Consider the following 57422-nt stretch of genomic DNA (forward strand, 5'->3'; position numbering starts at 1 on the left):
ATCTTTACATTCTCCACCCCCCACCCGCACCCGCCGCCGACCCCCCGCATTCACCAACCCCGGCCCCCGCCCCCCGCCCCCCCCCCCCGCCCCCCCGGACTGGTCGGTCATCGCACCGGTCCGAAAGTCGTGGTCGATTTTCGGCAAGCCCGGTGCGAAGATTTGGCGCCGGAGCGTGGCAATGCGTCCGCATGGACGTATGTCGCTCTGGCCGAAGCGGGGCGCCGATGCTGCGATACATCTTACGGCGGCTTCTGACCGCCATTCCGACGCTGTTCGTCATCGTGACCATGGCGTTCTTCCTGATACGCGTCGCACCGGGCGGCCCCTTCAATCAGGAGCGGGGCCTCAGTCCCGAGATCAGGGCCAATCTGGAAGCACAGTTCGGCCTCGACGATCCGCTCTGGCTGCAATATGCCCACTATCTCGGCAATCTTCTACGCGGCAATTTCGGGCCGAGCTACAATTTGCCTGACTTCACCGTCACCGAACTGTTTGCCAAGGGGCTGCCGATATCGGTCCAGCTCGGCACCTCGGCGCTGATCCTGGCGCTGCTGCTTGGTTCGGTGCTCGGCACCATCGCTGCGCTCAACCAGAACAAGCTTGGCGACTATACGGTGATTGCGCTGGCGACCGCCGGCAGCACTATCCCCACCTTCGTCATCGCTCCTGTCATTCAGCTGGTGTTCGGATTGACCTGGAAGCTGTTGCCGATCGGTGGCTGGGGTGATGGCGCATTGATCAACAAGATCGGCCCGGTGCTGACGCTGGCCTTGCCGCAGATCGCCATCGTTGCCCGCCTGATGCGCGGGTCGATGATCGAGAGCTTGCGTTCGCATCATATCCGAACGGCGCGTGCGCTCGGCCTCTCCGACTGGTCGGTGGTGGTCAAGCACGCGCTGCGCGGCGCCATCCTGCCGATCGTTTCCTTCACCGGCCCGGCAGCCGCGGCGCTGCTCACCGGTTCGGTCATCGTCGAGACCATCTTCTCCATTCCCGGCGTCGGCCGCTATTTCGTCGATGCCGCGCTCAACCGCGACTACACGCTGGTGATGGGGACCGTGGTGGTGATCGCGCTCTTCACCATCGTCTTCAACCTGATCGTCGACGTCATGTACGCGGTCGTCGACCCGAGGGTACGCTATGACTGAGGGTGCGCTATGACTGACATCACAGCCGCCGCCGCTCCGCCGGCCGTCGTCGGCCGCTCGCTCTGGGGCGACGCATGGGCGCGCCTCAAAGCCAACCGCGCCGCCATGTTCAGCCTCTATTACCTGGCCTTCATTGGCGTCATCAGCATCTTCGGCCCCTGGTTCGTGCCGCATCAGTACACCACCATCTATGCCGACTATGTGCGCACGCCGCCAAGCTTTTCAGCCTATCCGAAGCCCGACATGATCGAGACGGCGCTAAAGGATGCCATCAAGCGCATGCGCGTCGACATCAAGGAGTGGAAACTGGACGGCAGTCGCGTCACCGTCACCGTCACCTCGACCAAACGGATCGACGACCGCAACATCCGCTATCTCGACCGCTCCGATGCCTTCGACGATACCAAGATAGAGAGCAAATCGGCCGACGGGCTCGAATTGACTATGACTGCGTCGGTCAAACAGCAGTACTTCCTGTTCGGCACCGACAACACCGGTCGCGATCTTCTCTCGCGAACGCTGATGGCAGGGCGCATCTCGCTGGCCATCGGCCTGCTTGCCGGCATTGTCGCGGTGGTCATCGGCGTCCTCTATGGGGCGGCGGCAGGCTTTTCCGGCGGCAAGATCGACGAGGTGATGATGCGCATCGTCGACGTGCTCTATTCTTTGCCCTTCATTTTCTTTGTCATCATGCTGGTGGTGTTCTTCGGCCGCAACTTCGTGCTGATGTTCCTGGCGGTGGGAGCGGTGCTGTGGCTCGACATGGCGCGCATCGTGCGCGGCCAGGCGCTGTCGATCCGGCGGCAGGAGTATGTCCAGGCGGCCGAAGCCATGGGCGTCGGCCAGCGCGGCATCCTGCTGCGCCATGTCATCCCCAATCTGCTCGGACCAGTGGTGATCTACATGACGCTGCTGGTGCCGCAGGTCATCATCCTGGAAAGCTTCCTGTCTTTCCTTGGCCTTGGCGTGCAGGAACCGATGACCAGCTGGGGCGTGCTCATCTCGGTCGGCGCCAAGAACATCGGCACCGCCAACTGGCTGCTTTTGTTCCCCGCCTTCTTCCTCGTGTCGACGCTGTTTGCACTGAACTTCGTCGGCGACGGCCTGCGCGACGCGCTCGATCCGAGAGACCGATGAAGATGGGACCGATAAAGATGGGGACCGATAAGATGGGGACCGTTGCGATGGAAACGCCCGAAACGATCCTCAGCGTCAAAGACCTTCGCGTCCGCTTCCGCACGCTCGACGGCGCGGTCGAAGCGGTCAAGGGCATCAACATCCACGTCAAGGCAGGTGAAACCGTTGCCGTGGTCGGCGAATCCGGCTCCGGCAAGAGCCAGACGATGATGGCGGCGATGAGCCTGCTGGCGTCCAACGGCGAGGCGACGGGGCACGTCGATTATCGCGGCCGCAACCTTTTGACCATGAGCAAGCCCGACCTCAACAAGGTGCGCGGCGCCAAGATCAGCATGATCTTCCAGGAGCCGATGACCTCGCTCGATCCGCTCTATTCGATCGGCAACCAGCTGATCGAACCAATCCGCAAGCACCGCGGGCTGAACGCAGCCGAGGCACGGAACGAGGCGCTCAAGCTGCTGCGGCTTGTGCATATTCCCGATCCCGAGCGGCGGATGAAATCCTATCCGCACGAAATGTCGGGCGGCCAGCGCCAGCGCGTCATGATCGCCATGGCATTGGCCAACGACCCCGACATCCTGATCGCCGACGAGCCGACGACGGCGCTCGACGTCACCATCCAGGCGCAGATCCTGGTGCTGCTCGCCGAATTGCAGCGCAAGCTCGGCATGGCCATCGTCTTTATCACCCACGATCTCGGCATCGTCCGGCGCTTTGCCGACCGCGTCTATGTCATGCGCTATGGCGAGGTGGTCGAGGAAGGCGAAGCGGAAGCACTTTTCGCCAACCCGCAGCATGCCTATACCAAAATGCTGCTGGCCGCCGAACCGACCGGCACCAAGGCGGCGCCGCCGCCCAGCGCTCCTGTGCTGCTGGAGGGCCGCAATGTCGAAGTGACCTTCAAGATCGGCGGCGGCTTCCTTGCCGGCGAACCGCTGCTGCTACGCGCCGTCGATCACATTTCGATCCGGCTGAAGCGCAACCAGACCATCGGTATCGTCGGCGAGTCCGGTTCGGGAAAATCGACGCTCGGCCGCGCACTTCTGCGCCTGTTGCCCAGCGACGGTGTCATCCGCTTCGGCGACCGCGACATCTCCACCGCCGACCGCCAGGCGATGCGGCCGCTGCGTCGTGAGATGCAACTCGTCTTCCAGGATCCGTTCGGCTCGCTGTCGCCGCGCATGACCGTCGGCCAGATCATCACCGAAGGGCTTCTGGTGCATGAGCCGAACCTGTCAGGCAAGCAACGCGATCAGCGCGCCGTCGAGGCCTTGCTCGAGGTCGGCCTCGATCCCAACGCACGCAACCGCTACCCGCACGAATTCTCCGGCGGCCAACGCCAGCGCATCGCCATCGCGCGTGCCGTGATCCTGAAGCCCAAACTGGTGGTGCTGGACGAGCCGACTTCGGCGCTCGACCGCTCGGTGCAGAAGCAGATCGTCGAATTGCTGCGCAAGCTGCAGGCCGACCACGAACTGTCCTACCTCTTCATCAGCCACGATCTCTCCGTGGTGCGCGCCATGGCCGACTACATCATCGTCATGAGGCAGGGCAAGATCGTCGAGGAAGGCCCGACCGAACAGATATTCAGCAACCCGCAGGCCGCCTACACCCAGACGCTGATGGCTGCGGCGATCGATGTCACGCGCTTCCGGCTGAGTGCTTAAGGCGTGACGTTGAGCAGATAGTCAGGGTAGGGCCAGTTCGCTTAGCCCGCTGACCTGGGACATCTGTTGGCTCTTGTCGCGACAATGGCCTCTTGCCGCTGCTTCAGCAGTTCGATTCTGGCCGTCTCACGGTTGGCCACTGCGCTCTTCACGCGCGTGCCGCCGAGCAGCCAGTTGGGAACGCTGGTGTTGGTGACCCTGCCGCGGGTGATGGCGGTTTGCGAGATGTCGCGCGCGGTATCGCCTACCGCGTTGTTGAGCTCGGCGCATGTCATGCTGTCGTATTTCGCCGGGTTCACCGCGCTGCCCAGCGATGAGCAGCCTGCCGCCAAGGACAAAGCGAGCAGCGCTGACAGCCGGCTTGAAATCAACAAATTCATCTTCCGCAAACCTCGTTCTGGCCGCTGTCTCGGCGGCATTCCTATTATCGAGGTAGCGCGGAAGGTTGTCGCGTCAAAACACCATGCTGACAGCGAACGCCGACGCGGCCGGTTTGCATCAAGCTATCTTGTGGGTCGGGAGAACAAACACCTAAGTGTCTGTTTTTTCTGGTCGGAGTGGCAGGATTTGAACCTGCGACCCCCTCGTCCCGAACGAGGTGCGCTACCAGGCTGCGCTACACTCCGTGACCAGACCGCGGGCTTATAGCTGCCACATACCGTTCCTGCAAGCGGCAATGGCAGTGCTTCTGTCGCATTTCGTTGGCTTTCGTCGGCATTCCCGCAAAGCCAGGATGTTCTGTTGGGATAAACCCGGCTTAAAGCCTTGTGTGCTAAGTCGCAGCCTCGATAAATCGTGCTTTCGCCATCTGGAGCTCTGCTGCCTTGCCGCTGAAAATCGTAGGCGACGCCCGGTCCAACAGTTTCGAATTCGAAACCGAAGCGCTGATCAAGGCGTCTGGATTCCGTGAATACGATGCGCGCTGGTGGTTCGGCCACGCCGGCTCCGCGCAGCCGCCGGAGCTGAACCTGATCGGCGTCCAGGCGCTGGGCATGGGCCTGGGCACCTTGATCCGCCGTCTTGGCGCCGGGCCCGACATCGTCACCGGGCATGATTTCCGTTCCTATTCGCTTGCCATCAAGCTGGCGCTGGTTTCCGGCTTGATGGCTGCGGGCGCAAAGGTGAAAGACATTGGCCTGGCGCTGTCGCCCATGGCCTATTTCGCCCAGTTCGCGCTCGACGCGCCTTCCGTCGCCATGGTCACCGCATCGCACAACGAGAATGGCTGGACCGGAGTCAAGATGGGTGCGGCGAGGCCGCTGACCTTCGGACCAGAGGAGATGAGCGCACTGAAACAGATCGTGCTGTCGAGCGACTTCGATCTCGCCGGCGGCGGCTGCTACGATTTCGTCTCCGGTTTTCGCGAGACCTATCTCGACGACCTGACCCAGGACAAGCGCATCGCGCGCAAGATCAGGGTTGTGGCGGCTTGCGGCAACGGCACCGCCGGCGCCTTCGCGCCGCAGGCGCTGGAGCGCATCGGCTGCGAGGTGATCCCGCTCGATGTCGAGCTCGACCACACTTTTCCGCGCTATAACCCCAACCCCGAAGACATGCAGATGCTGCACGCCATCCGCGACAAGGTGCTGGAGACCGGCGCCGATGTCGGGCTGGGCTTCGACGGCGACGGCGACCGTTGCGGCGTGGTCGACAATGAGGGCAACGAGATTTTCGCCGACAAGGTCGGCGTCATGCTCGCGCGGGACATATCAACCCAATATCCCGGCTCGACCTTCGTCGTCGATGTCAAATCGACCGGCCTGTTCAACACCGACAGCGTTTTGCGTGGCAACGGCGCGAAGACAGATTACTGGAAGACCGGCCATTCCTATATCAAGCGCCGGGTCGCCGAGCTTGGCGCCGTCGCCGGATTCGAGAAGTCGGGCCATTTCTTCTTCAACCCGCCGATCGGCCGCGGCTATGATGACGGTCTCATCACGGCAATAGCCATTTGTGAGATGCTCGACCGGAACCCCAGAAATTCGATGGCCGATCTCTATCGCGCGCTGCCGCTGACCTTCGGCACGCCGACCATGTCCCCGCATTGCGCCGACGATGTGAAATACGGCGTGGTCGATCGGGTGGTGGCGGACTTCCAGGCGATGCAGCGCGCCGGCAAGACTTTTGCCGGCCAGAAGATCGCCGAGCTGATCACCGTCAACGGCGTGCGCGTCGTGGCCGAGGATGGCACCTGGGGGCTGGTGCGGGCGTCGTCGAACAAGCCGGAGCTTGTCGTGGTTGTCGAAAGCCCGGTATCGTCCGAGCGCCGCCGGCAGATGTTCGAGGCGATCGACGCCGTGCTGCGCCGCAGCCCCGAAGTCGGCGCTTACAACCAGACGTTCTGATTGGACCTTTCATGAGCGAGCGCATCGTCAGTTTTGTCATGAGCGGCGGTGTCGGCTCGCGGCTGTGGCCGCTGTCACGCGAGGACAACCCGAAACAGTTCCACGATCTCTCCGGCGACGGCTCGATGCTGGCCAAGACCTTGCGCCGGCTGACGGCGCGGCCGGAAGGTGAGACGCCGATCTTCCTGATCGCCGCCGAGCGCCATGCCGAGCGTGTCCATGCCGATCTTGCCGGACTCGACCTCGCCGGCGGTGGCCCGCTGTTCGAGCCGACCGGGCGTAACACGGCTGCCGCCGTGGCGCTGGCCGCGCTGCGCACATTGTCGGAGTTCGGCGACAGCCTAGTGCTGGTGGTGCCGTCAGACCACGAAATCGCCACGCCCAAGCAGTTCTGGCAGAGCGTCGAGGCGGGCAGCCAGGCAGCGCTTGCCGGCCGTCTGGTGGTGTTCGGCATCAAGCCGGCGCAGCCCGAGACCGGCTATGGGTATATCGAAGTCGCAGCCGAAAGCGGCGGCGTCTTCGACGTGTCGCGCTTCGTCGAAAAGCCCGACCTCGCCACTGCGCAGAGCTATCTCAGTGCGGGCACCTTCTACTGGAACACCGGCATTTTCCTGTTTCGCGCCGGCGCCATGCGCGACGCCTTCGCCACCTTCCAACCCGACATCTGGCAGGCCACCGAAACCGCCTACAAGGCGGCAACGAGCGACCTGTCCGGCCTCTATATGCCGCTCGACCTCTACGCCGCCATCCCGTCGAACTCGATCGACTACGCCATCATGGAACGGGCCAAGGACATCGCCATGGTGCCGGCCGGCTTCCGCTGGAACGACCTCGGCTCCTGGCAGTCGCTGCTTGATGTCGGCCCTGCCGACGCCAAGGGCAATGTCGTCGTCGGCGATGTCGTCGCCATCGATTGCGAGAACTCCTACATCCGCAGCGACGGCCGGCTTTTGTCGGCGATCGGCATGAAGGATGTCGCCATCGTCTCGACCGCGGACGCCACCTTCGTTGCCCCGGTCAGTCACAGCCAGCACGTCAAGAAGATTGTCGAGCAGCTGGAAAAATCGGGCCGTCTGGAAACCAGGTTCACCCCGGCGCATGACCGCGTCATCGAAAGCGGCGCCTGGCGGCGGCGCGTGCATCACTGGCTGTTCGAGGAGACCTTGCCGCTGTGGTCGACTTCAGGCGTCGATGAGCGTCATGGCGGCTTCCACGAGGCGCTCGGCTTCGACGGCGAGGCGCTGTTGAAGCCCAAGCGCATGCGCACGACGGCGAGGCAAGTCTACGCCTTCGCCGTTGCCAAGGCCCGCGGCTGGGACGGTCCAGCCGATCGCCTGATCTCCCATGGCATCGCCTTCATGGCCGGCAAGGGCCGCACGGACCGGGGCGGCTGGGTGCGCACGCTCAATGTCGACGGCTCCGTCGCCGACCCAACCGAGGATGCCTACGACCATTCCTGCGTGCTGCTGGCGCTGGCGCATGCGCATATGTGCGGCGATCCGGATGCGCTGCGGCTGGGCCAGGAGACCTTCGTGTTCCTCGACGCGCATCTCGAGGACAGCCGCATGACCGGCTTTCTCGAGACATCCGATGGCGAGGGCGAGCGGCGCTCCAACCCGCATATGCATCTGCTCGAGGCCTTCCTCGCCTGGTATGAGGCGACCGGCGACCGCACCTATCTGCGCCGCGCCGCGCGCATCATCGACCTTTTCCGCAGTCATTTCTTCGATGCCGAGAGCTGGACGCTGGGCGAATATTTCGACGCCGGGTGGAAGCCGGCCGCCGGCGAGAAGGGCACATGGACCGAGCCCGGTCATCATTTCGAATGGGCCTCGCTGCTCACCGATTTCGTCGCCCGCAGCGGCCAGGGCGAGTTGAGCAATTTTGCCCGCAAGCTCTACGCCTCGGCCATCGCCAACGGCCTCAACCGCGCCACCGGCCTTGCCTACGGCGCGGTCTCCAGACAGGGCCTGCCGCTCGACCTTGTGTCGCGGAGCTGGCCACAGGCCGAAGCGATCAAGGCGGCGATTGCGCTGGATGGCTCGGGTGGTCCCGACCTCAAGCCGGAAATCGAGGCGCGCGTCGGCCGCCTGTTCCGCTGGCACATCGATCCGGCCCCGCTCGGCCTGTGGATTGACCGCATCGACGAACGCGGCCGCTCCTTGGCATCGGACGTGCCGGCCAGCATCTTCTATCATCTGGTCTGCGCGCTGACGCAGTATCTGGACGGCACGGCGCAGAAGGGGTGAGGCGTTGGAGCTGCCAATCTCCCCCCTTGCGGGGGAGATGCCTGGCAAGGCAGAGGGGGGTGCTGTCCCGCCGACGTCTCAGCTACTCGAAGATCAGACCAAAGGCTGGCGATCCGTCACACCCCCCTCTGGCCTGCCGGCCATCTCCCCCGCAAGGGGGGAGATCAGCTGTCACTTCGCTTTCAACCCTCAATATGGGCTCGCCACGTCCCCGGTCTCGACATACACCGCCTTCAGCTGCGAATAGAGCGCCAGCGCCGCCAGCGAGTTCTCGCGCCCGATGCCGGATTGCTTCACCCCGCCAAACGGAATTTCCACCGGCGTCAGATTGTAGGCGTTGATCCAGCAGGTGCCGGCCTGCAGTTCGGCGATCACCCTATGAGCGCGCTGCAGGTCGCGGGTGAAGACGCCGGCGGCGAGGCCGAATTCGGTGTCGTTGGCGCGGTCGATCACCTCGTCCTCGCCGTCGAATTTCAGCACGCTCATCACCGGCCCGAAGATCTCCTCGCGCGCAATGCGCATCTTATCGGTGACACCGGTGAACACGGTTGGCTCGACAAAGAAGCCGCCATCGAACCCTTGCAGCGACGGCACGTTGCCACCGCAGGCGAGCGTTGCTCCATCCTGCCTGCCGGCCGCGATGTAGGAAACGACCTTCTCCTGCTGCGCCTTGTTGACCAGCGGCCCCATCTGCGTCTCAGGATCGAGCGGATCGCCGATGCGGATCTTTTTCGTCCGCTCGACCAGCCGGTCGACGAAGCGGTCATGGATGCCGCTTTGTACGAAAACACGCGTGCCGTTGGAGCAGATCTGCCCGGTCGAATAGAAATTGCCGAGCATGGCGCCGCCGACGGCGTTTTCGAGATCGGCATCGTCGAACACGATCAGCGGCGACTTGCCGCCGAGTTCCATCGTCGCATGCTTCATCTTCGAACCGGCGAGCGACAGCACCTTGCGGCCGGTCGGCACCGAGCCGGTCACCGAAACCTTGGCAACGACATCGTGGCCGACGAGGCCGGCGCCGACATCGCCATAGCCTTGCACGACGTTGAACAGCCCGTCGGGCAGGCCCGCCTCTGAGTAGATCTCGGCCAGCGCCAGTGCCGACAGCGGCGTGTTTTCCGAAGGCTTGAATACCATGGCGTTGCCCATGGCGAGCGCGGGGGCGGATTTCCAGCCGGCGATCTGGATCGGATAGTTCCAGGCGCCGATGCCGACGCACACACCGAGCGCCTCGCGGCGCGTATAGGCAAAAGGTCCACCAAGATCGATCGCATCGCCGTTGAAGGCGGCAACCGCGCCGCCGAAATATTCGAGGCAGTCGGCGGCCGATAGTGCATCCGCCACCAGCGTCTCCTGGATCGCTTTGCCGGTGTCGAGCGTCTCGATCCGCGCCAGATCGGCGTTGCGCGCGCGCAAAATGTCGGCGGCGCGGCGCAGGATGCGGCCACGCTCGACCGGCTTCATCCGCGCCCAGGCCGGTTGTGCGGCCCGCGCGGCTTCGATGGCGAGCTCCAGCACGTTCGGAGTCGCCGAATGCAAGGTGGCGATGACCTCACCGGTCGCCGGATAGATCACCGGCAGCGGCGCGCCGCCTTCGTCCTCGATGTAGCGGCCGTTGACATAGTGCGATGCCGTTGGCTGGGCGCGCATGCTGTTCTCCAGATGTATTCGCTATTGCGGAGCAGTCCGCCGGACAATGCCCTATCGATCCGCCACCTGCCAGCGCGGATTGATCCAGGGTTCCTGGTTGGACGGCGCCAGTGGCGTGCGGCCGAGAATGTGGTCGGAGGCCTTCTCGCCGGCCATGATCGACGGCGCGTTGAGGTTGCCGTTGGTCACCCGCGGGAAGATCGAGGAGTCGGCGACGCGCAGGCCGTCGACGCCGATGACCCGGCACTCCGGATCGACCACGCTCATGATGTCGTCGGCGCGGCCCATCTTGCACGTGCCGCACGGGTGGTAGGCACTCTCGGCATGATCGCGGATGAAGGCGTCGAGATCCTCGTCCGACTGGACGTGCGAACCCGGCGAGATTTCCTTGCCGCGAAAGCCGTCAAAAGCCTTCTGGCCGAAGATCTCGCGGGTCAGCCGGATGCAGTGGCGGAACTCGGTCCAGTCGTCTGGATGCGACATGTAGTTGAAGCGGATGACCGGCGTCGCTTTCGGGTCGGGCGAGCGCAGCGTCACCGAACCGCGCGACTTCGACCGCATCGGCCCGACATGCGCCTGGAAGCCATGCGCCTTCGCCGCCGCCTTGCCGTCATAGCGCACCGCCGCCGGGATGAAGTGGTACTGGATATCGGGGTAGTCGACACCGGCCTGCGAGCGTACGAAGGCCGCGGCCTCGAAATGGTTGGTGGCGCCGAGGCCGGTCTTGAAGAACAGCCACTGCGCCCCGATCAGCGTCTTGGAGAATGGGTTGAGAACCGAATTCAGCGTGATCGGCTGGGTCGATTCCTGCTGGATGTAGAGCTCCATATGATCCTGCAGATTGCGGCCGACACCGGGCCGGTCGGCCACGACTTGGATGCCGTTCTCCGTGAGATGCGCGGCCGGGCCGATACCGGATAGCATCAGGATCTTGGGCGAATTGATCGACGATGCGGCGACGATCACCTCACGTCGTGCCTTAACGACCTGAATCTGTTTGTGAGCTTCGATCTCGACGCCGACAGCGCGCTGATTCTCGATGATCACACGACGGGCGAAGCCTTTGATCACGCTGACATTTTGCCGCTTGAGCGCCGGCTTCAGATAGGCTGATGCGGCCGACCAGCGGCGGCCGCCGCGTATGGTCTGCTCCATCGGCCCGAAGCCTTCCTGCTTCGAACCATTGTAGTCGTCGGTCAGTTCGAACCCGGCTTGGCGGCCGGCCTCGACAAAGGCGCCGTAGAGCGGATTCTTGCGCGGGCCACGCTGGACGTGCAGCGGGCCGCCGTGGCCGCGCCAGCCGTCCTCGCCGCCGTCACTGTCCTCCATGCGCTTGAAATAGGGCAGCACGTCGGCGAAGCCCCAGCCGGCCGCCCCCTGTTCGGCCCAGTGGTCGAAGTCGCGTGCGTGGCCCCTGACATATACCATGCCGTTGATCGAGGATGAGCCGCCGATCACCTTGCCCCGTGGCGTCGCCAGCACGCGGCCGCCGAGATGCGGCTCTGGTTCGCTGGCAAAGCCCCAGTCGTAAAGGCTCATGTTGAGCGGGATCGACAGCGCCGACGGCATCTGGATCAGCGGCCCGATATCGGTGCCGCCGAACTCGATGACGATCACCGAATGCTTGCCGTCTTCCGACAGCCGGTAGGCCATGGCCGAGCCGGCCGAGCCGGAGCCGATGATGACGAAGTCTGCTTCAAGCATGGTTCACATGCGCCCATCGTTCATATGCGAAATAAAATCGGCGAGCGAGACATTGCCGCCGGTAGCCATGACCAGGACCGTTTTACCCGCCACATCCACCTTGCCGCCGAGCAGCGCCGCCAGAGAGGCGGCGCCTGACGGCTCGAGCACCAGCTTCATCCGCTCGAAGGCGATCTTCATGGCTCGCCTAACCGATTGGTCGTCGACGGTGATGCCGCGCACGCCAGCGGTCTTGACCGCCGCGAACGGCGCGTCGCCCGGCCGCCGCGACATCAGCCCGTCGCAAATCGATTTCGGCGCGATCGGCATGGTCTCGATGGCGCCATGCGCTAGCGATGCACCCATGCCGTTGAAGCCTTCCGGCTCGACGCCGATGATCTCGGTTGCCGGCGACAGATAGTGGAAGGCGAGCGACATGCCGCCGATCAGTCCGCCGCCGCCGACCGAGCAGAACAGAAGGTCGGCACTGGCGTCCTTTGCCTCGAATTGTTCGAGCGCTTCGAGCCCGGCGCCGGCCTGGCCGGCAACGATCTCCGGATCGTCGAATGGATGCAGCAACGCCAGCCCTTCGGTCTCGGCAATCTCGCAGGCCTTGGCGGCTGCGACCTCTTCACGGGCGCGCTCGCCATGATCTGTCAGCACGACGCGCGCGCCATAGCCTGCGGTCGCATCGCGCTTGGCGGCCGGCGCGTCGATCGGCATGACGATGGTGACGGGAATGCCGAGCGCCTGGCCGGCAGCCGCCAACCCTTGCGCGAAATTGCCGGAGGAGTAGGCGACGACGCCTTTTCTGGCCTCATCCGGCGACAGCCGCTTCAACCGCCAATAGGCCCCGCGCACCTTGAACGATCCCGCCCATTGCAGCGATTCCGGCTTGATAAAGACGCGGGCCGCACCCGTCTCGTTGGCCAAGGCTGTCGATTCCAGCAAAGGCGTGATCTGCGTCGCCTTCGACGTCACGGCATAGGCCTGTCTGAGGTGCTCGAGGGAGGGGACAATTGTCATCATTCGCCTCGCGGAAAGCGTTTCTGTTCCTCGAGATTGTCGAGGTTCATGTGGTTGCGCATGTAGCGTTCCGACGCCTTCTGCAGTGGCTGGAATTCCCAGGGGTAATGCGTGCCGTTGCGCAGCGCGGGATAAACCACCCAGCGCCGCGCCTGGCTGACGCGCACCGCGGCATCGAATGCCGTCATGTCCCAGCGCGCTCGCACGGCTCCCGTGAAGGCCGCCACCAGATCGGCATGCGCCGGATCGGTGGCAAGATTGGTGCGTTCTTGCGGATCGGCTTCGAGATCGAACAGAAGCGGCGGGTCGATCTCGCAATGGATGAATTTGTAGCGGCCGTCGCGGATCGCCACCAACGGCGCGTTGGAGCCCTCGGCGGCATATTCCATCAGCACCGGCGCGGTGCGCGGCTCGCCATCAAGCAGCGGCAGCAGCGACTGCCCGTCGGTCCACGGTGCGATGGCGGAGATGTCGATGCCGGCGAGGTCGCAGAGTGTCGGCGTCACGTCGAGGTTGGAGACCGGCGCCTCGACCAGCCCTGCAGGAATGCCTTTGCCGGCGATCATCAAAGGTACTCGCGCCGAGCCCTCGAAAAAATTCATCTTGAACCACAGGCCGCGCTCGCCAAGCATGTCGCCATGGTCGGAGCAGAACAGGATGATGGTGTCGTCCAGCATGCGCGTTCGCTCCAGCACTGACATCAACTCGCCGACCTTGTCGTCGAGATAGGAGATGTTGGCGTAGTAGCCGCGCCGCGAGCGGCGGATCTGCTCCGGCGTGATGTTGAAACTGTCGTAGTCGCTGGCCCGGTAAAGCCGTTGCGAATGCGGGTCCTGATGGGCATAGGGGATGAATCCCACCTCCGGCTCAAGCGCCGGACAGTCTTCATAGAATCCCCAATATTGCCGCCGTGCGACATAGGGGTCGTGCGGGTGGGTGAAGGAAACCGTCAGGCACCAGGGCCGGCTGGCCTCGTCCTCGGAGGTGCGGGCAAGATCGTAGAGTTTTTGCACCGCGTGGAAGGCGACCTCGTCGTCATACTCCATCTGGTTGGTGATCTCGGCGATGCCGGCGCCTGTCACCGAACCCAGATTGTGATACCACCAGTCGATGCGCTCGCCAGGCTTGCGGTAATCCGGCGTCCAGCCGAAATCGGCGGGATAGATGTCGGTGGTCAGCCGCTCCTCGAAACCGTGCAACTGGTCCGGCCCGACGAAATGCATCTTGCCCGACAGGCAGGTGTAGTAGCCGGCGCTGCGCAGATGATGCGCATAGGTCGGGATCGAGGAAGCGAACTCGGCGGCGTTGTCATAGACCTGGGTGCGCGACGGCAATTGCCCGCTCATGAAAGCGGCGCGGCCCGGCGCGCAAAGCGGCGAGGCCGTGTAGTTGTTGCCGAAGCGCGCCGAGCGTGCGGCCAGCGCCTTGAGATGCGGCACATGCAGGAAGTCCGCCGGCCCGTCCGCAAACAGCGTGCCGTTGAGCTGATCGACCATGACGATCAGGATGTTGGGTCGCCTTGATATCACTGAGGCTGTCACTGTGTCTGTCGCCCGCCGAGTTTGATTTCGAGATAATCTTCGACCAGCGCGATCGCGGTTTGAGCATCCGGCACGCCGTCCTTCAGCGCGCGCCTGATGTACAGCCCGTCGATCATCGCCGCGACCGCTTCCGCCGCGCGGTCGGCTTCGTTGCGCGGCAGTATGCCGATCAGCCCGCTCATCAGGTTGGAATGCAGCCGCCGCGCATAGACCCTGAGCAGCCGGCGCAGGGCCGATGATTTCTGTGCCTCGACATAAAAGGCGAGCCAGGCCGCGATGGTTTCCGGCCGGAACTGGATGTCGGAGAAGTTGACGGCGACCACCGCCGAAACGCGTTCGCGCGGCGAGCCGGCGGATTGCAGGGCGCGCCGCATGTCGATGGTCAGCTCGGCCAGAATGTGCCGCATCGTCGCCAGAAGGAGCTCGTCCTTGGCGCCGAAATAGTGGTGGGCAAGGGCCGACGACACGCCCGCCCGTCCGGCGATCTCCGACATGGTCACATCAAGCGAGCCGCGCTCGCCGATCGCCGAGATCGTCGCGTCGATGAGCGCCTTGCGGCGCAACGGTTCCATTCCGACTTTCGGCATTGGGGAGATCCAGATCAAAACCGAGATTATTTTTTATTGACGGATCAATCAATAAAAAACTCGCGCTCGGATCAACCGATCGTGTCGCTCTGGCCCATCCCTTGGACTGGAAAACGGTTCACTGTTGAACAATATTAGAGGCTGATGCCGCGCTATGACATGTTAGGCTTGCGGCGAACGGAGGTTGCCATGACCGCATGCATCGTCGGCTGGGCGCATTCGCGCTTCGGCAAGCTTGAAGCCGAGACGCTCGAGGGCCTGATCACAAAGGTCGCGGTCGACGCGCTCGACCATGCCGGCATTGGCCCGGACGAGGTCGACGAGATCGTGCTCGGCCATTTCAACGCCGGCTTCTCCCCTCAGGATTTTACCGCCAGCCTGGTGCTGCAGGCCGATGACCGGCTGCGCTTCAAGCCGGCGACGCGGGTCGAGAACGCCTGCGCCACGGGTTCGGCAGCGGTCCGCCAAGGCATCCGCGCCATCGACGCCAATGCCGCCCGCATCGTGCTGGTGGTCGGCGCCGAGCAGATGACGACGACGCCCGGCCCCGAGATCGGCAAGAACCTGCTCAAGGCTTCCTATCTGCCGGAAGAGGGCGACACGCCGGCCGGTTTTGCCGGCGTCTTCGGCAAGATCGCACAGGCCTATTTCCAGCGTTATGGCGACCAGTCGGATGCGCTGGCGATGATCGCCGCCAAGAACCACAAGAACGGCGTCGACAATCCGTACGCGCAGATGCGCAAGGATTTCGGCTACGAATTCTGCCGCCAGGAAAGCGAGAAGAACCCCTTTGTGGCCGGTCCGCTGAAGCGCACCGACTGCTCCCTGGTTTCCGATGGCGCCGCCGCCCTTGTGCTGACCGACACCTCGACGGCGTTGAAGATGCGCCGCGCCGTCGCCTTCCGCGCCAACGAGCATGTCCAGGATTTCCTGCCGATGTCGAAGCGTGACATCCTGTCCTTCGAAGGCTGCGAGCAGGCCTGGAACCAGGCTTTGAAGAAGGCCGGCGTGACGCTCGACGACCTCTCCTTCGTCGAGACGCATGACTGCTTCACCATTGCCGAGCTGATCGAATATGAGGCGATGGGCCTGGCCAAGCCGGGCGAGGGCGGCAGGCTGGCGCTAGACGGCACGACTGCAAAAGACGGCAGGCTGCCGGTCAACCCTTCGGGCGGGCTGAAGGCCAAGGGCCATCCGATCGGCGCCACCGGTGTGTCGATGCATGTGCTGACCGCCATGCAGTTGACCGGCGAAGCAGGCGGCATCCAGGTGCCGGACGCAAAGCTTGGCGGCATCTTCAACATGGGTGGCGCTGCCGTCGCCAACTACGTTTCCATCCTCGACCGGATCAGGTAGAAGCGGCCCGTATATTTCGGGGTGGTGATGACAAATCCGGTTCTGGTCGAAGTCTTGCGCGGCGCGATCGTCGAGAGCGCCCATCGCGGCGCTGTCGCAATCTTCGACGGTGACGGCAAGCCTGTCCTGGAGATCGGCGATACGGCGCGGCCGGTGTTTCCGCGCTCGGCGGTCAAGGCGATCCAGGCGCTGCCGCTGGTTGAAACGGGTGCTGCCGATGCGTACGGCTTGGGCGACCGCGAACTGGCGCTGGCCTGCGCTTCGCATTCGGGCGAACCCGCGCATGTCGAACTGGCGCAGGCGATGCTGGCCAAGGCCGGGCTCGACAAGTCGGCGCTGGAATGCGGCGCGCATTGGCCGTCGAGCCACGACGCGACGATCGCACTGGCCCGCACAGGCGTCTCGCCGAACGCACTGCACAACAATTGCTCGGGCAAGCATTCCGGATTTCTCTGCACCTGCGTGCACTCAGGGATTGCCCACCAAGGCTACGTCAAGGCAGGCCATGGTTTGCAGGAGATGGTGCGCGACGCCATGCAGGCGGTGACCGGCGCTGCCCACGATGCGGATCACCGGGCAACCGATGGCTGCTCGATCCCCACCTATGCCGTGCCGCTGAAAAGTTTTGCCCTTGGCTTTGCCCGCATGGCGACGGGCAGGAGCCTTGGCCCTGAGCGCGCCAAGGCGGCCAAACGCCTGCTGTCTGCCTGTATGGCCGAGCCTTTCCTGGTCGCCGGCACCGGCAAAGTGGATGTGGCGCTGATGCAGGCCGCGCCCGGCCGCATATTCGTCAAGACGGGCGCCGAGGGTGTCTATTGCGCTGCCGTTCCGGAGCTTGGCCTCGGCATCGCGCTAAAATGTGATGACGGCGCCGGCCGCGCCGCCGAGGTGATGATTGCCGCTGTGCTGGCAAAACTTCTCAGCGCCGACGGCGCACTGGAGGCGAACCTTCTGGAGCGGGCCAATCCGCCGATCGAAAGCCGCATCGGCGCCAAGGTCGGCTCGCTGCGGCCGACGACGGCGCTCAGCTGACCCTGTTTCGCTCGACCGTCAGATGCGCATAGCCGCTTACGCTTGACCGCGCGAGGTCGCCGGTCGCCGGTTCGGCCCAGCGCTGGCCGATGATGGCGCCGTTCTTGGCGCCGTCGATGACGTTGTCGGAAATGATGGCGTTCCCAGCGCCTTCTACCACAGTGACGGCGATGCCGGTTCCGGCCTGACGGATGATGTTTCCCGTCGCCACAACATTGCGCATATAAGCGCCCCAGCCGATCTGCATGCCGTAGAGCGGCGCGTTCTCGATGACATTGCCCGAGACGGTGGTGTCGGCCTCGACGCTGATACCGACGCCGAAGCCCGGCGCGTCGGCGGGGTAAGGGCCGGCGGTCGAGAGGTTGCGCACGATGTTGTTCGAGCAGACACCCATACGGCCGCCCTCGTTGAAATTGACGATCGAGATGCCGTTAGCGGCACCATCGACGATGTTGTTGCCGATGATGGCGCCTTCGAAGGAGAATTCGGAATAGAGCGCCGTTTCGCCCGACCGCGAGCAGGTGTTGCCGGTCATCTGCAGATTGCTGGAACTGTTGGCGCGGATTGCCGAGAAGGCGCAGTCCGAGACGATGTTGCCGGTGACCGAGACATTGCCGGCACGGAATGCGTTGATGCCATTGCCGTTCTGCCCGGTGCCGCCGCTGCGGGCGCCGATCCGCTGCACGCGGTTGCCGCTGACGATCGTGCCGTCCTCGGCCTGCTGCCAGCGATGGACAAGAATGCCGCCATTGCCGCAGTCGGATACGGCATTATCGGATATCGCCAGGCCAGCGGCCTCGACGGAGTAGATGCCGGCGTCCGCAGCCCCCGAAATCTCGGAGCGCTCGACGCGGCCCGACGCATACTCCAGCGCCAGCCCATGCTTGGCGCTGCCGGTGATCGTGCAATTGTCGATGACGAGATGGGCGACGCGGCGCAGGTCGAGCAGGCCTTGCGCATCGTCGGCCAACCCGCCGTTGGCGCCGTCGAAGACCAATGCGGTGAACTCTATATGCTCGGCCTGTTCGGCCGTCAGCAAATGGCCACTGCCGCCATAGAGGATGCGCGAGGCGCCCGGCACGCCCGAAAGCCTGACGCGGGCGGGCAGGGTCAGGTTGGACACGACATAAGAGCCCGGCGGCAGGAACACCGGCGCGTTGCGGTCGCTGGCCTCGGCTAGCATCCTGGCGAAGGCCTTGCTCTGGTCGTCCGGTGCGTCCGGCTCCACGCCAAGCTCGGCGGCATTGATAGAGCCAAGCGCTGCCGTCATCGCCAAGGCGTTGTCCAACGAAACGCCGAGCACCGCAAAGCCGACAGTCCCCTTGAGAAGCGTTCGTCTGTTCAACATCGGCACAGATCCCTGCGATGAAACGGTTCTTCGCAGGAATTGGGCCAGCCGCATAGGCTCCGCTCCGCCGCAGCCCGGTCAATGACCTGGTCCGGCAAGTGGCTTGTGCTGTCACGGAAGCGGGCCTAAGTTTATCCGATGAGCAGAGCTTTTACCCGCGAGGAAGACAGCGAAAACGCCATTGCCGGCATCGGCGAGCGGCCGATCAGCCAACACCGCAATCTGGTGACGGAGCGCGGCCTGGCGATGATCGAGGACAATCTGGCCGATCTGCGCGACATCTTGGCGAAAGCCGAGCGAAAAGCCGATCGCGAGCGCATTGCCGTTGTCTCGCGCGACCTGCGCTACTGGACAGCGCGCCGCGAAAGCGCCGAGCTTTCCGTGCCGGAACCGGGCAGCGATCAGGTGCGCTTCGGCATGGGTGTCACGCTGGAAAGCGATGACGGCAAGAAAGTGCACTGGAAGATCCTCGGCGAGGACGAGGCCGACCCCTCAAAGGGCAGCATCTCACACGTCTCGCCAATGGCCGTGGCGCTGTTCGGCAAGAAAGTCGGCGACGTCGCAAGCGTCAACGGCAAGGAATGGGAAATCGTCAAGCTGTCGGACAGCTAGTCTTCAAGCTTGACGACGTAGTCGCGGAAGAAAGCCGCCGCACCAGCTTCATCGATTTCGCCTGAGGCAACGGCCATAACAAACTCGTAGAGCGTGCCGTCGTCGGCTATCAGGACATGGCCGTTCACGATCAAAAATGCGCCGGCTGCCACGATTGCTGTCCGTTTGTTGCCATCGACAAAAGCATGGTTCCTGGCGATGCCGAAGGTATAGGCGGCTGCGAGATCCTCAATCGAAGGGTCTCCATAGTTGGCCTTGTTTTCGGCGCGTGCGAGCGCAGATTCGAGAGCATTTTCGTCTCTCAAACCTTGCGCTCCGCCATGGCGGCGCAACTGCTCGGCATGCATCGCTTCGACAGCTCGCCGCGTCAGAAATTCCCAGCTCATTCGGCGAGCTTCTGAAGCGCGACCTTGTATTTCTCCATGACCTTTCGGGCAGCTTCCATTTGCCGCTCGAAACTGTCGTCAACTGGCTCGAGGGCAACCCCCCTTTCCGTTTCGACGATCTGAAGTTGATCGCCCGTCTTCAGGTTCAGGCGGTCGAGCATCTCCTTCGGCAGGATCACGCCGTCGGAATTGCCGATCTTGCGAATGGTAGTGTTCATGGCACAGCACCTTGTTACAACGCCAATTCTAACGCGAATAGCGCTGCGTTGCAACAGGGATTATAACAAGCACTTAGCCCGCCAGCAGCCGGTCCAGCAACCGATCCGCAGCCTCCGGGATAACCGTCCCTGGCGGGAAGATTTCCGCGGCACCCGCTTCCAGCACTGCGCCGTAATCCTGCGGCGGGATGACGCCGCCGGCGACGATCAGCATGTCGCTGCGGCCGAGCTTCTTCAGCGCGTCGCGTAGTTCGGGGATCAGCGTCAGGTGCCCCGCCGCCAGCGATGAGGCGCCGATGACATGGACGTCCTGCGCCACCGCCAGCCTGGCGATCTCGTCGGGTGTCTGGAACATCGCGCCGACCGTGACGTCGAAGCCGAGATCGGCGAAGGCCGTGGCGATCACCTTCTGGCCACGGTCGTGGCCGTCCTGTCCCATCTTTGCGACCAGGATGCGCGGCTTGCCGCCGGACTTCTTCTCGAAAGCTTCGAGCTTCTCCAGCAATCGGTCGACCGTCAGATTGTCGCCAAGCGCATTGCGATAAACGCCGGAGATCGTTTGCACCGAGGCGACGTGACGGCCAAAGACCTTTTCGAGCGCCAGCGAGATCTCGCCGACCGTGGCATTGGCGCGCGCGGCGCGGATGGCAAATTCCAGCAGGTTTTCGTTACCCTGCGCAGCGCGGGTCAGCGCATCGAGCGCGCTCTCGACCGCGCCGACATTGCGCGTGCCTTTCAGGTTCTGCAGCTTCGACAATTGCCGGGCCTTGACCTCGGCATTGTCGATCTTCAGCACGTCGACGTCGATGTCGTTCTCGGGGCGATGCGCGTTTACGCCAACCAGTATCTGCTCGCCGGAATCGATACGCGCCTGCGTGCGCGCCGCCGCTTCCTCGATGCGCAGTTTTGGAATGCCCTGTTCGGTTGCCGCCGCCATGCCGCCAAGCGCCTCGACCTCTTCGATATGGGCGAGCGCACGCGCCGCCAGATCGTGCGTCAGCCGTTCGATATAGGCCGAGCCGCCCCACGGATCGATGATGCGGGTGGTGCCGGATTCCTTCTGCAGGATCAACTGCGTGTTGCGGGCGATGCGCGCCGAGTGGTCGGTCGGCAGCGCCATCGCCTCGTCGAACGAGTTGGTGTGCAGCGACTGGGTATGTCCCTGCGTCGCCGCCATCGCCTCGATCATGGTGCGGGTGATGTTGTTGTAGGGGTCCTGCGCCGTCAGCGACCAGCCGGAGGTCTGGCAATGGGTGCGCAGCGACAGCGAGCGTTCATCCTTCGGTGCAAAATTCTTCTGCATCAGGGTCGCCCACAACAGGCGCGCCGCGCGGAGCTTGGCGATCTCCATGAAGAAGTTCATGCCGACCGCCCAGAAGAAGGAAAGCCGCGGGGCAAAACGGTCGATGTCGAGCCCGGCGGCGACGCCGGCGCGGGCATATTCGATGCCGTCGGCGATGGTGTAGGCGAGCTCCAGGTCCGCGGTCGCGCCGGCCTCCTGCATGTGATAGCCGGAGATCGAGATCGAATTGAACTTCGGCATGTGCTGGGAGGTATAGGAGAAGATGTCAGACACGATCCGCATCGAGGGCTTCGGCGGATAGATGTAGGTGTTGCGGACCATGAACTCCTTCAGAATGTCGTTCTGAATGGTGCCGGCGAGATCCTTCTGCGCAACTCCTTGTTCTTCGGCCGCAACGATATAGAGCGCCATGATCGGCAGCACCGCGCCGTTCATGGTCATCGACACCGTCATTTCGTCGAGCGCGATGCCGTCGAACAGCTGGCGCATGTCGAGGATGGAATCGATGGCCACGCCCGCCATGCCGACATCGCCTGATACGCGCGGATGGTCGCTGTCATAGCCGCGATGGGTGGGCAGATCGAAAGCGACCGAAAGGCCCTTTTGGCCGGCGGCGAGATTGCGCCGGTAGAAGGCGTTGGATTCCTCGGCCGTCGAGAAGCCGGCATATTGCCGGATCGTCCACGGCTGCTGGACATACATGGTCGGATAGGGACCGCGCACGAAGGGCGGCATTCCCGGATAGGTGTCGAGATGCGGCAGCCCCTTGAGATCGCCCTGGCTGTAGAGATGCTTGACGGCAATGCCTTCCGGCGTCAGCCGCTGGCCCTTGACCTCGACCGGCGCTCGCCGTGGCGCCGACCAGCCAATATGGCTGAAATCCGGGATCACTGTGCGGCTCCGATTGCCTGGTCGATGCGGACGGGAAACAGCGCCTCGCACACCGCCACGCCCTCTGTGAAAGGCGGCCGCCGCTCAGCCGCCAGCGTCTCGACCGGGGCATCGTTTTTCAGCGGGTAAAGCGTGGTGCCGATGATTGCCCGTTCACCCGACCGGTAGGCCTCGGCGCGGCGCTCGGATGCTGCCTTCACGCGCTTCTGGATATGCCCTTGCTGCAGGCTTGCCAGAACGCTGCCTTCCGCTTCGATCCGCTGGAACTCTTCCCACGCCGCTTCGCACAGGCCCAGGGTCAGCGCCTCGACTGCGCCCGACCCAAATGCTGGGTCGGCGACATGGTCGATATGGCTTTCATTGGCCATGATCAACTGCGCATTGCGGGCGATGCGGCGGGCAAAGCCGGCCGGCAGCCCGAGGGCGATGGTGTGTGGCAGGATGGAGATTGAGTCCGCGCCGCCTGCTGCCGCTGCAAAGCTTGCGATGGTGGTGCGCAGGATGTTGGTTTCGGCATCCGCCGCCGTCATCATGCGGAACGACGTCTCGGCATGGATGTTGGCTGTCGATGCCGGGATGGAACAGGTTTCCTGGATGCGCGCCCACAGCCTGCGCAACGCCCGGACCTTGGCCATCGACAGGAACTGGTCCTGGTCGACGCTCAGCGCAAAGCCGATATGGGGAGCGGCATAGACAAGCGGCTGGCGCGCATCCTCGAACATCCTGAGGTAGGAGACGGCGGAAGCGAGCATGGTGCCGAGTTCCTGCGCCTCCGTGGCGCCGGCATTGTGGAACACTCGCCCATCCGCCTCCAGCAGCACACCCGGCACGCCCAGCGAGAAGAAATGCGCCAGTGATTGCGGCATCGATGCCTGCAACGCCTCGATCGACATGCGCAGCCGGCCGGTTCCGGCAAAGATTGCCGCCGGGTCGATGCCGAAGGAGAGGTTCAGCTTTGCCGGGTCGGAGCGGCGCTTGCTCAGGAACGCCACCAGCCAGTCGGCAACGGCACGGCTCCAGGGATGGGCGTCGATGCGGATCTGCGTGCGGTTTAGCGGTACGCCGTCCAGCACCGTCTCCAGCGCCTGCGCCGTCCTCGGCAGGCCATAGCCGAACGCATTCGGAGCACCTTCGAAGACAAGCGACAATCCCGTCGCGCCTTGTGCCACATCGTCCAGGGCCTGCGCCTTGGCGCGGCCGATATCGGGATCGTCAATGCGCTGGCTGACAATCCAGGGAAATTTGGGGTTGGCGCGCACAAGCGGCTCGGCGCCGCCGGCGCGATCGTAGAGCGGTTCGATGCGAATCTGATCGTCGGTATGCGAGACTAGTTTTTCCTCGAAGGAGGCGCCGGCGAGCGCCTTTTCGGCCAAGGCCAGCCAACGCTGGCGCTCGACGTCAGCGGGTTCGACACTCCTGGTCAAGGCTCCGGCGCCCATCCATGCTCCTCGTTTTTATGCGGCCGCACCAGCGTCAGCCGTCCAGTCTACGGTTCCCTGCCAGATATCGCAATGCAATGCGCTTGCGCGGTTGGGATTCGCTTCCCTGACATAGGGCAGCCTGCGTGGACGAACCATGAACGATTGCCAAACAGCGGCAAAATCCGCAAGCTCCAAAAAACCGATTTGGAGGATTGGTTCAATTTAGACGATTGGCCCAATCTGGATGAATAGCCAACTGGATGGATAGCCCAATTGGAGAATAGCATTGTCGCTGCGCAATGGCCTGACTATACCCTGCGGCACGGCCACAGGCTTTTAACACATCAGTTTGCGGAGACATGGCCATATGGCTGACGACACCAGCATTTTCCTCGGCGCCAGCCGCAAGCCCGACGACAGCTATCAGCGCGCCGAACAGCTCTTGCTGCAATATGGCAACCGCCATGGCCTGATCACCGGCGCCACCGGCACCGGCAAGACGGTTAGCCTGCAGATCCTGGCCGAGGGGTTTTCCAATGCCGGCGTGCCTGTGTTCTGCGCCGATATCAAGGGCGACCTGTCCGGCATCGCCATGATGGGCAAGGCGCAGGATTTCCTGGTCAAGCGGGCCGAGCAGGTCAAGCTCGATCCCTATGATTTCCAGGAATTCCCGGTCATCTTCTGGGATCTGTTCGGCGAGCAGGGTCACCCGATCCGCGCCACCGTCTCGGAAATGGGGCCGCTGCTTCTGTCGCGGCTGATGAACCTCTCCGAAGCGCAGGAAGGCATCATGAACATCGCCTTCCGCATCGCCGATGAGGATGGCCTGCTGCTGCTCGACATGAAGGATCTGCAGGCGCTGCTGGCCAACATCGCCGAGCGCGCCGACGAGATCAGCTCGCGCTACGGCAATGTCACCAAGCCGTCGGTCGGCGCAATCCAGCGCACGCTTCTGGTGCTGGAACAGCAGGGCGCGGCGCATTTCTTCGGCGAACCGGCCTTGCGCATCGCCGACATCATGCGCACTACCCGCGACGGCCGTGGCGCCATCAGCGTGCTTGCCGCCGACAGACTGATGATGAACCCCAGGCTCTACGCCACCTTCCTGCTCTGGCTGATGTCGGAGCTGTTTGAGGAATTGCCCGAGGTTGGCGATCCCGACAGGCCGAAGCTGGTGTTCTTCTTCGACGAGGCGCATCTGCTTTTCGACGAAGCGCCGAAGGTGCTGATCGACCGCGTCGAGCAGGTGGTTCGCTTGATCCGCTCGAAAGGCGTCGGCGTCTATTTCGTCACGCAGAACCCCTTGGATATCCCTGAAAAGGTTCTCGCCCAGCTCGGTAATCGTGTCCAGCACGCGCTGCGCGCCTATACGCCGCGTGAGCAGCAGGCGGTCAAGACCGCCGCCGACACCTTCCGGCCCAATCCCGATTTCGACTGCGCCACCGCCATCACCCAGCTCGGCACCGGCGAGGCGCTGGTCTCGACGCTGGAAGCCAAGGGCGTGCCGTCCATGGTGCAGCGGACATTGATCCGGCCGCCGTCGTCCAGGCTTGGCCCGATCACGGCGGACGAGCGCCGCAAGCTGATCGACCAGAGCCCGGTCGCGGGCCAGTACGACCAGACCATCGACCGCGAATCGGCCTTCGAGATGCTGCAGAAGAAAGCCGTGGGCGCGCAGGAGGCGGAAGAACAGGCACAGCCGGCCGACAGCGGCCGCTCACGCTGGACCATCCCCGGCTTCGGCAATGACGATTCGCCGCCGCAGCAATCAGGCGGTCGCCGGCCCCCTGCGCCAAGGCCGTCCAACCGCCAGACGGTGGCCGAAGCCGCGATCAAGGCTGTCGTGCGTTCGGTCGGCTCGTCGGTCGGCCGCGCGATCGTGCGCGGGATTCTGGGCAGCCTGTCCAGGGGGCGGTGAAAAGTGTCGGCCAGCCCGCCTCGGACATGATCAGCGGCCAAAATATCGCCATCGACGGCGGTTGGTAAGGGATGGCCGGCCTCCCGGAACTGCGCGACGACCGCGCCCGTCTGGTCCTGGCGCCGCAAAAGGGCGCGGCGATCGCCCGCTTCGATGCACTGGTCGGCGGCGCAACGGTGCCGCTGCTCCGCCCCGACGATGGCACCGGCGCCTCCGGCTGCCAGCTTCTGGTTCCCTGGTCGAACCGCATCTCAGGCGGCGGTTTCGCCTTCGACGGCCGCTTCCATGCGATCGAGCCGAACGTGCCGGGGGAGGCCTTTCCAATCCATGGCGACGGCTTCCAGAGGGAGTGGCGGATTGCCAGCCACAGCGCCACCGAGGCGGAACTGGTCCTCGACGCCGGTGAAATCGGCCCCTACCGATATACGGCGCGGGTCGCCTATGCGCTGCATGACGGAGCCTTGGACGCCACGCTCACCGTGGAGAATCGCACCGGCATTCGCCTGCCTTACGGGCTCGGCTTTCATCCCTGGTTCCCGCGCAGCGCCGGAACGACGCTCAAGGCGAAGGCGGCGCGGGTCTGGCTGGAGGACAAGCATCATCTGCCGGTCGGCGTGGCGCCGGTGGCCGATTACCCCGCGTGGAATTTCTCGAACGCCTCCCTGTTGCCGCGAAGCTGGGTCAACAACGCCTTCGACGGCTGGGACCGCCGCGCCAGGATCACCCGGCCCGAGGACAGGATCGCCATCTCGCTCACCGCCTCGCCATTGCTCGACGTCTTCATCCTCTATTCGCCGTCGCAGGATGCCGATTTCTTCTGCTTCGAGCCGGTGTCGCATACCGTCGATGCGCATCACGGCAAAGGGCTGACCCCGCTTGAGCACGGCGCTACGCTGAGTGCAAGCATGCGCCTCGATTGGCGTTCCGCTGCTTCGCTCTGATGCGTCATGTGCACACCCACTCGCGGATCTTGCATTTTTGTCCGTTCCGCTCGCACGCCTGCAGTGTCAGGTCTTCGGCATCCCGGCGTGTTTGCGCCGTCTCGGCGCCCCAACTGGTCAGCCGACCTTCCGGCTTCTCGCCTACGGCGAGGGCGCCGCAATGCTTGTAGGGAAAGCCGGTATTGTCGTCATCATCCCAATGGCGATGATTGCGGAATACGCTGACCACGGCGCAGCTGCCGCCGCCGGCGTTCTGGCAATGCTTCAGCGCGATGTCCATCGCCTCCTGCCGCTTGTCGGCGCCCCAAAAGAAGCCGTGCTTCTCGTCGGGGCTCGAATAGGCGATCGCCGCCCAGATGCCTCTCTCCTCCTGGGCCGGCGGCTCGGGCACGTCCGCCGCCGGGGCGAGGTCCGCCGCGCCCAGCCGCCCGGCGCAAAGCAACAGCATGCCGACCGCCGCAATAGCGGAATTAACCCTCATTGTACGCCTCCTTGTTTTCCTGCTGCCGAGGCCACGGAAATGACGACGCAGCTGTTGCCGGTTGGCAGCAGCATCGCGTTGCCCCCTCCATTGGCCAGTTCGTAGACGCTGATTTGTCCAAGATTGTTGGCAAGCTTGCTGTCTTTCGGAAGCAGGGCCGGAACATCGGCGCAATTGGCCGCGAATGGCGCCACCCTGACCATCGTACCTTCGCAAACGGTTGCGGTGGGTGCCGCGAACACCAGGCCTGCCGCCGGGCCGCTGTAGCCCTGTGTGGCGTAGTTCATGCCGACCAGGGCTTCCACGAGGTGTTTGTCGGGGGCCTCGTTGTTCCAGATCGACTGGACGCTGTACGTCGTGCCGGTTGTCAGCATCTGCCCAAGGGCTGGGAAAATGTTGGAACAAGACTGCAAGCCTGCCTCTTTGGCGTGTTGCAGAAATGGCGTCTCGGCCAGGGCCGGATTGGGCTGGTTGGTCTCCGCGACCGCCGGCTGCGGCAATAAATTGTGGAGCAGGTCGTAGCGCATGGCCGCGAAGCCGGCCGTGGCGACGACGGCAATGGCGAGCAACGAGAAGACAGCGGTCCTCGCGCGGTTTCGTTGCGGTCTGCTCCGGTCTTCGATGCCGACCCGGACAGCATCCTTTCCCTGGTTGCGGGCCATTATCCGGTCATGGATCGATTGCTGGTTCATCGCGATTGCCTCGTCAATTGATCGCCGCAACGGCCGCGGCCAAGCCCTTGAGGGTCGCGGTTACGTTGATCGTCCTGCCATCCGTGGTCGGAAAGGAGATGACGGATGCCGCGGCCTTCGAAATCTGTTCGCGCATGATCGGACCAACCGGCAGCATGCCGACGCAGACGGCCTGATTGCATCCGTCGAGTTGAATTTTTATCGGCTCCTTGCGCCCCTCGAATGTCAGCGAGACAGGAGCGTCGCTCTTGGCGATCGGCGGGGCGCGCAAGATCATGTAGGGGTTGCCTTCCTTGGTGGCGGCAAGCGACCAGCTGAACGCAACCTGTCCTGCCTGGTCCTCGATGATCTGGGTGACATTGCAGACCTTTTGGCGCGCCTTCAGGTTCTCGTCGCAGATCAGCGTCCAGTTCTCGAACGGACGGGTGGTCCGTTGATACTCGCCAAGCTTCGCATCCGCAGGGATCGCTAAGTCGGAAGGTTTTACCCTGTAGCCGGAAGGGATCGCTTCCTGCCCGGCCGCTAACGGGCCGGACAGGAGCATTGACGTCATGGATATCGCGACAGCAAGGACTGCCTGCCTGATCATGGCCGGGCTCTAGTTCAGCGTAAGACTGACGCCCGCGCCGACACCCCAGTGTCCGCCTGCCGTCGTACCGGACAGGTTCGCTCGAACACGTCCTTCCTCGCTGGTGTAGCCGGCGCCGAAGGCCAGGGCGCCTTCACCGCGCCAATAGCCTCCGCCGGCGGCCACGCTCAGCTTGCCGGGACGATCGTCGTAGCGCAGCGAGCCGGCCGCCAAGCCGATTGCCGCAGCCTGGCGCGCCTCGCCCCTGACCTCTCCCATGTCCATGTTGAGCTGGCTGAGTTTGGAGTCCGCATACGCATTGGCTTGCTGCAGCGTGGTGGCCGCCACCTGGTTGGTGTAGTTCTTCGAATTGTCCAGGTTGAGTGCTAACCCGCTGTTGAACTGCTGAACATGACCGCATCGGTGTTGGCAACGCCCGCCCCGACATTGTGGATGACCACCGGCGTGTTCGGGTCGCCGCCGGCAAGGGTAATCGAGTTGGACTTGTTGCCGTTCCCGTCCTTGTCGTACTGGACGGCGAACTGATTCAGGTCGCCGACGCTACCCTGCATGGCTTCGACCGCCTGGTTGGTGGCGAAGAGCTGGCTGCCGTTGATGGCGTCGGTGGAGGTGCCGCTGATCCGGCCCGCCGCGACATTGGTGACGGTGCGCTCGTTGCCGACGGTGCCGACGCTGACCGTGCTGGTCGGAGCTGTTCCGGCGAAGGTATAGGCAACGCCGTTGATCGTGGTGCCGGTGGTGGCGACCGCCGCCGCCGTCGTCGAGCCCGCGCCGAGCGCGACGCTGCCCGGCTCGTTGGCCTTTGCGCCGGCGCCGAGCGCCACCGCCTGCGCTCCGTTGGTGGTCGCGTTGGTGCCGAGCGCGATGCTGTCGGCCTGGTTGACGGTCGAGTTCTGGCCGATCGCAATGCCTCCCGGCGCCGTCTGCTGCACGATGGCGCCGTTGCCGATGCCGATGCCATTGTCGCCGTTGACGGTGGTGCGCGGACCGACCGCAACCGAATCGACGCCGACCGCGAGCGAATCCGCTGCCGTCGAATTGGCGTGGAAGTACAGGCTCCCCGTCACCGCGAACGAGCTCAGCGCGCCCTTCAACTGGCGAAGCGTGACCGCATCCTGGTCCTGCGTGCCGTCGGCCACGTTGATGATCTGGCGATAGGAGGTGGAGGTGCCGACCGAGACGGCGCCGAGCAGGCTCATGTCCGCGGTGTTGTAGGGAATGAGGCCGGTGCCGGAGAGGATCGATCCCGAGACGGGCGCGACCGCCCGGTCCGAAACCGAGCCGGCGCCGAGCGCCACGCCGCCGATGACGCTGGCCTGGGTGTCGCGGCCGAGCGCCAGCGCATTGTCGGCGCTCGCGGTCGCCTGGTAGCCGAGGGCGGACGAGCCGATCCCTTGCGCGAAGGAGTCCGCGACGGCGAGCGTCCGGTCGTTGGTGCGCACATAGCGTATGCCGTCGCCATTGGCGTCGGTGTAGGCCAGCGAGGTGTCGCCGGTAATGTTGCTGATCGAATTGCCGAGATTGGTTATGTCAGCCGTGTTGGCGGCAATGTCGGTCGTGTTCTGCGTCACCTGCTGGTTGGTCGCAAACAGCTGCGAACCATTGACCGCATCGGTCGAGGAGCCGCTCAACTGCCCGGCCGCGACATTCTGGATCTGGCGTTCCGCGCCCACCGAGCCGACCGAAAACGCTCCCGCCGGCGTGGTTCCGGCGAAGGTGTAGGCAACGCCGCCGATCGTGGTGCCGCCGACCGCCGTCGTCACGGTCGACACCGCATTCGCGCCGATCGCCACGTCGCCGGCATTGTTGGCAACAGCATTCGGGCCGATGGCAACGGAATCCGTCCCCAGCGCCTGCGAATCCGCCAGCGTCGAATTGGCGTGGAAATACTTGATGCCGCCACCGGTGCTGATGCTGTTGATCGTGTTGCCGAGATTGGTGATGTCGGCGGTGTTGGCGGCGATGGCCGTCGTGTTCTGCGTCACCTGCTGGTTGGTGGCGAAGAGCTGCGAGCCGTTGATCGCGTCGGTCGACGAATTGCTGAGCCGGCCCGCCGCGACATTGGTGATGGTGCGTTCCGCGCCGACCGCGCCGACGCTGACGGTGCTTGCCGGCGTCGTGCCGGCGAAGTTGTAGGCGACGCCGCCGATCGTCGTGCCGGCGGTGCCGACCGCCGCGGCGGTTACCGAGCCCGAGCCGAGCGCCACGTCGCCGGCGTTGCTGGCGTTGGCGAGGGCGCCCAGCGCGATTGCATTCTGGGCGCCGGCATTCGCTCCTACGCCGAGAGCGGTCGCTTGAAAGGCGGTTGCAAACGCGTTCTGGCCGATCGCGGTGCTGGACGTGGCTGTGGCATTGGCGTTGGCGCCGACGGCGGTGCTGTATTGGCCCGAGGCCTTGGAGATGTATCCCATCGCCGTTGCGTCAAGCGCCGATGCGACGGCGCCGCTGCCGAAGGCCGAGGCGTTGGCGTCGGAGGCGCTCGAATTGGTGCCGGCCGCGATGGCGTTTGTCCCCGTCGCGGTCGCGACTGGTCCGATAGCAACGGAGTCCGTGCCCGTTGCGGACGAGTCCGCCGCCGTCGAATTGGCGTGGAAATACTTGATGCCGCCACCGGTGCTGATGCTGTTGATCGTGTTGCCGAGATTGGTGATGTCGGCGGTGTTGGCGGCGATGGCCGTCGTGTTCTGCGTCACCTGCTGGTTGGTGGCGAAGAGCTGCGAGCCATTGATGGCGTCGGTCGACGAATTGCTGAGCCGGCCCGCCGCGACATTGGTGATGGTCCGCTCCGCGCCGAGCGCGCCGACGCTGACAGTGCTCGTCGGCGTCGTGCCGGCGAAGCTGTAGGCCGTGCCGCCGATCGTCGCGCCGCTGGTGCCGACCGCCGTCGCGGTCACCGAGCCCGAACCGAGCGCTACGTCGCCGGAGCTTGCCGTCGCCGTCGCGCCGTTGCCCAGCGCGACATTGCCGGCAAGGCCGGCTGCACCCGCCGTCGAGCCATTGCCCAGCGCCACGGAGCCTTGCCCGACGGCCTTGTTGTTGTTGCCGATGGCAACCGCGCCTGCGGCCTGGTTTGCGGCTGTGGCGGTTGCCGTGCCGTCGCTGTTGGCGATGTTGTTGGCGCCGCCGGTGAAGGCGCCGGTGCCGCTGGCATAGCTCGGATCGCCGATGGAGACCGCGCCGTTGCCGTAAGCCGTGTTGCCCGAACCGATGGAGACGGCCTTGCCGCCGGTTGCCACCGCATTGGTGCCCATGGCGACCGCTTCGGCCGAATCCGCCTTGGCGTTGTTGCCCACGGCGATGGCGCTCGTGGCGCTGGCGGTGGAGAGGGCGCCCAGCGCAACCGCATTCTGGGCGCCGGCATTCGCTCCTACGCCGAAAGCGGATGCTTGAACGCCGGTTGCAAACGCGTTCTGGCCGATCGCCGTGCTGGACGTGGCGGTGGCGTTTGCGTTGGCGCCGACTGCGGTGCTGTATTGGCCCGAGGCCTTGGATATGTACCCCATCGCCGTTGCGTCAAGCGCCGACGCGACGGCCTCACGTCCTACGGCAGCGGAATCGGCGCCGCTGGCGACAGATCCCCAGCCTGCGGCTGTCGCATAGTTGTTGCTGGCCGTGGAACTGGTGCCGAGGGCTGTGGAATTGCCTCCCGAAGCAACGGACAAGGTGCCCAAGGCATTGGCGCCTGCCCCGGTGGCACTGGCCTGGACGCCGAGGGCAACGGAATTGACACCGCTCGAGATCGTACCTTGGCCAAGTGCCATCGCTCCGCCTGTACCGGAGGCTGCCGCATTCAGGCCGATTGCGACGCCGTATTGGGTCGACGCACTGGCGTTGCTTCCCATCGCAACGGCATCGGCGGAAGATGCTTTCGCGGCGGTGCCGAGCGCGACGGCAGAAGCGCCGGAAGAGACCGAATTCGTGCCGATCGCGATGCTGTTGGGCAGTGCGGTGTTGGCCTGAACACCCGCCAGTGCGCCGACGCCGAATGCGATGGACTGGTTGCCCCAGGCACTGGCGGTGTTGCCCATCGCCGTTGCGCTCGTTCCGGTCGCTTTGGTCAGGACGCCTATGGCAACGGTGTTTTGCTGATTTGCCGTGACATCCGTACCAAGGGCGATGGCGCCCTGCGAGAGCGCGCCTGATCCCGCGAGGGTGCGCCCGCCAATGTTGATGGAGTTGATGCTGGTCGCAGTCGCCTGGAATCCAATGGCGACGGCATTCTGGTTGCTTGCGACAGCGCTGTTACCTTGGGCAATCGAATCCACGCCGGATGCCGTTGCCCCGAACCCGAGCGCCGTGGCGCGCAACCCGGTCGCCCGGGTAACAGGGCCGATCGCCGTCGAGTTGACTCCGTCGGCACGCGCATTATTGCCAAAGGCGGCCGCGCTTGTGGTTGCAACCGAATTGACGCCAATCGCGCTTGCTGCGTCCCCGTTGGCCTTGGCGTTCCCGCCCACGGCGAGGGCATTGACGCCGGTTGCGCCTGCGAAGACACCTATGCCTATGGAATTGAGGCCATTGACACCCATCGCATAGCCGATGGCGATCGTGCCGTCCCCCGTTGCACTGTTGGAACTGCCCAACGCCACGCTGTTGTTGCCATTCGTCGCGGCGCCGTTACCGATGGCGACGGCGTTGCCGCCGGTCGCCGAACCGCCGCCAGCCTGATATTGTGCCTGGGCCGGTGTGGCGAGGCCGAGCGCGGCGATCGCGGCCAGGCCGCCGAGCACGCTGGCCGGGCTCACGCCACAGGCCAGAGCCGAACGCACGCTGGTGCCGCTTCCCAATGTTCCCAGACCCATATTCTTGCGACCGAATCCAAGAACCCGGTGAGCCATGCGCAGCACCGCCATCAGGCGGCGCCGCACCGAGCGGCTGTCGGCCGCGCCCGCGATCCAGTTTCCGACAAAGCTTGAAGAAACTTCGATCCTTCGCCGCCCCTCGATGCATTTGGTCATGCTAGTTTTTCCTCGCAATTGCCGAGGCGCCCTGATGTGCCGCACCATTCGCCTCGGTGGCCAAAAAATCTTCGAAATTGCGCGTCTTCTCCCGCAACGAGAGACCGACCTTCGCGCCTTGTTTTTCAATCAGCTGATAGGCGCTCGCGACCCATGGCTGCGTCGGTTCTGGAACCGTATGCAGTGCAGCCTCCGTCCGTTCCGGCGGCAGGTTTACCGCCACCAGCGCGCGGCAGAGATCGAAATGAAATCCCGGATCGCCTTCACCACAAGCCGGAGAGGTCAGTCCAAGCACGAAACAGGCCAGGAGATGGTCGAGTTCCGCAGCGCTGATCCGGCTGGCGTATTGGCGTTGCAGTGCAGCCCAGGCCGCTTCGGCCTTAGGCGCGAAGACCTCGATTTCCGCGAATTGAATGTCCATGGGACAATCCGACATGCTGTATCATCTGGTTGCTCCCCCGCCCCAAATGACTTCAATCGCGACCATGAGCACATTCGCGGTGCAGGTATTTTGGAATAATCCGGAATCTTTGTAGGAAAATCCGGTATTTGGTCCCTGCGCGACGACTGTGACTGCTCTGCCACACAACCTTCGACTATACTGAAGATCAATCGAGGTATCGCCGCGGACAATCATGCGCGCCGCAACAAGCGTTAACGTTGCAGCTTCACCTGCCTGGGGGTTCTGTTCCGGTATCTGGACATGGTGACCGTCAGGTGGCTCTGGTCCGAGAATCCACTGAGATGAGCGACTTCCGCAATGGACAGGTCGCTCTCGATGAGAAGTTTTTCGGCGAAATCGAGACGCAGCCGCAGCAGGTATTTGTGCGGCGGCTCGCCAAAGGTCTTGGTGAATGCCAGGATGAAATGGCTCGGCGAAAGGCCACAGAGTGCGGCCAACTCGGCCACCGCGATTTTGCTGGAAAAATTTACCTCCAGGAATTCGCGCACCCGCCGGGCGCTGCGGTTCGACAGACCGCCCTTTGGGGCTTGTGGCAACTTTCGCGCTCCTGCGTAGTTCCGAAGCAAATGGACGCCGAACATGGTGACCAACGAATCGATATAGAACTCGTTTGGAGTTTCCCGATCCGTCAGTTCCGCCTTCAGCAACTGCGCGAGTTGCAGCGCTTGGAAGTCGACGGTCCCGTACGGCGGCGGCTGAAGCTCGGCATGGCCGGTGTCGAATTCACGCGTTGCCAGCTCGAAGAGACTCTCGGGGGTGAGCGCCACGATTACGCTTTCCGTGGTGGATGACCGGGTCACCTTGCCGCCGAGGTCGGCTGGGACGATCATGATCATGCCGACGTCGCCGTCGTATTCGTGGACTTTGTCGCTGCCCAGCGATGCCGCAATCCCTGGTGAGGGTGTAAGCAGAACCGAAGCGAAATGTTCCGCCGCTTTGAATGTGTGTGATCCCGGCCCATGAACGACATGAGCCGCGCCGCCTCGAAACGTGACCAGGTAGCGCCTCGCGCTTTCCGGAATTCCGTCGAAGATGCGACGATCCGCGCGCCGCCGCTCTGTCCCGGCGCTTTCCTGGACGTTGCCTCTATGTTGCATCTTCGTCTCTGCCACTGCTGCGCCGATCAATCCAATCCTGTGCTGTATCGAGGCGCCCAGAATTCACGTTTGCTCCTGGGCGTTCCTTCGAATCCTACAGATGCTGCTTTATATTGCAAAGAAGAATTTGAGCTCAAATGAAAATTTTACCAGGATTTTGACTATAAATTTACAGGTTTGAATTTTTAGCCAAGGCTACCTGACTATTTTCCGATCTTATCTTACCATTTTGCCTAGTTATTGTGCATAGTGTGCCGTCGCAATCCAGCGTTGTATTCCGAATATAGATCGCGCGGCCATTGACAGAGCTGGTCGACTATCTGTCATTGCCACGGACGATCCGGCAGCAGTTATCGCCCGAATCATGGCTTCTTTCCCTTGTGCTTCTTCATGGCGGTGGCCAAAGGGCCTTGATCCGAAAATCCCGCGAGGTAGGCGACTTCGGCGATGGCGACCCTCCGGGAGCGATCCAGGGCTGCGGGCAGAGCATATCCCGCTCCCCCGCATGGTTGCTCTTCTGGGATTGGCATTTTCGGGGATTATGTCCGAGGGCGTGCCGATCGACCCGATCGGCGCCTGCGCTGCGTTCCTGAACCTCGCCCGCATTTTTCATTCAGCCTTGCCTCAGCCGCTTTGCCAGCCCATCGAAATTCCGTGCCGTGCAAACAGCCAACCCGGAAATCCGGACGGTAATTTGTATCCCCCATAGTCCTGCCCAAAGGCAGCGTAGCGCATCCCGCGGATAGAAAAAACATTGTAAGTGAAGAAAAAAGTTCGCGCGAGAAAAACATGGCCTGGCTTGGCCGGCGCTACGGAATTATCCGGCTCACGCAGGCCTGCTAAAGATCGCCTCGGCGTTTCTCGTACAGATCCCAGGACAACTCGACCATGGCCAGAAGAACGTCTTCCTGGCTCCACCCGGCGGCAACCGCCGCCTCGACAATTCCGCGGACGAGCGGCAGCAATTGGCGCTCGCATTCGGCCGACAGGTTGGCCTCGGCGCCGTCGGCAGGCGGACTATCGAAATCAAATCCCACCATCGGCGTTCCCCCGCCATCAATGATCTAATGAAATGTATGTCTCTGCAATCATACTCCCGTCTAATATACATCAATCGGTAACGAAACACAGCAGCGTCGAGATTGACAGGGCATGGCCGCCCCGATTGCAGCGGCTCCATGGTTCGTCTGGACGTCTTTTTTGACCTCCTGTTGCCGGCATTGCACATCTTGGATGCGAACCCCAGGCATTCGCGTAAAGCCATCGGGATCATGGCGAGCTTTGCCGCATGGTGCGGAACCTGCCGCTTCATGGCATCGATGAAGTCGATCAGGTCACGGGGCCGAGCAGGACCGAGCCATCCGGCACCCCGCCATCGATCGGGATGGCTCTGCGGTTTGCGCTCGCCGCCATCGGCTGGCCGATGTCGGACGTCACGATGACCGGGCTCTTCGACGGCACGCGGTCGTAGAGGTCGATGATGTCCTGATTTATCAGGCGCACGCAGCCTGACGAGACGGATTTGCCGATCGAGTTCCATTCCGGCGAGCCATGCAGGCGGTAGAGCGTGTCGACGTTGTCGTGGAACAGGTAGAGCGCGCGGGCGCCGAGCGGGTTCTTGAGGCCGCCGGGCATGCCGCCGTTCTTGGCGCTGTATTCTTCCAGTTCAGGCTGCCTGGCAACCATCTCATCGGGCGGCGTCCATTTCGGCCATTTCTGCTTCCACTGGACGACGGCGTCTCCCGACCATTCGAAGCCGGCGCGGCCGAGGCCGACGCCGTAACGGATCGCCTGGCCGCCTTCGCGCACCAGATAGAGGAAATGGTTGGTCGTATCGACGATGATGGTGCCTGGCCGCTGGCCGGTCGGATCGGGAACGATCTGGCGCAGGAACTGCGGGTCCATCTTCTTGATCGGGATGGCCGGGAGCTCGAACCCGCTGTCGGAAATCGGGCCGTACATCGTCGCATAGTCGCCGAGCGGCGGCTCGTCATAGGTCGGCGGTGGCGGTTCGACCGGCGCCGGCGCCGGTCCGGTGGTGGTGCAGGCGGAGACCGCAATCGAAGCGGCGCCAAGGGCTGCAGCATTCAGAAAGCCGCGACGGCTCAGGCGATAGGGGTCGATTTCGGTCTTCAACATGGTTGCCTTTTTTAAGTCTCGAATCGCAAGAAAGCGTGAATGCCTTCAAGCGGCGCAGTGGTCGGCCTCCCCCAATGCCTGACGCGATAGGCGGTTCCGATTCTGGCCTGAGGGTGGACAAACAATGGCGAAGCTGTGACCGCCCTGCCACTGTTGCTCGAAGGCAACAGAGTGATCAGCCGCCGGTCAGCAGGCCTTCAAGCGACGGCAGGATCAGCGCCGGCGGGAAATCCCGGTATTCCTCGGGCTGGTTGGCGCGGTTGATCCATACGGTGCGAAAGCCGAATTTGGTGGCGCCGGCGACGTCCCAGCGGTTGGACGACTGGAATGAGACGGCGCCCGGATAGAGTCGCCAGCCCGTCGCCACCATGTCGTAGGTCGACGGGTCGGTCTTGAAGCGCCTGACGGCGTCGACCGAAAAGATATCGTCCAGCACCTGGTCGAGGGCGGCCGACTTGACCGCCGCTTCCAGCATCTCGGGCGAGCCGTTGGACAGGATTGCGAGCTTGGCGCCGGATGCTTTCAGTGCCTTCAGCACGGCCGGCACTTCCGGATAGCAGTCGAGCCGCCAATAGGCTTCGAGCAGCTTGGCCTTCAGTCCCTTGTCGGCGGAGGGAACCTTGCGCAGGGCGAAATCGAGCGCCTGTTCGGTGAGCTGCCAGAAATCGGCATAGCCGCCCATCAGCGTGCGCACCCAGGAATATTCCAGCTGCTTGGCGCGCCAGATTTCCGAAAGCAGCGGGCCGTCGGGGCCGATCTCGCCGTCATGACGGCGCACGGCTGCGTGCACGTCGAACAACGTGCCATAGGCGTCGAAAACGTAAGCCGCGTAATGCATGGCGACAGTTTTGAGGGCAGGCGGCGCAAGGTGCAAGCATCGATTGTAGTCTTGATCGCTTTCTTGGGGCGCTCTGGCCTCAACAAATCCGCTCCATGCCGGTTGACGGCGCCGGTCAAAGCATCTTCCAATGCCTGGCAACAAACAGCTTTGAAGCGGAACCGAACAATGACACTGGCGACTGCGGCGCTATCGGCGACATGGACCTTCGTCGACGGCGACTGGTACGAAGGCAACGTCGCCATCCTTGGTCCGCGCAGCCACGCCATGTGGCTCGGCACCAGCGTCTTCGACGGCGCCCGCTGGTTCGAAGGCGTCGCCCCCGATCTCGAGCTGCATGCCGCTAGGGTGAACGCATCGGCGACCGCGCTCGGCCTCGCGCCGTCGATGAGCGCCGATGAGATTGTTGGACTGACCTGGGACGGGCTGAAGAAGTTCGACGGCAAGACAGCGGTCTACATCAGGCCGATGTACTGGGCCGAGCATGGCGGCTATATGGGCGTGCCGGCCGATCCGGCCTCGACCCGTTTCTGCCTCTGCCTCTACGAATCGCCGATGATCTCGCCGACCGGCTTTTCGATCACCGTGTCGCCGTTCCGGCGGCCGACCATCGAGACCATGCCGACCAATGCCAAGGCCGGCTGCCTCTATCCCAACAATGGCCGCGCCATTCTCGAAGCCAAGGGACGCGGCTTCGACAATGCGCTGGTGCTGGACATGCTGGGCAATGTCGCCGAGACCGGAACCTCGAACATCTTCCTGGTCAAGGACAGCCACGTGTTGACGCCGGCGCCCAACGGCACCTTCCTGTCCGGCATCACCCGCTCGCGCACCATGACGCTGCTTGGCGATTACGGCTTCAAGACCACGGAGAAGATGCTGTCGGTGCGCGACTTTCTTGAAGCCGACGAGATATTTTCGACCGGAAATCATTCCAAGGTCGTGCCGATCACCCGCATCGAGGACCGCGATCTGCAGCCCGGGCCGGTGGCCAAGAAAGCGCGCGACCTTTATTGGGAATGGGCGCATTCGACTTCCGCCGGTTGAGCCGCTAAAAGGCAATTGGCGCTTCATTCCGGAGTTGTTCCAGATCAATGCAGCCCTATCTTAATCCGGTATCCGCACCGGATTTTTCCATGAGGAGTATGACCGATGGCTTTTGAATTGCCCGCCTTGCCCTACGACTACGAGGCCTTGCAGCCTTACATGTCGAAGGAGACGCTGGAGTATCACCACGACAAGCACCACAAGGCTTATGTCGACAACGGCAACAAGCTGGCCGCCGAAGCGGGCCTTGGCGATCTGTCGGTCGAAGAGGTGGTCAAACAGTCGTTCGGCAAGAATGCCGGCCTCTTCAACAACGCAGCCCAGCACTACAACCACATCCATTTCTGGAAGTGGATGAAGAAGGGCGGCGGCGGCAACAAGCTTCCGGGCGCCCTGCAGAAGGCTTTCGACGCCGACCTCGGCGGCTACGACAAGTTCAAGGCCGACTTCATCGCCGCCGGCACCACGCAGTTCGGTTCGGGCTGGGCCTGGGTCTCGGTCAAGGACGGCAAGCTGGCGATATCCAAGACGCCGAACGGCGAGAACCCGCTCGTCCATGGCGCATCGCCGATCCTCGGCGTCGATGTCTGGGAACATTCCTATTACATCGACTACCGCAACGCGCGGCCGAAATATCTCGAGGCCTTCGTCGACAGCCTCATCAACTGGGACCATGTCCTTGAAATGTACGAAGAGGCGAAAGCCTGATCGACCCAGAGAAGCCCCGGTACTCCGGGGCTTTTCTTTCTCAGCTGAAGCAGCAGGCACACAAAATTCGGCAGAATCCGGCCGGCGGACAGGGAATAATCCCGGCCCGCCCTCCGTTAACGTTAGGTCGCGACCCCTCATCATCCTGGAGCCAATTGAATGAGAAAGCTTGTTATCGCCATCTCTATGCTCAGCCTCGCCGCCTCGGCGGCTTTTGCCGACCCGATCCTCGACCGACAGGGACTGATGAAGGAACGAGGCAAGATCGTCGGCGGCCTGTCAAAAATCGCCAAGGGCGAGGCAGACTTCGATGCCGCCGCCGTGCTGACGGCGCTGCAGGCGCTGCAAGTCAATGCCGAGAAGTTCGATGTCGACACGCTGTTCCCGGCCGGCAGCGACAGCGGTGATACCACCGCCTCGCCCAAAATCTGGAAAGACATGGCGGGCTTCAAATCGACCGAAGACAAGTACCTCGCCGACGTCAAGGCCGCAGTCGCCGCCGCACCCGCCGATGTCGATGCGCTGAAGGCGCAGATCGATACGCTCGGCAGTGATTGCGGCACCTGCCACAAGACCTATCGGGTGAAGAAGAGCTGATCCCGGGCAATGCCCTTGTGGAAAAAATTTGTCGGCGTCGCCCTTGTCCTGGGCGTCGTCGGTGCGGGCGCCGGCTGGCTGTTGTCGGCGCCGGTCAAGCTCGACACTGGCACCCTGGCGCAGCTCGGCCCCGGCGACGCCGCCAGGGGCAAGCGCATTTTCAATGCCGGCGGCTGCACCTCCTGTCACGCCAAGCCGGGCTCGCAAGGCGACGCCCGTTTGCAACTGGTCGGCGGCCTCGAGCTCAAGACGCCGTTCGGCACCTTCGTGCCGCCCAACATCTCGCAGGATCCCAAGGACGGCATCGGCGCCTGGACGGTCGAGGACCTTGCCAACGCCATGCTGAAGGGCGTGTCGCCGTCGGGAGAGCATTTCTATCCGGCCTTCCCCTACGCATCCTACGCCCGCATGAAGCCGGCTGATATTGCCGATCTCTATGCGTTCCTGAAGACGCTGCCGGCGGTCGCCGGCAAGGCGCCGGACAATTCCCTGACTTTCCCCTTCAACATCCGCCGCGGCCTCGGCCTGTGGAAGCGGCTCTATCTTAGCAAAGAGCCGGTGATTGCCTTTGCCGATGGCACGCCTGATCCGGTACTCGCCGGCCGCTACCTGGTCGAGGGGCCCGGCCATTGCGGCGAATGCCACACGCCGCGCGACGTCACCGGCGCCACCAGGAAGAGTCAGTGGCTGGCTGGCGCGGCGGCAGCCGAAGGCAGCGGCGTCGTGCCGAACATCACATCGGGCGAGGGCGGGCTCGGTGACTGGTCGGAAGCCGACATCGCCAACTATCTCGAAACCGGTTTTACCCCCGATTTCGACTCGGTAGGCGGCGCCATGGTCGACGTGCAGCGCAACATGGCCGAACTGCCGCCGGGAGATCGCGCGGCAATAGCCGCCTATCTCAAGGCGGTGCCGCCGCATCCCAACGGCTACCCGGTGCGCAGCAAGCCGGCCAAGTGATCCCGGCCACAGGTGGCCATCTACAGGTGGCGATCGCCGAGGAAGTCGAAGCCCGTCTCGAAGAAATGGCTGTAATTGCAGGTCAGTTCCTCGCCGGGTGCGATGTCGCGCAAGGCATAGGTTTCCTCGGGCGAGGAGACATCGCAATTCGGTTCGTCGTCATGGTTCATGTAGCGTGCGTCGTCGGCTTCGAAGACGATGTAGTTCGGATCCCGGCGGTCTGGATAGGAATAACGGTCGAGATAGTTCTTCACCGGGCCGCTCTCGCCTTCATAGGTCTCGACGTCGATGATCCGGTCGAATCTGGGGTCGAGCTTCCAGACCAGCGTGCCCTTGGCAATGTGGTTCCTGGCGAAAACCCCGATGCCCTGGATCGGTGATTTCTCGAGATAGGTGTCGACGAGCAACATAGTGGCCCCTTTGCGTATGTCATGGTCTGGAAGGTGGCGCGCATTGGGTAGCGCGCAGCCATTGCAAATGCGAGTGAAAATGAGCAGCCTGGAATTCAAAAAGTGACGATCGGCGCGCCTCGACGGGCGCGCCTTTCGCATCGACATCAGCGCTGCTGCAAGGCCAGACGGACGCCTAACGCGCAGTAGATGCCGCCAACCACCTTGCCTTGCCATTTCACCACCGACGGATTGCGGCGCAGGAACGTGCCGAGCCGGCCCGCACTCACGGCAAAGACGACTGTGCTGAAAAGGCCGAGCAGAACAAAGATTATGCCCAGCGTCATCAGCTGGAGCATCACCGATCCGTTTTCAGGCCGCACGAACTGGGGCAGGAAGGCGAGGAAGAAAAGCGCCGTCTTTGGATTAAGCACTTCGGTCAGGACAGCTTGACGAAACGCCTTGCTGGCGGAGATCGCGAGTGCGCCGACAGTAGGGTCAGCCGGTATTCTCTCGATGATTGCGCGGATGCCGAGGTAAACGAGATACGCCGCGCCGATGTATTTTACGACGCTGAACAGCGTTGCCGAAGTGGCGATGATCGCCGAAATGCCGACCAGCGCCATGATGGTATGGAACACATCGCCAGCCGCGACGCCCGCGCCCGTCGCGACGCCAACCCTGGTTCCGGAACTCGTCGCTCGCGCGACCGTCAAAAGCGTGGCTGGGCCTGGAATAAACACAAAGCCAAGCACAACCGCTATGTAAGCCGTCAAGGTGGATAGATCGATCATTGCGACGCCTCCGTTGCATTCTCAGCCTTGCCCGTAACCTCGGGTTCGGGCTTGGCCGTAACCTTGAGCGCGAAGGAGTAGGTATAGGCGATCTCCTCCAGCCTTGAAAAGCGGCCGGAGGCGCCGGCATGGCCGGAATCCATGTTGATCTTGAACAGCACCGGATTGTCGCCGCTCTTGCGCTCGCGCAGCCGCGCCACCCATTTGGCCGGCTCCCAATAGGTGACGCGCGGATCGGTGAGGCCGGCCAGCGCCAGTATCGGCGGGTAGTCGTGATCGGCGACATTGTCATAGGGTGAGTAGGCGGCGATCGTTTGGTAATCTTCCGCCGACGCGATCGGGTTGCCCCATTCCGGCCACTCCGGCGGCGTCAGCGGCAAGCTTGCGTCGAGCATCGTGGTCAGCACGTCGACAAAGGGGACCTCGGCAACGATGGCGCCGAAACTATGCGGCGCCATGTTGGCGATCGCACCCATCAACATGCCGCCGGCCGAGCCGCCTTGCGCGACGATGCGGTCGTGTTGGGTGTAACGCTCGGCGACGAGATGCTGCGCGACGGCGATGAAATCGGTGAACGTGTTCATCTTGTGCGCCCGCTTGCCGTCGTCATACCAGCCATAGCCCTTGTCCTTGCCGCCGCGGACATGGGCGATGGCAAAGACAAAGCCACGGTCGACCAGCGAGAACCAGTTGGTGTTGAACGCCGCCGGAATGGCAATGCCGTAAGAGCCGTAGCCGTAAAGCAGGCACGGTGCGGAGCCATCGAGCGGCGTGTCGCGGTGGTGCAGGAGCGAGACCGGCACCAGTTCGCCATCGGCGGCCGGCGCCATCAGCCGGCGCGTGACATAATGATCCGGATTGTGACCGGACGGCACTTCCTGGGTCTTCAGCAGCACACGCTCGCGGCTGCGCATATTGTAGTCGAAGACCTGCGCCGGGGTCGTCATCGACGAATAGGTGAAGCGCATGATCTCGGTGTCGTATTCATAGGACCCCGACAGGCCGAGCGAGAACGCCTCTTCGTCGAACGAGATCAGATGCTCCTCGCCGCTGCGGCGATCGCGAACGACGATGCGCGGCAGCCCTTCCTTGCGCTCGAGCCTGACCATATGATCCCTGAAGCCGACCACCGACAGGATCAGCCGGCCTGGCTCGTGCGCCACCAGCTCTTCCCAATTGGCGCGAACCGGGTCATTAGCCGGCGCCGTCATGATCTTGAAGTCCTTGGCGCCGTCGGCATTGGTGAGGACGAAGAAGATGTCGCCGCCTTCTTCCAGATCATATTGCAGGCCAGTCTCGCGCTTTGCCACCAGCTTTGGCTCGGCGAAAGGCTCATCGGCGCGCATCAGGTGATATTCCGAGGTTTCGTGATCGTTGATCCCGATCATGATCCATTCGTTGGAGCGCGTGCCGCCGACATCCATGAAGAAGCCGGGATCGGTTTCCTCATAAATCAGCCGGTCATTAAGGGGGCTGCCGCCGAGCGCGTGGAACAGCACCTTGGACGGGCGATGATTGTCGTCGAGCCTTGTGTAGAAGAAGCCGTCATCGGCGGCATTCCAGACGCCGCCACCACTGGTGGCCTCGATCTGGTCGCTCAGTTCCTTGCCGCTGGTGAGATCGCGCACGCGAAGTGTGAAGAATTCAGAGCCCTTGTCGTCGAACGCCCACAACAGCTTGCGGTGATCGGCCGAATGGTCGACGCCGCCGAGGCGGAAATAGGGCTTGCCCTCGGCTTCCGCGTCGCCATCGAGCAGGATCTGCTCATCGCCGCCATCGCGCGGCATGCGGAAATAGCGGGGCTGTTCGCCGCCAAGCTTGAAGGATGCGCCGTAAGCATAGGGGCCATCCTTCATCGGCACCGTCGAATCATCTTCCTTGATGCGCCCCTTCATCTCGCCGAACAGCTGCTTCCGAAGCTCTAGCGTATCGGCCATAAGCACTGCTTGATAGGCGTTTTCGGCTTCGAGATGGGCGCGGATGCGGCCCTCAAGCAGGGAAGGGTCCCTGAACATCGCCTGCCAGTTCTCGGCCCTCAGCCAGGCATAGTCATCTGTGCGGGTAATGCCGTGATGCATGTCTAAGACGGGGTGTTTCTCGGGGCTCGGCGGGCTGGCGGTCGGAAAAGCTGAGGTCTTGGTCATTGCGTCTCACTGAAGAAATTACTTGAATGGCAAATGAACACGCCGATCAGCGCGGGTTCAAGGGCCGGGATGTATTGGTTGCGGCGGGCTCGGGAGATGAGCCAAAAGGAGAGGATGATGAATTTCCATATCAACACCGCTGCGGCTCTCGCCGTCGTCGCTTCGACCGTTCTGGCTTTCACCGGCCAGTCTCATGCAACCGCGTTCGCCGCTTGGCAAGTGGCTGGCGTGCCGTTCGGCGACACGCTCAACGTTCGCAAATATCCGTCCGGCACCTCGCAGAAGCAGGCCGCCTATCCCAACGGGACGATCCTGCAGATGACCGGCAAGTGCACCGGCGGCTTGAATCTTCTGGAGATCGCCGGCCAGCCGCACTGGAAACAGAAACAGGCAATTCGCTATCAATGGTGTCAAGTTTGGCACGACCCGGCGCAAAACGGTGGTTTTGTTAGTGGCTGGGTCTATGGAAAATACCTCACGCCGTATTGAATCCGGTCAGACCGAAGATCTTCTTCGGCGTGTTTCGCCAACGCTTTGCAACTTGCGGTTTGGTACGAATCCGACAATCAGCCGCCCAAACCTCGAAGCATAGACCAAGCATCGCTGCCCACTTTATGAGTCCTTGCTGATTTAGCGGTGGTGTGACCTTACGTCATGCTAGTCCTGGTCCGACCAGAAAATATCGCGAAGTTACAGAGTGCACGAAAGATTGAAGCTGAAGAGCGACTATTCGATGAATATCGTTGAATATAGCGCAAGATGCGAATTGACTTACTTTGTCTGTGGGCTCATTAAGATGCCCGGACGCGAATCCATGAAGCTCTTCCCGCGTGAAATTCGCGCCATGCCCGATCTTCCAAAAAGGGCGCAAACAGAAACATCCTTCGTTGGGGCCTAAACCATGGATATCGTCGAAACACCTTCCAGAAATAGCGATGCGCTGATCGAGCTGACCGCCGATGTGGTGGCAGCCTATGTCAGCAACAATCCCGTGCCCGTCGGCGAACTGCCGAACCTTATCGCTGATGTCCATGCCGCTCTCGGGCGCGTGGGCGGAGCAAGCGAACAGCCTCCGGCCGACAAGCAGAAGCCTGCGGTAAACCCGAAGCGCTCTGTTCATGACGATTACATCGTCTGCCTTGAAGATGGCAAGAAGTTCAAGTCGCTGAAGCGCCACCTGATGACCCATTACGGTCTGACGCCCGATGAATACCGCGAGAAGTGGAATCTCGACGCCAGCTATCCGATGGTTGCCCCTAACTATGCCGCTGCCCGTTCGCAGCTGGCCAAGAAGATGGGCCTCGGCCGCAAGCGCAAGGGGCGGTAACACCGGCTCCAATGGACAAGATCAACGGCGCCCCTTACGGCGCCGTTTTGTTTCTAGAACAATTCCAGGAAAACTGCCGAGCGCTTTCTCTTGGGAATTGCGTCGAAAGAAGAGAAGATAGAGCAATCAAGCAGTCTGCTTGAGAGCCATCTCGGCGTCGCGCTTGATGCGCTTGACCATTGAGCGCAGGCCATTGGCCCGCTGCGGCGACAGATGTTCGTCGAGGCCAAGCGACCTCAGCGTCGCCTCGGCGTCCGTTTCAAGGATCTGGCTGGCAGTCCGTCCCGAAAACAGCGCCAACATGATGGCGACCAGACCGCGTACGATATGAGCGTCTGAATCGCCTGTGAAGGTGATGACCGGATCGGCGCCCGGCGCTCGGCTCGTGGTCAGCCAGACCTGGCTGACGCAGCCCGGCACCTTGTTGGCGGCGTTGCGTTCGGCGTCGGGAAATGGCGGCAGCGCTTCGCCGAGCTCGATCACATAGCGATAGCGGTCTTCCCACTCGTCGAGCAGGGAGAAGTCGTCGCGGATCGTCTGGATCGTCGTGGCCATTGCTCGGGATATAGTCATCCGCGGCTGCGGCGTCACGGAAAAAGAAGAAAAGCACCGCAGGCATCGAGAGGTCCGACCGGCCTGCGGTGTCGCTGTAGATACCAGCTGAAACGGTGTTTAGTTCTTCGCCACCAGCTTGGCAGGTATGTTGACTGTCGCCGGCAGCACGATGTCCTCGGCGACGCTGCCGGTGGCCAGCGATGTATCGGGCGAGGTCTCGGCGCTCTTGTCGTCCAGCATGGCGGCGGCGATCTTGGCGGTTTCCTTGGCCCGGGCGCTGATCGTATGCATCGCCGACTTGCCGGTTTCGCAGACGTCCGGCTTGCGCTCGCAAATGCCGGCGATGTCGCCGACCGCTTCGCGCGCCGCAAAAAGCGCCTGGAACGGCCCGACGCTCTCGCGGCCATCCTCGTCGGGGCCGACGGTCAGCGGCAGCGCTAGCAACACCAGCGAAAACCAGAACGCCATTCTTATCAAAAAGCCCATCGATCTGCCCTCTCGTCCAATGACCGGATCATGCGTCCATGCGCAATGACCTCTTTATATCAGCCACAATGGCACATGAGGCGCAAAGGACGGCTTTCCTGCTCAGCGAAAATTTTCCTCAAATTTTAGGCAAATTCGAAGCGAGGCGTTTTGCAGTGCATTAGCCTCAAATGCCGGCGATTTTCTTAACCTTGCAGTAACCATCTAAGCGATTGTTGCGCATGGATATCTTCAGAAGAGCAGGCATGCCGGCTCAGGGTTTCGCAGCCACGGGCACGCCCTTTGCACATAACGCTCCGTTTACTATGGCCACAAATGGCGGTGCATTCCGGTGCCGGCGCTCCAATTTTTGCCGCAGCGCGCTCGTTGTTCGGGTCAGCCTTATTCATTCCTTAAACGCTGGATGCGAGTTTCAAACAAGCAAAAGCGACCTGCAAAGCAGGGGCAGTCACGACCGGGTGCGAGTGCGTTGAGTTTGACAACTGCCAGATATATTGAACTGCCTGGCGCGCTGGCGGCTGGTTGCGAACGCATGGTCCATCCGGCCATCATCGGCCAGGGCGATCGCCTGCGCCAGCGCCGGTTCATCGGCATCATGCTTGCCGCTCCGTTCTTCGCCGCCGGTGCGGCGGTGACACTGGTCACCTCGGGCATGGGCGCCGCCGTCACCGTCGCAACCATTTTCGCCGCCTTCGGTCTTTGCTGGTTCGCCGCCTTGCTGGTGGCGGCGTCAGGCAAGATGACGCTGGCAGCCCAGGTTGCCCTTGCCGCCGGCGGTCTTGCCCTTGCCGGCGCCGTCGCGGCAGCAGGCGGCCTGGCGTCGCCGGTTGCGCTGCTGTCTCTGGCACTGCCATTCGAGGCCTGGTGGATCGGCGGTTCAAAGCGCGCGGCACTTTGGGGCGGCCTCTCAGCCTTGGCCGCAATGCTGCTGCAGCCCTTTGTCGGCTCTGTCGTCCCGCTCGGCGGGGCGCAAGTCGCGGCGTGGCACTGGCTGCTGCCGCTCGCCTGGGGCCTGACGCTGGTTCCCCGGCTCGCAGCCCTCGGCGATGCCGCACGCGCGCAGCCCGCGCTCCTTCCAAACGACCGCCTTGAAGACATGATCGACGCCGTTGTCCTGCATGTCGCCCGGCATGGCGAGGTCCTGGATGCCTCGGCCAAGGCGCGCACCATCCTGAAGCTGCCGCCGGAACTGCTTTTCGGCGCCGGCCTGTTCGACCGCATCCACCTGTCCGATCGCGTCGCTTATCTCAGCGCGCTTGCCGACATGCGCGATGGCGCCCTGGCGCGCCGGCTCGATCTTCGGGTAAGGCTGCCGCAGGACGGCAGCGCCTCAACGGCCGACAATTACCGGCCATTTCAGCTCGAACTGATGCGCGCCGAAGAGCAGCAGGAGACCTTCACTCTGCTGCTGCGCGAGAACGACGAGACTGCCGAATTGCGCGACGAGCTTGCTGCCGCCAATGAGGCCGCAGCGTCGGCAGAGGTGGCGAAGGGCCGCTTCCTGGCGGTCGTCAGCCATGAGCTTCGGACGCCGCTCAACGCCATCATCGGTTTTTCCGACATGCTGCTGCATGAGATGTTCGGCGGCTTCAAGGACCCGCGCCAGAAGGAGTATGTCGGCCTGGTGAAGGAGTCGGGCCAGCATCTGCTTGCCGTCGTCACCTCCATCCTTGATGTCTCGAGGATCGAGGCCGGCGCCTACGCGACCGAGCCCGAACCGTTCCGCTTTATCGAAGCGGTCGAGATGTGCCAGTCGATGATGCAGCTGCAGGCCAATGCCAAGAACATCGGACTCCAGGCGCAGATTGCGCCGGACGCCGGCGAGATCAATGCCGACCGTCGTGCCGTGAAGCAGATCCTGATCAACCTCATCTCCAATGCGGTCAAGTTCACGCCCGATGGCGGCAATGTCGTCGTCGGCGCCAAGCGGATCGGCTCGCGGCTGCATTTCTGGGTCAGGGACACCGGCATCGGCATCGCCGAGGAAGATTTTGTCAATCTCGGCAAGCCGTTCATGCAGATCCAGAACGACTATACGCGCCGCTTCGAGGGCACCGGGCTCGGCCTGTCGCTGGTCAAGGGCCTGGTGGCGCTGCACGACGGCACGATGTCGATCGAAAGCATGCCGGGCGAGGGGACGACGGTCACGATCAGCCTGCCGGTGAACGGGCCGAAGAGGAGCGCGACCGACAGGAACGGCGTGCTGCCGATGCCCGCGACCAGGACGAAAGGCGACGCGAAAGGGGACAGGAATGGCTCGCTCCGCAAAACAGCCTAAGGCGGTCAAGCGCCGCAGCGGCGCGTTCGAGGCCGGCGCGATTGCGCTCGGCGGCGCGATCTCGCGCAATCCGGTCCTGGTCGGCGGGTCGACCGCCTTCCTGGTGACGCTGTTCTACGTTTCCGCCAACGCGCTGTGGTACCAGCCGTTTCCGCATGCCGGCGCCTTCTTCGCCACCCGCAGCATCGAGGGTTTTCCGCACCCCGGCGCGGACGAACCCGAAACCACCATCAACATCCTGCGGCCCGGCCCGGCACCGGTCAAAAGCGACCCGACCGTCGAGCAGGTCCAGGGCATCCTGAAGGATCTCGATTTCTACACGGGAACGGTCGACGGCATTTCCGGGCCGAATACCCAAAAGGCGATCCAGGCCTACCAGCAGAAAGTTGGCCTGCCGGCCTCCGGTGAGATCGACGCCGTGCTGCTCGACCAGCTCGGCGCCAAGCAGACCACAGCTGCCATCCCGCATCCGCTGCCGCGGCCCGTGGATATGGCCGTCGCTCGAGTTGCCGCGCCCGAGGCCGCGCCTGCGCCCATCCCGGTTTCCGCGCCGGTATCCGCCCAAGCGCCCGATGCCCGCATCGTCAAGATCCAGGCCGGCCTGAAGGCATTCGGCAATGACGACATGCAACTCGACGGCGTCGTCGGCGCCCGCACCAAGGCGGCGATCAAGGAATTCCAGTCGCTGTTCGGCCTGCCGGAAACGGGCGAGCCCGACGAGGTCGTCTACGTCAAGATGCGCGAGATCGGCCTGACCAATTGAGTGGTGGTCAAGACGACCGCTCGCGGATAGCCGAAAATCCGGCTAAGACGCCGCGCATGTCCTCCGGAGCCTCGTCATGCGCGTAACCACCGAGTTTTGGGTGTCGGCCCTGCTGCGCCGTGTTTTCGGCGCCGGCGGCTTTGCGGCCGTCGTCAAGCGCGGCGCGACCGAGGCCGGCGCTGTCTTCGTGCTCTCCCGCGGCAGGCTGGGCGACGTCTCCCTGTTCGGCCCGGCGCCGCAGACGAGCTACGATTCGGACAAACCGGATGATCGCTTTTTCACGCTGCTCGGCGCCGGCGACGATGCCGCCGCGCTTGACGCCAGGCTTGAGCGGGAGAAAAAATTCGATCCCGACATCTGGGTGGTCGAGATCGAGGCCGGAACGGTTTCCGTCGAGGAGCTTCTCTCCGTCAAAACGCCTTGAGGCTGGCCCGTAGGCTGGCTTTGTCGACGTCCGGCGCTTGGTCGCCATTCGCGGCGACAGGGGTGTTGCCGCGCACCGCTCGCGACAATGTTTCGGCCTTCCAGCCGCGCACCTTGTCGAGCGCCGCCTCGTGGTGCAGCAGCCGGTAGCGGTCGAGGAAGATGCGGATCGCCTGCGGGTGCGGAAACTCCCGGGGGTAAACCGCGACCACGATCAGGAATGCCCTGTCCTCACTGAGGTCGAGCGCCCGCAGCGCGGCGAGCAGCGAGACATAGCTCGAATGCTCGGTCAGCGACCGCGCCGTCGAGAAGTCGATGTCGAGCGCGTCGGCAAGCGCGGTCTGGAAGAAGGCGGCGTTGCCGGTCAGCGCCGTCTCGCGCAGCTTGCTGTAAGTTGCTGAGCCGGCGAAGGGATTGACCGATGTCGCCTCGCCCTCGGCGAGCATCATCGAGCGCAGGCGGCGCCTGGCGGTTTCGGCGGCGCTGCCGGGCAGTTTTGGTGCGCTGGGAGCGGCGGCAGCGGCTTCGGCGTCGGCGCCCGCCACGTCGGCGATCGGCTCGGGCTGCCGCACGCGCACCAGGGTCGGCTTTTCCAGCGCCTTGATCAACTGCGCGATGGTCGGGTTCAAATCCTTGCGGCGGGCAATGGCGCGCGCATGCGGCAGGCCGTGGCGGCCGATCAACGCGATCAGGTCGATGTCGCCCAGCGCCCGCGAACGGACGAGCAAGGGCGCGCAGACATCGACCGGCTCCTCGCAAAGCCGCCGCACCAGGGCGGCCGGCGCATATTCGCATTCGGACAGGGCGGCGGCGACATAGCGGCGCGATTCGACCGGCACGCTGTCGAACAGCGGCAGCGTCAGATCCTCGAGCTGGGCGATCTCGCGGCGCGACGGGCGGGTCAGCGAGCAGAACGCCGACACGGCGGCGCGAAACAGCCTTTCGGCTTTTCCCGATTCCGTCCGTATGGCGATTTGCCTGAAATCCGAAGCTGACACGGAAGATACGCCCGACACTCGACACAACCCGGACCATGCTCAACCGCAACTGTGTCGGTTTCGCGCAAGGCCTGGAACAAACATCAAATTAGCCGCGATCCGTTAGCGCTCCGTTAACCCTCTGCCGGCCTTAATCACATTTGGAGGCGTTGCGTTGTGCTCCGGGGCAACCGAGAGGAATACGCGAACCATGGGCATGGTACTGTCTTTCGTGCCGCGATCGGCACCAGTCAATCGAGCAGTTCAGGACACCGGTACGCAGGCGGCGGTGATCATTTTTCCCGGCGTCCGCTACGAGCATCCGCCATTGGCGGGCCAGGCGCGACCGGCGGACCAGCCGGGCACACCACGGACGCCTGTTCCGCACCACTGAATTTGCTGGTCGTCGGGCTGAGGTCAGTAGTCCTGCAGTTCGCAGGAGCTCTGGTCCAGGAACTGCGACACAACCGGCTTCCAGCTGTCGTCAGGCACGAAGGCGCGGATGACGAAGATGCCTTCCTCGATCGGCGCCTCGACGAAGATCGCCCCTTGCAGGTCTTCGGGAAGCTCCCTGCGCACGTCGATCATCTGTGCCGGCGTCAGCACCACGGTGTCCAGCTTGTTGCCGGTCGCCGTGCGGTCGTTGAATGAATAGAAATTGTGGCCGTTGCGGTCATAGACCGACACCGACCAGAACGGCACGCTGCCCGGCGCCTTGATCCGCACCATGCCTTCGGCAAGGTCGAAGCGGCAGGCGGCGGCGTAAAACAGCGGATCCACCGACTTCACCACCGGCGCGCCGCCCGCCTCGGCATCCAGCCTGGTCATCTTGTAGAGGTCGGACGCCGTCGCCAGCCGTGACCAGGCATCGCGCTCGGTAAATTCCGGCACCAGCAAAAGCACCACGATGTGGATGATGCCGGCGCCGACCAGGCCGAGCAGGATGGCGTGCAGCAGCCTACGCATTGCAGCCAGCCTTGACGATCCGGGGCAGCGACACGTCGGAAAGGCCGGTGCTTGAGGCAATCGGCGTGTCGTAGAAGGTGAGCACGAAATACATCCGGCCAAAACCTTCGGTCAGAAGCCAGTTGCCGGGGGCCGGACGGTTGCCGACGGCGATGATCACCGAATTGTCGGGCTGACGCAGCACCTGGTAGGATTGCAGTGCCGCCAACCTTGGCTTGCCGGTGTCGACCACGCCGAGCGATTGATCCGCGGCATAGAGCGTCCAGAACCGGGCGGTGGGGAAACTGCCCTCGATCCTGTAGTCGCATTGCCGCTGAAGCTCATCGCCGGCCGCATCGCGCTCGGCGATGAAGGACAAGCCCTCGGCCTTGCCGAGCGCCAGCACGCCTTCACGCGCCACGCGCGCCTTGGAATAGGGGTCGGCATCTTGCGTGCCGATCTCGGGAAAGGCGGTCCATTCGCCGATGCTGATCGCGCCGACGCCGCTCTGCGCCTGCAGCGCATACCAGACGCTGCCGCCGCCAAGGCCGATGGCTATGGCAAGCGAAAGCAGCGTGAAAAAGGCGGTCTTGAGCATGAAGAACCGGGACGAGTGAATTATCGTTCGGGGATATAGCGGGGCAGGCCGCAGAGCAAGCAGCGCTGTGGAATCAAAGCGCCGACAGGGTCTCCGGTGTCTGCGGCGAGCCGAGCACGGGCGCGGCCTGGAACACCTTGGTCATCTCGCGCAGCGTCTGTGTCGTGCGGCTGGACAGCACCGCCGGGCGCTCGGCCGCGGCATCCGCTGCTGCCTGATCGGCATTTTTCTTCTCCGCTTCCTCGGCCTTGGCCGCGATCTCTTCGTCGACGAAGGGTTTGTCTAGGCCGGGGATCGGCTTCAGGTCGATATTCTGGTGCGCATAGACCATCAGCCGCTGCCACACCATCGCCGGCAGCGTGCCGCCGGTCATGTTGCGGGTCGGGGTGAAGTCGTCATTGCCGAGCCAGACGGCAGCCGTGTAATTGCCGGTGAAGCCGACGAACCAGGCGTCGCGATAGGATTGCGTCGTCCCCGTCTTGCCGGCGACGACGATGTTGGGCAGCTGCGCGCGCCGCGCGGTGCCGATCGCCGGCACCGCAGCCAGCATGGTGTTCATGTATTTCAGCGCCTGTTCCGACAAAACGCGATGCGGCGCCGGCGCATCCTTGGCAAAGTCGTAGACGACGTCGCCGGTGCGGGTGACGAGCTGGGTGATGCCGTGCCTCGAGCCGGCGAAGCCGTTCTGCGCGAACACGCTGTAGCCCGTCGCCTGGTCCATGACCGTCATGCCCGATGTGCCGAGCACCATGGTCTTGTGCGACTCCAGCGGCGATTCCACGCCGAATGATTCGGCCATCGCCTTGATCGGGCCGATGCCGAGATAGTCCTTGGCCAGCCGTACCGGCACGGTGTTGATCGATTTGGCGATCGCCGTGATCAGCGTCACATTGCCGGCCGAGCCGCCATTGTAATTGTGCGGTGACCAGCCGCCCCAGCTGATCGGCCCGCCTGAGACGACGGAGTCCGGGGTGAACCCGTGCTCCATGGCGGTGGCGTAGACGTAAGGTTTGAACGAGGAGCCGGTCTGGCGCAGCGCCTTGGTGGCGCGGTTGAACTGGCTTGCGCCATAGTCGCGGCCGCCGACAATGGCGCGCACCGCGCCATTGGTCTCGATCACCACAACGGCGCCCTCGGTGACGTTGTACTCCTTGCCGAACTGGCGGAGATGGAATTCGACGGATTCTTCCGCCGCTTTCTGGATGTTGGCGTCGAAAGTGGTGTGGGCGACCAGCGAATGCTGGCCGGGCTTGGCGATTTTCTTGACCTCATCGAAGGCCCAGTCGAGGTAATAGTCCGGGCTCTTCTGCTCGCCGCGGTCGACGATCTCGGCCGGATGCAGCCTTGCCTGCAGCACCTGGCCTTCGGTCATGAAACCGGAATCGACGAGGTTCGACAGCACCACATTGGCGCGAGCGCGGGCAGCGGGCAGGTTGATGTGCGGGGCGTATTTGGTCGGCGCCTTGAACAGGCCGGCCAGCATCGCCGCCTCGGCGAGGTTCAGATCCTTGACGCTCTTGCCGAAATAGAAATCCGCCGCCGCCTCGATGCCGAACGTGCCGCCCCCCATATAGGCGCGGTCGAGATAAAGCTGCAGGATCTCCTTCTTCGACAGATTGGCCTCCAGCCACAGCGACAGGAAGGCTTCCTTGATCTTGCGTTGGAAGGTCCGCTCATTCGACAGGAACAGGTTCTTGGCCAGCTGCTGGGTGATGCTGGAGCCGCCCTGGACGACGGAATTGGCCCGCACATTCTCGAAGATGGCGCGCGACAGGCCGAGCACGTCGATGCCGTAGTGCTCGAAGAAGCGCCGGTCCTCGGTCGCCAGCACTGCTTTGATGACATGGTCCGGCATCTCGTCGACAGGCACGGAATCGCGCTGGATGATGCCGCGCTGGCCAATCTCGTTGCCGTAGCGGTCGAGGAAGGTGACGGCGAAATCGCCCTGACTGCGCCAGTCGCCGGTGGTGATCTGGAAGGCCGGCATCGCGAGTGCGAGCAGCACGACGACGCCGCCGGCGCCCATCGTAAAACCTTCGCTCAGCACCTCGATGATGCCGCGTCGCCAGCCGGTGACTCGGAAGCGCCGCGAAAAAATGGTTGCCGATTCCCAGAACTGGCCGGCCTTGAAGCCGATTTCGTAGAGCGAGGAATCGATCCACGCGTCCACCGCCAGCAGTGCGGCGGCGATCGGACCTCTTCGTCTTGGACGTCGTTCTAAAGGACTGGCCATTCCCGAAACTCACCCAACCCACCTGAGAACCGCAAGCGGGCAATTTCAGGGCGGGCATACCCGGCGAAGACTATTCTTCCATTTCAGCCCGGCTCACAAGGGCAGCCAGGCCACACCGCACGGTTTGTTGAGCGCCGCCCGGATCGTGACGCTGGAGGTCGACGCCGTCGATGCCGACGCCAGTGGCTTCGAGCCAGTCTAGCACAAGGGCCGGCGCGTCGGCTTCGTCGCCTCAGCCGGCTATGGCTACACAATAGGCAAAAGCGTCGCGCTGACGTTGCTGGGCGACGAATCGCCGGGGAGGGGACCGCGCTTTCGGTGCACATTGTCGGCGTCGAGCGGCTGGCGCGAATTATTCCGGCCTTCCCATACGACCCCGAGGGCAGGCGATGCGGCAATGAGGAGTTTTGGCCATGGTCGATGACATCATAAGGGAGACCAGGCGCGAGCGCCGGCGCGGGCACACCGGTGAGGCCGGCAGCGGGCCAAGCCGCCACCCGAACTATCGCTCGCTCAAGAACCCGTTCCTGCCGCAGCCGGTGTTTTCGGACGACCAGGTCGCGGCCATCCACGGCACGGCGTTGCGCGTGCTGGAAGAGCTCGGCATCAAGGTGCTGCTGCCGGAGGCACGGGCGATCTACGCCAAAGCCGGTGCGCTGGTCGACGAGGACAGCCGGATGGTGCGCATCGGCCGCGATATTGTCACTGCGGCACTGGCCTCGGCGCCGAAATCCATCCGGGCGCTGGCGGGCAACCGTAGCCGCGATCTCATGCTGGAGCTCGGCTCGATGACGTTCCTCGCCGGAGCCGGGGCGCCCAACGTCACCGATCTCGAACGCGGACGGCGTCCGGGCACGCTCGCCGCTTTCGAAGAACTGACCAAGCTTGTTCAGAATTTCGACGTGCTGCATATGCTCGGCCCCTGGATCGAGCCTCAGGATGTCGACAACCGTTTGCGCCACTATGCCGTCAACCGTGCGCAGCTGACCCTGTCGGACAAGTTTCCCTTCGTCTTCGCCCGTGGCACGCCGCAGGTCGAGGACGGGTTCGAGATGATCCGGTTGGCGCGCGGCCTCTCGCAGGACGAGTTCCTGGCCGGCGTCCATTGCTATACCGTCATTAACACCAATTCGCCGCGCCAGCTCGATATCCCGATGGCGCAAGGCATCATCGACTTCGCCAAGGCCGGCCAGGTGTCCATCATCACGCCCTTCTGCCTGGCCGGCGCCATGGCGCCGATCACCGTCGCCGGCGCATTGACGCTGCAGCATGCCGAGGCGCTGGCTGGTCTCGCGCTGGCGCAGATGGTGCGGCCGGGCGCACCGGTGGTTTACGGATCCTTCTCCTCCAATGTGGACATGAAGTCCGGCGCACCGGCCTTCGGCACGCCCGAGCACGTCAAGGCGACGCTGGGCGCCGGTCAGTTGGCCCGCTTCACCGGCCTGCCTTGGCGGTCCGGCGGCGGCAGTGCGGCCAACATTTCCGATGTGCAGGCGGCGCACGAGACGCAGTTCGCGCTGTGGGGCTCGGTGCTTGCCGGCGCCACCGTCTGCATCCATGCCGCGGGCTGGCTGGAGGGTGGCCTCAGCGTCTCCTACGAGAAGCTGATCACCGATATCGAGGCATTGCAGACGGTTGCCGAACTCTGTGCTACGACCCCCGGCGACAAGGATTCGATCGGCTTCGAGGCGATCGCCGAAGTCCAGCCGGGCGGGCATTTCTTCGCCGCCGGCCACACCATGACGCGCTACCGCACCGCCTTCTACGAGCCGCTGGTCGCCGACTGGTCGAATTTCGGCAGCTGGACGCAGTCCGGTTCGAAGTCGGCCACCGAGCGCGCCACCGGCATCTGGAAGCGGACGCTGGCCGACTTCCAGCCGCCGGCGTGGGCCGTTGCCACATCCGATGTGCTCGACGAGTTCATTGCCCGCCGCACCGAAGAGGGCGGAGCGTTGCCGATGTCGTGAGGTTGGCAGCCGTCACATCGGCCGCTTGTCGCCGGTCTTCGACGGCTCGCGGCGAATCGGCCCGGCATCGGCCTGCCTGTGCTTGTCGGCGGCAATCCGGCGGATGCGATCGAAGCGGCTCTCCTCCGCCGGCTTGGTCGCGGATACAGCGTTTGGCTTCGGGGCAAATGTGATCATCTGTCGATCTCCCTGTCGTTGCTGACTGGTCTTGACTGACTGACGGAAATTCCTGGCTCGCCGGGGAAATGTCCCCGGCAGCCTGTTCTGATTTATGCCCGCCCAGATTCCCAGGCGGGCAATTTTCGGGCGATGGTCAGTAGCCGCCCATGCCGCCACCGCCGCCCGCAGGCGCCGCATCCTTGGCCGGAACGTCGGTGATCATCGCTTCGGCGGTGATCAGAAGCGCTGCAATCGAGCCGGCATCCTGCAGTGCGGTGCGCACCACTTTCGCCGGATCGACGATGCCCGCCTTGATCATGTCGACATAGACCTCGTTCTGGGCATCAAAG

At 63.5% G+C, this 57422-nt stretch carries 52 protein-coding genes and 1 tRNA gene (1 of these 53 running past the window's edge); 20 read left to right on the plus strand and 33 right to left on the minus strand.

Translation table 11 applies throughout. The features are described 5' to 3' along the window. The first annotated feature begins 227 nt into the window (after positions 1–227). Genes NKI31_RS25320 through NKI31_RS25330 form a run of 3 tightly spaced genes read left to right on the plus strand, consistent with a single transcriptional unit; the run spans position 228 to position 3955 of the window. A complete protein-coding gene (locus NKI31_RS25320; protein WP_023684574.1) occupies positions 228–1151 on the plus strand; it encodes an ABC transporter permease subunit in 924 nt (307 codons plus the stop codon). Positions 1152–1160: 9 nt separating this feature from the next. Continuing rightward, a complete protein-coding gene (locus NKI31_RS25325) occupies positions 1161–2288 on the plus strand; it encodes an ABC transporter permease (RefSeq protein ID WP_352652850.1) in 1128 nt (375 codons plus the stop codon). A gap of 47 nt (positions 2289–2335) precedes the next feature. Further along, complete coding sequence (locus NKI31_RS25330) at positions 2336–3955, plus strand: ABC transporter ATP-binding protein (RefSeq protein ID WP_023684573.1); 1620 nt, start codon at positions 2336–2338, stop codon at positions 3953–3955. Between the two features lie 41 nt (positions 3956–3996). Here the strand turns inward: NKI31_RS25330 and NKI31_RS25335 are convergent, their stop codons facing one another. Both NKI31_RS25335 and NKI31_RS25340 read right to left on the minus strand, forming a co-directional pair. Further along, positions 3997–4335 (minus strand): hypothetical protein, encoded by a 339-nt coding sequence (locus NKI31_RS25335; RefSeq protein ID WP_023829102.1) that lies wholly within the window; start codon positions 4333–4335, stop codon positions 3997–3999. 169 nt (positions 4336–4504) lie between these two features. Next, positions 4505–4581 (minus strand) — tRNA-Pro (locus NKI31_RS25340). A gap of 198 nt (positions 4582–4779) precedes the next feature. On the opposite strand from NKI31_RS25340, the gene NKI31_RS25345 reads away from it, so the two are divergent. Beyond that, positions 4780–6300, plus strand: a complete 1521-nt coding sequence (locus NKI31_RS25345; RefSeq protein ID WP_352652851.1) for a phosphomannomutase/phosphoglucomutase — start codon at positions 4780–4782, stop codon at positions 6298–6300. Between the two features lie 11 nt (positions 6301–6311). Further along, positions 6312–8549, plus strand: coding sequence for a mannose-1-phosphate guanylyltransferase/mannose-6-phosphate isomerase (locus NKI31_RS25350; RefSeq protein WP_023742685.1), 2238 nt, complete (start codon positions 6312–6314; stop codon positions 8547–8549). Positions 8550–8738: 189 nt separating this feature from the next. Here NKI31_RS25350 and betB read toward each other — a convergent pair whose 3' ends face one another. From betB to betI, 5 genes are read right to left on the minus strand one after another with little or no spacing between them, the layout of a single operon-like run. Beyond that, positions 8739–10202, minus strand: coding sequence for a betaine-aldehyde dehydrogenase (betB, locus tag NKI31_RS25355; protein WP_023742684.1), 1464 nt, complete (start codon positions 10200–10202; stop codon positions 8739–8741). 51 nt (positions 10203–10253) lie between these two features. Next, entirely contained in the window at positions 10254–11906 is a 1653-nt protein-coding gene (gene betA / locus NKI31_RS25360) for a choline dehydrogenase (RefSeq protein WP_352652853.1), read from the minus strand. A gap of 3 nt (positions 11907–11909) precedes the next feature. Beyond that, entirely contained in the window at positions 11910–12914 is a 1005-nt protein-coding gene (locus tag NKI31_RS25365) for a threonine/serine dehydratase family protein (RefSeq protein WP_023747511.1), read from the minus strand. After that, on the minus strand, positions 12911–14440 hold the full coding sequence (gene betC / locus NKI31_RS25370; protein ID WP_023747510.1) for a choline-sulfatase: 1530 nt from the start codon (positions 14438–14440) through the stop codon (positions 12911–12913). The genes NKI31_RS25365 and betC overlap by 4 nt, the downstream gene beginning before the upstream one ends. 8 nt (positions 14441–14448) lie before the next feature. After that, positions 14449–15039 carry a choline-binding transcriptional repressor BetI gene (gene betI, locus NKI31_RS25375; protein ID WP_023670745.1) on the minus strand — a complete coding sequence of 197 codons (591 nt, stop codon included), beginning with the start codon at positions 15037–15039 and terminating at the stop codon, positions 14449–14451. A gap of 189 nt (positions 15040–15228) precedes the next feature. Between betI and NKI31_RS25380 the strand changes: the two genes are divergently transcribed. Then, positions 15229–16395 (plus strand): acetyl-CoA acetyltransferase, encoded by a 1167-nt coding sequence (locus NKI31_RS25380; protein WP_023832436.1) that lies wholly within the window; start codon positions 15229–15231, stop codon positions 16393–16395. Between the two features lie 27 nt (positions 16396–16422). Next, the gene (locus tag NKI31_RS25385) at positions 16423–17427 is read left to right on the plus strand and encodes an asparaginase (protein ID WP_352652854.1); all 1005 of its coding nucleotides are present in this window, start codon (positions 16423–16425) and stop codon (positions 17425–17427) included. Here NKI31_RS25385 and NKI31_RS25390 read toward each other — a convergent pair. Then, positions 17420–18775 (minus strand): TIGR03808 family TAT-translocated repetitive protein, encoded by a 1356-nt coding sequence (locus NKI31_RS25390; RefSeq protein WP_352652855.1) that lies wholly within the window; start codon positions 18773–18775, stop codon positions 17420–17422. The genes NKI31_RS25385 and NKI31_RS25390 overlap by 8 nt on opposite strands. A 138-nt stretch (positions 18776–18913) precedes the next feature. Between NKI31_RS25390 and greA the strand changes: the two genes are divergently transcribed. Beyond that, positions 18914–19387, plus strand: coding sequence for a transcription elongation factor GreA (greA, locus tag NKI31_RS25395; RefSeq protein ID WP_352652856.1), 474 nt, complete (start codon positions 18914–18916; stop codon positions 19385–19387). Here greA and NKI31_RS25400 read toward each other — a convergent pair. The 4 genes from NKI31_RS25400 to NKI31_RS25415 form a co-directional block, all read right to left on the minus strand. Beyond that, positions 19384–19773, minus strand: coding sequence for a type II toxin-antitoxin system death-on-curing family toxin (locus NKI31_RS25400; RefSeq protein ID WP_352652857.1), 390 nt, complete (start codon positions 19771–19773; stop codon positions 19384–19386). The two genes, greA and NKI31_RS25400, sit on opposite strands and share 4 nt — an antisense overlap. Further along, positions 19770–19991, minus strand: coding sequence for an AbrB/MazE/SpoVT family DNA-binding domain-containing protein (locus NKI31_RS25405; protein ID WP_352652858.1), 222 nt, complete (start codon positions 19989–19991; stop codon positions 19770–19772). The genes NKI31_RS25400 and NKI31_RS25405 overlap by 4 nt, the downstream gene beginning before the upstream one ends. Positions 19992–20064: 73 nt before the next feature. Next, complete coding sequence (gene scpA, locus NKI31_RS25410) at positions 20065–22185, minus strand: methylmalonyl-CoA mutase (protein WP_352652860.1); 2121 nt, start codon at positions 22183–22185, stop codon at positions 20065–20067. Then, positions 22182–23624, minus strand: coding sequence for a methylmalonyl-CoA mutase subunit beta (locus NKI31_RS25415; protein ID WP_352652861.1), 1443 nt, complete (start codon positions 23622–23624; stop codon positions 22182–22184). Before NKI31_RS25415 ends, scpA begins: the two co-directional genes overlap by 4 nt. 349 nt (positions 23625–23973) lie before the next feature. Between NKI31_RS25415 and NKI31_RS25420 the strand changes: the two genes are divergently transcribed. Together NKI31_RS25420 and NKI31_RS25425 are read left to right on the plus strand one after the other, a co-directional pair. Beyond that, entirely contained in the window at positions 23974–25524 is a 1551-nt protein-coding gene (locus tag NKI31_RS25420) for a helicase HerA-like C-terminal domain-containing protein (protein WP_023670753.1), read from the plus strand. 71 nt (positions 25525–25595) lie between these two features. Then, the gene (locus tag NKI31_RS25425; protein WP_023670754.1) at positions 25596–26465 is read left to right on the plus strand and encodes an aldose 1-epimerase; all 870 of its coding nucleotides are present in this window, start codon (positions 25596–25598) and stop codon (positions 26463–26465) included. Positions 26466–26469: 4 nt separating this feature from the next. Here the strand turns inward: NKI31_RS25425 and NKI31_RS25430 are convergent, their stop codons facing one another. The 10 genes from NKI31_RS25430 to NKI31_RS25475 all read right to left on the minus strand — a co-directional run bounded on the left by NKI31_RS25430 (position 26470) and on the right by NKI31_RS25475 (position 37722). Next, complete coding sequence (locus tag NKI31_RS25430) at positions 26470–26946, minus strand: DUF4189 domain-containing protein (RefSeq protein ID WP_023684561.1); 477 nt, start codon at positions 26944–26946, stop codon at positions 26470–26472. Beyond that, positions 26943–27638 carry a hypothetical protein gene (locus NKI31_RS25435; RefSeq protein ID WP_352652862.1) on the minus strand — a complete coding sequence of 232 codons (696 nt, stop codon included), beginning with the start codon at positions 27636–27638 and terminating at the stop codon, positions 26943–26945. Before NKI31_RS25435 ends, NKI31_RS25430 begins: the two co-directional genes overlap by 4 nt. A gap of 13 nt (positions 27639–27651) precedes the next feature. Continuing rightward, positions 27652–28227 (minus strand): invasion associated locus B family protein, encoded by a 576-nt coding sequence (locus NKI31_RS25440; RefSeq protein WP_352652863.1) that lies wholly within the window; start codon positions 28225–28227, stop codon positions 27652–27654. 9 nt (positions 28228–28236) lie between these two features. Further along, the gene (locus tag NKI31_RS25445) at positions 28237–28554 is read right to left on the minus strand and encodes a YadA-like family protein (RefSeq protein ID WP_352652864.1); all 318 of its coding nucleotides are present in this window, start codon (positions 28552–28554) and stop codon (positions 28237–28239) included. A 38-nt stretch (positions 28555–28592) separates the two neighbouring features. Next, positions 28593–33185 carry a beta strand repeat-containing protein gene (locus NKI31_RS25450; RefSeq protein WP_352652865.1) on the minus strand — a complete coding sequence of 1531 codons (4593 nt, stop codon included), beginning with the start codon at positions 33183–33185 and terminating at the stop codon, positions 28593–28595. 1 nt (position 33186) lies between these two features. Then, positions 33187–33606: a hypothetical protein gene (locus NKI31_RS25455; RefSeq protein WP_352652866.1), complete on the minus strand. Its 420-nt coding sequence runs from the start codon at positions 33604–33606 to the stop codon at positions 33187–33189. 233 nt (positions 33607–33839) lie between these two features. After that, entirely contained in the window at positions 33840–34775 is a 936-nt protein-coding gene (locus NKI31_RS25460) for a helix-turn-helix domain-containing protein (RefSeq protein ID WP_352652867.1), read from the minus strand. An 809-nt stretch (positions 34776–35584) separates the two neighbouring features. Next, the gene (locus NKI31_RS25465; RefSeq protein WP_023684556.1) at positions 35585–35785 is read right to left on the minus strand and encodes a hypothetical protein; all 201 of its coding nucleotides are present in this window, start codon (positions 35783–35785) and stop codon (positions 35585–35587) included. A 289-nt stretch (positions 35786–36074) separates the two neighbouring features. Next, a complete protein-coding gene (locus NKI31_RS25470) occupies positions 36075–36884 on the minus strand; it encodes a L,D-transpeptidase (protein ID WP_023692792.1) in 810 nt (269 codons plus the stop codon). A gap of 175 nt (positions 36885–37059) precedes the next feature. Beyond that, positions 37060–37722 (minus strand): haloacid dehalogenase type II, encoded by a 663-nt coding sequence (locus tag NKI31_RS25475; protein ID WP_352546114.1) that lies wholly within the window; start codon positions 37720–37722, stop codon positions 37060–37062. A gap of 168 nt (positions 37723–37890) precedes the next feature. Here NKI31_RS25475 and NKI31_RS25480 point away from each other — a divergent pair, with 168 nt between their 5' ends. From NKI31_RS25480 to NKI31_RS25495, 4 genes are all read left to right on the plus strand, one after another. Next, a complete protein-coding gene (locus tag NKI31_RS25480) occupies positions 37891–38769 on the plus strand; it encodes a branched-chain amino acid aminotransferase (RefSeq protein ID WP_023673688.1) in 879 nt (292 codons plus the stop codon). Positions 38770–38874: 105 nt separating this feature from the next. Beyond that, the gene (locus NKI31_RS25485) at positions 38875–39477 is read left to right on the plus strand and encodes a superoxide dismutase (protein ID WP_023673687.1); all 603 of its coding nucleotides are present in this window, start codon (positions 38875–38877) and stop codon (positions 39475–39477) included. A 159-nt stretch (positions 39478–39636) separates the two neighbouring features. Next, positions 39637–40074, plus strand: coding sequence for a c-type cytochrome (locus tag NKI31_RS25490; RefSeq protein WP_023684552.1), 438 nt, complete (start codon positions 39637–39639; stop codon positions 40072–40074). A 9-nt stretch (positions 40075–40083) separates the two neighbouring features. Next, positions 40084–41034, plus strand: a complete 951-nt coding sequence (locus NKI31_RS25495) for a cytochrome c (protein WP_352652868.1) — start codon at positions 40084–40086, stop codon at positions 41032–41034. A gap of 20 nt (positions 41035–41054) precedes the next feature. On the opposite strand, the gene NKI31_RS25500 is transcribed toward NKI31_RS25495, so the two are convergent. The 3 genes from NKI31_RS25500 to NKI31_RS25510 all read right to left on the minus strand — a co-directional run bounded on the left by NKI31_RS25500 (position 41055) and on the right by NKI31_RS25510 (position 44361). After that, positions 41055–41444: an SET domain-containing protein gene (locus tag NKI31_RS25500; RefSeq protein WP_023673684.1), complete on the minus strand. Its 390-nt coding sequence runs from the start codon at positions 41442–41444 to the stop codon at positions 41055–41057. Positions 41445–41590: 146 nt separating this feature from the next. Continuing rightward, positions 41591–42217: a LysE family translocator gene (locus tag NKI31_RS25505; protein ID WP_352652869.1), complete on the minus strand. Its 627-nt coding sequence runs from the start codon at positions 42215–42217 to the stop codon at positions 41591–41593. Continuing rightward, positions 42214–44361 (minus strand): S9 family peptidase, encoded by a 2148-nt coding sequence (locus tag NKI31_RS25510; protein ID WP_352652870.1) that lies wholly within the window; start codon positions 44359–44361, stop codon positions 42214–42216. Before NKI31_RS25510 ends, NKI31_RS25505 begins: the two co-directional genes overlap by 4 nt. 114 nt (positions 44362–44475) lie before the next feature. Between NKI31_RS25510 and NKI31_RS25515 the strand changes: the two genes are divergently transcribed. Together NKI31_RS25515 and NKI31_RS25520 are read left to right on the plus strand one after the other, a co-directional pair. Further along, positions 44476–44850 (plus strand): SH3 domain-containing protein, encoded by a 375-nt coding sequence (locus NKI31_RS25515; RefSeq protein WP_023702200.1) that lies wholly within the window; start codon positions 44476–44478, stop codon positions 44848–44850. A 412-nt stretch (positions 44851–45262) separates the two neighbouring features. Next, positions 45263–45688, plus strand: a complete 426-nt coding sequence (locus NKI31_RS25520; protein WP_023673680.1) for a Ros/MucR family transcriptional regulator — start codon at positions 45263–45265, stop codon at positions 45686–45688. A gap of 126 nt (positions 45689–45814) precedes the next feature. Here NKI31_RS25520 and NKI31_RS25525 read toward each other — a convergent pair whose 3' ends face one another. Both NKI31_RS25525 and NKI31_RS25530 read right to left on the minus strand, forming a co-directional pair. After that, the gene (locus tag NKI31_RS25525; protein ID WP_023684547.1) at positions 45815–46243 is read right to left on the minus strand and encodes a SufE family protein; all 429 of its coding nucleotides are present in this window, start codon (positions 46241–46243) and stop codon (positions 45815–45817) included. A 117-nt stretch (positions 46244–46360) separates the two neighbouring features. Continuing rightward, positions 46361–46729 carry a DUF5330 domain-containing protein gene (locus NKI31_RS25530; protein ID WP_023732038.1) on the minus strand — a complete coding sequence of 123 codons (369 nt, stop codon included), beginning with the start codon at positions 46727–46729 and terminating at the stop codon, positions 46361–46363. 532 nt (positions 46730–47261) lie between these two features. Between NKI31_RS25530 and NKI31_RS25535 the strand changes: the two genes are divergently transcribed. The 3 genes from NKI31_RS25535 (at position 47262) to NKI31_RS25545 (ending at position 50194) form a co-directional block, all read left to right on the plus strand. Then, positions 47262–49007: a sensor histidine kinase gene (locus NKI31_RS25535; RefSeq protein ID WP_352521877.1), complete on the plus strand. Its 1746-nt coding sequence runs from the start codon at positions 47262–47264 to the stop codon at positions 49005–49007. Beyond that, on the plus strand, positions 48982–49770 hold the full coding sequence (locus tag NKI31_RS25540) for a peptidoglycan-binding domain-containing protein (protein WP_352652871.1): 789 nt from the start codon (positions 48982–48984) through the stop codon (positions 49768–49770). Before NKI31_RS25535 ends, NKI31_RS25540 begins: the two co-directional genes overlap by 26 nt. A gap of 76 nt (positions 49771–49846) precedes the next feature. After that, complete coding sequence (locus NKI31_RS25545) at positions 49847–50194, plus strand: DUF1491 family protein (RefSeq protein WP_023698568.1); 348 nt, start codon at positions 49847–49849, stop codon at positions 50192–50194. Here the strand turns inward: NKI31_RS25545 and NKI31_RS25550 are convergent. From NKI31_RS25550 to NKI31_RS25565, 4 genes are all read right to left on the minus strand, one after another. Beyond that, a complete protein-coding gene (locus NKI31_RS25550; protein ID WP_352652872.1) occupies positions 50181–51191 on the minus strand; it encodes a hypothetical protein in 1011 nt (336 codons plus the stop codon). The genes NKI31_RS25545 and NKI31_RS25550 overlap by 14 nt on opposite strands. A gap of 396 nt (positions 51192–51587) precedes the next feature. Further along, positions 51588–52136: a DUF1254 domain-containing protein gene (locus tag NKI31_RS25555; protein WP_352652873.1), complete on the minus strand. Its 549-nt coding sequence runs from the start codon at positions 52134–52136 to the stop codon at positions 51588–51590. Continuing rightward, positions 52129–52713 carry a DUF1214 domain-containing protein gene (locus NKI31_RS25560; protein WP_023738546.1) on the minus strand — a complete coding sequence of 195 codons (585 nt, stop codon included), beginning with the start codon at positions 52711–52713 and terminating at the stop codon, positions 52129–52131. Before NKI31_RS25560 ends, NKI31_RS25555 begins: the two co-directional genes overlap by 8 nt. 73 nt (positions 52714–52786) lie before the next feature. Next, on the minus strand, positions 52787–54946 hold the full coding sequence (locus tag NKI31_RS25565; protein WP_023684539.1) for a transglycosylase domain-containing protein: 2160 nt from the start codon (positions 54944–54946) through the stop codon (positions 52787–52789). A gap of 413 nt (positions 54947–55359) precedes the next feature. Here NKI31_RS25565 and NKI31_RS25570 point away from each other — a divergent pair, with 413 nt between their 5' ends. Then, positions 55360–56913, plus strand: a complete 1554-nt coding sequence (locus tag NKI31_RS25570) for a trimethylamine methyltransferase family protein (RefSeq protein WP_352652874.1) — start codon at positions 55360–55362, stop codon at positions 56911–56913. Positions 56914–56925: 12 nt separating this feature from the next. Here the strand turns inward: NKI31_RS25570 and NKI31_RS25575 are convergent, their stop codons facing one another. After that, positions 56926–57090 carry a hypothetical protein gene (locus NKI31_RS25575; RefSeq protein ID WP_023705441.1) on the minus strand — a complete coding sequence of 55 codons (165 nt, stop codon included), beginning with the start codon at positions 57088–57090 and terminating at the stop codon, positions 56926–56928. 136 nt (positions 57091–57226) lie between these two features. Next, positions 57227–57422 carry the 3' portion of a chaperonin GroEL gene (groL, locus tag NKI31_RS25580; RefSeq protein WP_023684537.1) on the minus strand. The gene runs 1433 nt beyond the window's last position, so 196 of the gene's 1629 nt are visible here — the last part of the coding sequence; the start codon falls outside the window, past its right edge — the gene reads right to left on this strand; its stop codon occupies positions 57227–57229.

Origin of the sequence: Mesorhizobium sp. M0659 (assembly GCF_040320605.1) — a bacterium.
Taxonomy (GTDB): Bacteria; Pseudomonadota; Alphaproteobacteria; order Rhizobiales; family Rhizobiaceae; genus Mesorhizobium.

Coding starts and splice junctions, on each gene's coding strand:
- NKI31_RS25320 (WP_023684574.1), top strand. CDS start 228: ATGCTGCGATACATCTTACGGCGGCTTCTGACCGCCATTCCGACGCTG.
- NKI31_RS25325 (WP_352652850.1), top strand. CDS start 1,161: ATGACTGACATCACAGCCGCCGCCGCTCCGCCGGCCGTCGTCGGCCGC.
- NKI31_RS25330 (WP_023684573.1), top strand. CDS start 2,336: ATGGAAACGCCCGAAACGATCCTCAGCGTCAAAGACCTTCGCGTCCGC.
- NKI31_RS25335 (WP_023829102.1), bottom strand. CDS start 4,335: ATGAATTTGTTGATTTCAAGCCGGCTGTCAGCGCTGCTCGCTTTGTCC.
- NKI31_RS25350 (WP_023742685.1), top strand. CDS start 6,312: ATGAGCGAGCGCATCGTCAGTTTTGTCATGAGCGGCGGTGTCGGCTCG.
- betB (WP_023742684.1), bottom strand. CDS start 10,202: ATGCGCGCCCAGCCAACGGCATCGCACTATGTCAACGGCCGCTACATC.
- betA (WP_352652853.1), bottom strand. CDS start 11,906: ATGCTTGAAGCAGACTTCGTCATCATCGGCTCCGGCTCGGCCGGCTCG.
- NKI31_RS25365 (WP_023747511.1), bottom strand. CDS start 12,914: ATGATGACAATTGTCCCCTCCCTCGAGCACCTCAGACAGGCCTATGCC.
- betI (WP_023670745.1), bottom strand. CDS start 15,039: ATGCCGAAAGTCGGAATGGAACCGTTGCGCCGCAAGGCGCTCATCGAC.
- NKI31_RS25380 (WP_023832436.1), top strand. CDS start 15,229: ATGACCGCATGCATCGTCGGCTGGGCGCATTCGCGCTTCGGCAAGCTT.
- NKI31_RS25385 (WP_352652854.1), top strand. CDS start 16,423: ATGACAAATCCGGTTCTGGTCGAAGTCTTGCGCGGCGCGATCGTCGAG.
- NKI31_RS25390 (WP_352652855.1), bottom strand. CDS start 18,775: ATGTTGAACAGACGAACGCTTCTCAAGGGGACTGTCGGCTTTGCGGTG.
- greA (WP_352652856.1), top strand. CDS start 18,914: ATGAGCAGAGCTTTTACCCGCGAGGAAGACAGCGAAAACGCCATTGCC.
- NKI31_RS25400 (WP_352652857.1), bottom strand. CDS start 19,773: ATGAGCTGGGAATTTCTGACGCGGCGAGCTGTCGAAGCGATGCATGCC.
- NKI31_RS25405 (WP_352652858.1), bottom strand. CDS start 19,991: ATGAACACTACCATTCGCAAGATCGGCAATTCCGACGGCGTGATCCTG.
- NKI31_RS25415 (WP_352652861.1), bottom strand. CDS start 23,624: ATGGGCGCCGGAGCCTTGACCAGGAGTGTCGAACCCGCTGACGTCGAG.
- NKI31_RS25420 (WP_023670753.1), top strand. CDS start 23,974: ATGGCTGACGACACCAGCATTTTCCTCGGCGCCAGCCGCAAGCCCGAC.
- NKI31_RS25425 (WP_023670754.1), top strand. CDS start 25,596: ATGGCCGGCCTCCCGGAACTGCGCGACGACCGCGCCCGTCTGGTCCTG.
- NKI31_RS25430 (WP_023684561.1), bottom strand. CDS start 26,946: ATGAGGGTTAATTCCGCTATTGCGGCGGTCGGCATGCTGTTGCTTTGC.
- NKI31_RS25435 (WP_352652862.1), bottom strand. CDS start 27,638: ATGAACCAGCAATCGATCCATGACCGGATAATGGCCCGCAACCAGGGA.
- NKI31_RS25440 (WP_352652863.1), bottom strand. CDS start 28,227: ATGATCAGGCAGGCAGTCCTTGCTGTCGCGATATCCATGACGTCAATG.
- NKI31_RS25450 (WP_352652865.1), bottom strand. CDS start 33,185: ATGACCAAATGCATCGAGGGGCGGCGAAGGATCGAAGTTTCTTCAAGC.
- NKI31_RS25455 (WP_352652866.1), bottom strand. CDS start 33,606: ATGGACATTCAATTCGCGGAAATCGAGGTCTTCGCGCCTAAGGCCGAA.
- NKI31_RS25465 (WP_023684556.1), bottom strand. CDS start 35,785: ATGGTGGGATTTGATTTCGATAGTCCGCCTGCCGACGGCGCCGAGGCC.
- NKI31_RS25470 (WP_023692792.1), bottom strand. CDS start 36,884: ATGTTGAAGACCGAAATCGACCCCTATCGCCTGAGCCGTCGCGGCTTT.
- NKI31_RS25475 (WP_352546114.1), bottom strand. CDS start 37,722: ATGCATTACGCGGCTTACGTTTTCGACGCCTATGGCACGTTGTTCGAC.
- NKI31_RS25480 (WP_023673688.1), top strand. CDS start 37,891: ATGACACTGGCGACTGCGGCGCTATCGGCGACATGGACCTTCGTCGAC.
- NKI31_RS25485 (WP_023673687.1), top strand. CDS start 38,875: ATGGCTTTTGAATTGCCCGCCTTGCCCTACGACTACGAGGCCTTGCAG.
- NKI31_RS25490 (WP_023684552.1), top strand. CDS start 39,637: ATGAGAAAGCTTGTTATCGCCATCTCTATGCTCAGCCTCGCCGCCTCG.
- NKI31_RS25495 (WP_352652868.1), top strand. CDS start 40,084: ATGCCCTTGTGGAAAAAATTTGTCGGCGTCGCCCTTGTCCTGGGCGTC.
- NKI31_RS25500 (WP_023673684.1), bottom strand. CDS start 41,444: ATGTTGCTCGTCGACACCTATCTCGAGAAATCACCGATCCAGGGCATC.
- NKI31_RS25505 (WP_352652869.1), bottom strand. CDS start 42,217: ATGATCGATCTATCCACCTTGACGGCTTACATAGCGGTTGTGCTTGGC.
- NKI31_RS25510 (WP_352652870.1), bottom strand. CDS start 44,361: ATGACCAAGACCTCAGCTTTTCCGACCGCCAGCCCGCCGAGCCCCGAG.
- NKI31_RS25515 (WP_023702200.1), top strand. CDS start 44,476: ATGATGAATTTCCATATCAACACCGCTGCGGCTCTCGCCGTCGTCGCT.
- NKI31_RS25520 (WP_023673680.1), top strand. CDS start 45,263: ATGGATATCGTCGAAACACCTTCCAGAAATAGCGATGCGCTGATCGAG.
- NKI31_RS25525 (WP_023684547.1), bottom strand. CDS start 46,243: ATGGCCACGACGATCCAGACGATCCGCGACGACTTCTCCCTGCTCGAC.
- NKI31_RS25530 (WP_023732038.1), bottom strand. CDS start 46,729: ATGGGCTTTTTGATAAGAATGGCGTTCTGGTTTTCGCTGGTGTTGCTA.
- NKI31_RS25535 (WP_352521877.1), top strand. CDS start 47,262: ATGGTCCATCCGGCCATCATCGGCCAGGGCGATCGCCTGCGCCAGCGC.
- NKI31_RS25540 (WP_352652871.1), top strand. CDS start 48,982: ATGGCTCGCTCCGCAAAACAGCCTAAGGCGGTCAAGCGCCGCAGCGGC.
- NKI31_RS25545 (WP_023698568.1), top strand. CDS start 49,847: ATGCGCGTAACCACCGAGTTTTGGGTGTCGGCCCTGCTGCGCCGTGTT.
- NKI31_RS25555 (WP_352652873.1), bottom strand. CDS start 52,136: ATGCGTAGGCTGCTGCACGCCATCCTGCTCGGCCTGGTCGGCGCCGGC.
- NKI31_RS25560 (WP_023738546.1), bottom strand. CDS start 52,713: ATGCTCAAGACCGCCTTTTTCACGCTGCTTTCGCTTGCCATAGCCATC.
- NKI31_RS25565 (WP_023684539.1), bottom strand. CDS start 54,946: ATGGCCAGTCCTTTAGAACGACGTCCAAGACGAAGAGGTCCGATCGCC.
- NKI31_RS25570 (WP_352652874.1), top strand. CDS start 55,360: ATGGTCGATGACATCATAAGGGAGACCAGGCGCGAGCGCCGGCGCGGG.
- NKI31_RS25575 (WP_023705441.1), bottom strand. CDS start 57,090: ATGATCACATTTGCCCCGAAGCCAAACGCTGTATCCGCGACCAAGCCG.